At 57.9% G+C, this 57,671-nt stretch carries 55 protein-coding genes, 1 pseudogene and 1 riboswitch (1 of these 57 running past the window's edge); of the genes and pseudogenes, 52 read left to right on the top strand and 4 right to left on the bottom strand.

Annotation, left to right across the window (positions count from 1 at the left end):
- The 20 genes and pseudogenes from KDN35_RS06685 to KDN35_RS06590 form a co-directional block, all read left to right on the top strand.
- On the top strand, positions 1–1,319 hold the 3' portion of the coding sequence (locus KDN35_RS06685) for an ABC transporter substrate-binding protein (protein WP_171565344.1). It extends 331 nt beyond the left edge of the window; the window shows 1,319 of its 1,650 coding nt (coding positions 332–1,650); its start codon lies off the left edge, out of view; its stop codon occupies positions 1,317–1,319.
- 78 nt (positions 1,320–1,397) lie between these two features.
- Complete coding sequence (locus tag KDN35_RS06680; protein ID WP_171565343.1) at positions 1,398–2,408, top strand: ABC transporter permease; 1,011 nt, start codon at positions 1,398–1,400, stop codon at positions 2,406–2,408.
- A gap of 12 nt (positions 2,409–2,420) precedes the next feature.
- The gene (gene nikC, locus KDN35_RS06675) at positions 2,421–3,314 is read left to right on the top strand and encodes a nickel transporter permease (protein ID WP_171565342.1); all 894 of its coding nucleotides are present in this window, start codon (positions 2,421–2,423) and stop codon (positions 3,312–3,314) included.
- A gap of 156 nt (positions 3,315–3,470) precedes the next feature.
- Positions 3,471–4,565: a M24 family metallopeptidase gene (locus KDN35_RS06670; protein ID WP_230077883.1), complete on the top strand. Its 1,095-nt coding sequence runs from the start codon at positions 3,471–3,473 to the stop codon at positions 4,563–4,565.
- 14 nt (positions 4,566–4,579) lie between these two features.
- Positions 4,580–4,782, top strand: a riboswitch (cobalamin riboswitch).
- Between the two features lie 165 nt (positions 4,783–4,947).
- Positions 4,948–5,103 (top strand): annotated as a pseudogene (locus KDN35_RS06665) (iron chelate uptake ABC transporter family permease subunit); the annotation flags it as partial.
- Between the two features lie 97 nt (positions 5,104–5,200).
- The gene (locus KDN35_RS06660) at positions 5,201–5,749 is read left to right on the top strand and encodes a sigma-70 family RNA polymerase sigma factor (protein ID WP_212132409.1); all 549 of its coding nucleotides are present in this window, start codon (positions 5,201–5,203) and stop codon (positions 5,747–5,749) included.
- Positions 5,719–6,732 (top strand): hypothetical protein, encoded by a 1,014-nt coding sequence (locus tag KDN35_RS06655; protein ID WP_212132408.1) that lies wholly within the window; start codon positions 5,719–5,721, stop codon positions 6,730–6,732. Before KDN35_RS06660 ends, KDN35_RS06655 begins: the two co-directional genes overlap by 31 nt.
- Before the next feature lie 223 nt (positions 6,733–6,955).
- Positions 6,956–8,773, top strand: coding sequence for a translation elongation factor 4 (lepA, locus tag KDN35_RS06650; RefSeq protein ID WP_171565341.1), 1,818 nt, complete (start codon positions 6,956–6,958; stop codon positions 8,771–8,773).
- Positions 8,774–8,831: 58 nt separating this feature from the next.
- The gene (gene hemW / locus KDN35_RS06645) at positions 8,832–9,974 is read left to right on the top strand and encodes a radical SAM family heme chaperone HemW (protein WP_212132407.1); all 1,143 of its coding nucleotides are present in this window, start codon (positions 8,832–8,834) and stop codon (positions 9,972–9,974) included.
- Between the two features lie 122 nt (positions 9,975–10,096).
- Positions 10,097–11,125: a heat-inducible transcriptional repressor HrcA gene (hrcA, locus tag KDN35_RS06640; protein WP_171565339.1), complete on the top strand. Its 1,029-nt coding sequence runs from the start codon at positions 10,097–10,099 to the stop codon at positions 11,123–11,125.
- Positions 11,126–11,196: 71 nt separating this feature from the next.
- Positions 11,197–11,781, top strand: a complete 585-nt coding sequence (gene grpE, locus KDN35_RS06635; protein ID WP_230076757.1) for a nucleotide exchange factor GrpE — start codon at positions 11,197–11,199, stop codon at positions 11,779–11,781.
- A 50-nt stretch (positions 11,782–11,831) separates the two neighbouring features.
- On the top strand, positions 11,832–13,670 hold the full coding sequence (gene dnaK, locus KDN35_RS06630; protein WP_212132406.1) for a molecular chaperone DnaK: 1,839 nt from the start codon (positions 11,832–11,834) through the stop codon (positions 13,668–13,670).
- A gap of 109 nt (positions 13,671–13,779) precedes the next feature.
- Positions 13,780–14,910, top strand: coding sequence for a molecular chaperone DnaJ (gene dnaJ / locus KDN35_RS06625; RefSeq protein ID WP_171565337.1), 1,131 nt, complete (start codon positions 13,780–13,782; stop codon positions 14,908–14,910).
- 65 nt (positions 14,911–14,975) lie between these two features.
- The gene (gene prmA, locus KDN35_RS06620) at positions 14,976–15,917 is read left to right on the top strand and encodes a 50S ribosomal protein L11 methyltransferase (protein WP_171565336.1); all 942 of its coding nucleotides are present in this window, start codon (positions 14,976–14,978) and stop codon (positions 15,915–15,917) included.
- 18 nt (positions 15,918–15,935) lie between these two features.
- A complete protein-coding gene (locus KDN35_RS06615) occupies positions 15,936–16,679 on the top strand; it encodes a 16S rRNA (uracil(1498)-N(3))-methyltransferase (RefSeq protein WP_171565335.1) in 744 nt (247 codons plus the stop codon).
- Positions 16,680–16,725: 46 nt separating this feature from the next.
- Complete coding sequence (mtaB, locus tag KDN35_RS06610; protein ID WP_171565334.1) at positions 16,726–18,084, top strand: tRNA (N(6)-L-threonylcarbamoyladenosine(37)-C(2))-methylthiotransferase MtaB; 1,359 nt, start codon at positions 16,726–16,728, stop codon at positions 18,082–18,084.
- Positions 18,081–18,509: an NUDIX hydrolase gene (locus KDN35_RS06605; protein WP_171565333.1), complete on the top strand. Its 429-nt coding sequence runs from the start codon at positions 18,081–18,083 to the stop codon at positions 18,507–18,509. Before mtaB ends, KDN35_RS06605 begins: the two co-directional genes overlap by 4 nt.
- 5 nt (positions 18,510–18,514) lie before the next feature.
- Positions 18,515–19,180, top strand: a complete 666-nt coding sequence (gene deoC, locus KDN35_RS06600; RefSeq protein WP_171565332.1) for a deoxyribose-phosphate aldolase — start codon at positions 18,515–18,517, stop codon at positions 19,178–19,180.
- A 174-nt stretch (positions 19,181–19,354) separates the two neighbouring features.
- Positions 19,355–19,747, top strand: a complete 393-nt coding sequence (locus tag KDN35_RS06595) for a CidA/LrgA family protein (protein WP_171565331.1) — start codon at positions 19,355–19,357, stop codon at positions 19,745–19,747.
- Positions 19,740–20,405 carry an LrgB family protein gene (locus KDN35_RS06590; protein WP_171565330.1) on the top strand — a complete coding sequence of 222 codons (666 nt, stop codon included), beginning with the start codon at positions 19,740–19,742 and terminating at the stop codon, positions 20,403–20,405. Before KDN35_RS06595 ends, KDN35_RS06590 begins: the two co-directional genes overlap by 8 nt.
- Positions 20,406–20,411: 6 nt before the next feature.
- On the opposite strand, the gene KDN35_RS06585 is transcribed toward KDN35_RS06590, so the two are convergent.
- On the bottom strand, positions 20,412–21,353 hold the full coding sequence (locus KDN35_RS06585; protein ID WP_304414449.1) for a Na/Pi cotransporter family protein: 942 nt from the start codon (positions 21,351–21,353) through the stop codon (positions 20,412–20,414).
- A 150-nt stretch (positions 21,354–21,503) separates the two neighbouring features.
- Between KDN35_RS06585 and KDN35_RS06580 the strand changes: the two genes are divergently transcribed.
- Both KDN35_RS06580 and KDN35_RS06575 read left to right on the top strand, forming a co-directional pair.
- Positions 21,504–22,799, top strand: a complete 1,296-nt coding sequence (locus tag KDN35_RS06580; RefSeq protein ID WP_171565328.1) for a class I SAM-dependent rRNA methyltransferase — start codon at positions 21,504–21,506, stop codon at positions 22,797–22,799.
- A 274-nt stretch (positions 22,800–23,073) separates the two neighbouring features.
- The gene (locus tag KDN35_RS06575; RefSeq protein WP_212132439.1) at positions 23,074–24,531 is read left to right on the top strand and encodes an alpha/beta hydrolase; all 1,458 of its coding nucleotides are present in this window, start codon (positions 23,074–23,076) and stop codon (positions 24,529–24,531) included.
- 86 nt (positions 24,532–24,617) lie between these two features.
- Here the strand turns inward: KDN35_RS06575 and KDN35_RS06570 are convergent, their stop codons facing one another.
- A complete protein-coding gene (locus KDN35_RS06570; RefSeq protein WP_171565327.1) occupies positions 24,618–25,109 on the bottom strand; it encodes a hypothetical protein in 492 nt (163 codons plus the stop codon).
- 232 nt (positions 25,110–25,341) lie between these two features.
- On the opposite strand from KDN35_RS06570, the gene KDN35_RS06565 reads away from it, so the two are divergent.
- Positions 25,342–26,460 (top strand): D-alanine--D-alanine ligase, encoded by a 1,119-nt coding sequence (locus KDN35_RS06565; RefSeq protein WP_212132405.1) that lies wholly within the window; start codon positions 25,342–25,344, stop codon positions 26,458–26,460.
- 101 nt (positions 26,461–26,561) lie between these two features.
- Here the strand turns inward: KDN35_RS06565 and KDN35_RS06560 are convergent, their stop codons facing one another.
- Positions 26,562–27,941, bottom strand: a complete 1,380-nt coding sequence (locus KDN35_RS06560) for a UDP-N-acetylmuramoyl-tripeptide--D-alanyl-D-alanine ligase (RefSeq protein WP_212132404.1) — start codon at positions 27,939–27,941, stop codon at positions 26,562–26,564.
- Positions 27,942–28,591: 650 nt separating this feature from the next.
- Here KDN35_RS06560 and rpsU point away from each other — a divergent pair.
- The 29 genes from rpsU to KDN35_RS06415 all read left to right on the top strand — a co-directional run bounded on the left by rpsU (position 28,592) and on the right by KDN35_RS06415 (position 56,736).
- Complete coding sequence (rpsU, locus tag KDN35_RS06555) at positions 28,592–28,765, top strand: 30S ribosomal protein S21 (protein ID WP_029097302.1); 174 nt, start codon at positions 28,592–28,594, stop codon at positions 28,763–28,765.
- Between the two features lie 17 nt (positions 28,766–28,782).
- Complete coding sequence (locus KDN35_RS06550; RefSeq protein ID WP_171565324.1) at positions 28,783–29,229, top strand: GatB/YqeY domain-containing protein; 447 nt, start codon at positions 28,783–28,785, stop codon at positions 29,227–29,229.
- A gap of 171 nt (positions 29,230–29,400) precedes the next feature.
- Complete coding sequence (locus KDN35_RS06545; RefSeq protein WP_171565323.1) at positions 29,401–30,744, top strand: NfeD family protein; 1,344 nt, start codon at positions 29,401–29,403, stop codon at positions 30,742–30,744.
- A gap of 7 nt (positions 30,745–30,751) precedes the next feature.
- Positions 30,752–31,759: a flotillin-like protein FloA gene (floA, locus tag KDN35_RS06540; protein ID WP_212132403.1), complete on the top strand. Its 1,008-nt coding sequence runs from the start codon at positions 30,752–30,754 to the stop codon at positions 31,757–31,759.
- 13 nt (positions 31,760–31,772) lie between these two features.
- Positions 31,773–32,285, top strand: a complete 513-nt coding sequence (locus KDN35_RS06535) for a hypothetical protein (protein ID WP_212132402.1) — start codon at positions 31,773–31,775, stop codon at positions 32,283–32,285.
- Positions 32,286–32,451: 166 nt separating this feature from the next.
- The gene (locus KDN35_RS06530) at positions 32,452–32,649 is read left to right on the top strand and encodes a sigma-70 family RNA polymerase sigma factor (RefSeq protein ID WP_171565320.1); all 198 of its coding nucleotides are present in this window, start codon (positions 32,452–32,454) and stop codon (positions 32,647–32,649) included.
- Positions 32,650–32,814: 165 nt separating this feature from the next.
- The gene (yqfC, locus tag KDN35_RS06525; protein WP_171565319.1) at positions 32,815–33,099 is read left to right on the top strand and encodes a sporulation protein YqfC; all 285 of its coding nucleotides are present in this window, start codon (positions 32,815–32,817) and stop codon (positions 33,097–33,099) included.
- A gap of 42 nt (positions 33,100–33,141) precedes the next feature.
- Positions 33,142–34,356, top strand: a complete 1,215-nt coding sequence (gene yqfD, locus KDN35_RS06520; RefSeq protein ID WP_171565318.1) for a sporulation protein YqfD — start codon at positions 33,142–33,144, stop codon at positions 34,354–34,356.
- Positions 34,357–34,394: 38 nt separating this feature from the next.
- The gene (locus KDN35_RS06515; RefSeq protein WP_171565317.1) at positions 34,395–35,369 is read left to right on the top strand and encodes a PhoH family protein; all 975 of its coding nucleotides are present in this window, start codon (positions 34,395–34,397) and stop codon (positions 35,367–35,369) included.
- Positions 35,370–35,385: 16 nt separating this feature from the next.
- Positions 35,386–35,865 carry an rRNA maturation RNase YbeY gene (ybeY, locus tag KDN35_RS06510; protein ID WP_171565316.1) on the top strand — a complete coding sequence of 160 codons (480 nt, stop codon included), beginning with the start codon at positions 35,386–35,388 and terminating at the stop codon, positions 35,863–35,865.
- A gap of 10 nt (positions 35,866–35,875) precedes the next feature.
- Positions 35,876–36,259 (top strand): diacylglycerol kinase, encoded by a 384-nt coding sequence (locus tag KDN35_RS06505; RefSeq protein ID WP_212132401.1) that lies wholly within the window; start codon positions 35,876–35,878, stop codon positions 36,257–36,259.
- 124 nt (positions 36,260–36,383) lie between these two features.
- Positions 36,384–36,782, top strand: a complete 399-nt coding sequence (locus KDN35_RS06500; RefSeq protein WP_171565314.1) for a cytidine deaminase — start codon at positions 36,384–36,386, stop codon at positions 36,780–36,782.
- On the top strand, positions 36,775–37,689 hold the full coding sequence (gene era, locus KDN35_RS06495; RefSeq protein ID WP_171565313.1) for a GTPase Era: 915 nt from the start codon (positions 36,775–36,777) through the stop codon (positions 37,687–37,689). The genes KDN35_RS06500 and era overlap by 8 nt, the downstream gene beginning before the upstream one ends.
- Before the next feature lie 91 nt (positions 37,690–37,780).
- Complete coding sequence (locus KDN35_RS06490; RefSeq protein WP_171565312.1) at positions 37,781–37,933, top strand: YqzL family protein; 153 nt, start codon at positions 37,781–37,783, stop codon at positions 37,931–37,933.
- Positions 37,924–38,676, top strand: coding sequence for a DNA repair protein RecO (recO, locus tag KDN35_RS06485; protein ID WP_171565311.1), 753 nt, complete (start codon positions 37,924–37,926; stop codon positions 38,674–38,676). Before KDN35_RS06490 ends, recO begins: the two co-directional genes overlap by 10 nt.
- A 483-nt stretch (positions 38,677–39,159) precedes the next feature.
- Complete coding sequence (glyQ, locus tag KDN35_RS06480) at positions 39,160–40,107, top strand: glycine--tRNA ligase subunit alpha (RefSeq protein WP_171565310.1); 948 nt, start codon at positions 39,160–39,162, stop codon at positions 40,105–40,107.
- Positions 40,100–42,172: a glycine--tRNA ligase subunit beta gene (gene glyS, locus KDN35_RS06475; RefSeq protein ID WP_212132400.1), complete on the top strand. Its 2,073-nt coding sequence runs from the start codon at positions 40,100–40,102 to the stop codon at positions 42,170–42,172. The genes glyQ and glyS overlap by 8 nt, the downstream gene beginning before the upstream one ends.
- Before the next feature lie 120 nt (positions 42,173–42,292).
- The gene (gene ccpN / locus KDN35_RS06470; protein ID WP_029097288.1) at positions 42,293–42,940 is read left to right on the top strand and encodes a transcriptional regulator CcpN; all 648 of its coding nucleotides are present in this window, start codon (positions 42,293–42,295) and stop codon (positions 42,938–42,940) included.
- A 17-nt stretch (positions 42,941–42,957) separates the two neighbouring features.
- Positions 42,958–43,788: a pyruvate, water dikinase regulatory protein gene (locus tag KDN35_RS06465; protein ID WP_249178960.1), complete on the top strand. Its 831-nt coding sequence runs from the start codon at positions 42,958–42,960 to the stop codon at positions 43,786–43,788.
- A 193-nt stretch (positions 43,789–43,981) separates the two neighbouring features.
- The gene (gene dnaG, locus KDN35_RS06460; RefSeq protein ID WP_171565308.1) at positions 43,982–45,862 is read left to right on the top strand and encodes a DNA primase; all 1,881 of its coding nucleotides are present in this window, start codon (positions 43,982–43,984) and stop codon (positions 45,860–45,862) included.
- A 34-nt stretch (positions 45,863–45,896) separates the two neighbouring features.
- Positions 45,897–47,021 (top strand): RNA polymerase sigma factor RpoD, encoded by a 1,125-nt coding sequence (gene rpoD, locus KDN35_RS06455; protein WP_171565307.1) that lies wholly within the window; start codon positions 45,897–45,899, stop codon positions 47,019–47,021.
- A gap of 131 nt (positions 47,022–47,152) precedes the next feature.
- On the top strand, positions 47,153–48,058 hold the full coding sequence (locus tag KDN35_RS06450; protein ID WP_171565306.1) for a hypothetical protein: 906 nt from the start codon (positions 47,153–47,155) through the stop codon (positions 48,056–48,058).
- 67 nt (positions 48,059–48,125) lie between these two features.
- Complete coding sequence (locus KDN35_RS06445) at positions 48,126–48,290, top strand: hypothetical protein (protein ID WP_171565305.1); 165 nt, start codon at positions 48,126–48,128, stop codon at positions 48,288–48,290.
- 154 nt (positions 48,291–48,444) lie between these two features.
- Positions 48,445–49,584: an acyl-CoA dehydrogenase gene (locus tag KDN35_RS06440; protein WP_212132399.1), complete on the top strand. Its 1,140-nt coding sequence runs from the start codon at positions 48,445–48,447 to the stop codon at positions 49,582–49,584.
- A gap of 118 nt (positions 49,585–49,702) precedes the next feature.
- Entirely contained in the window at positions 49,703–50,440 is a 738-nt protein-coding gene (locus KDN35_RS06435; protein WP_171565303.1) for a tRNA (adenine(22)-N(1))-methyltransferase, read from the top strand.
- Positions 50,416–51,531, top strand: coding sequence for a Nif3-like dinuclear metal center hexameric protein (locus tag KDN35_RS06430; protein WP_212132398.1), 1,116 nt, complete (start codon positions 50,416–50,418; stop codon positions 51,529–51,531). Before KDN35_RS06435 ends, KDN35_RS06430 begins: the two co-directional genes overlap by 25 nt.
- 110 nt (positions 51,532–51,641) lie before the next feature.
- Positions 51,642–53,636, top strand: a complete 1,995-nt coding sequence (locus tag KDN35_RS06425) for an S-layer homology domain-containing protein (RefSeq protein WP_171565301.1) — start codon at positions 51,642–51,644, stop codon at positions 53,634–53,636.
- Complete coding sequence (locus KDN35_RS06420; RefSeq protein ID WP_171565300.1) at positions 53,633–55,144, top strand: S41 family peptidase; 1,512 nt, start codon at positions 53,633–53,635, stop codon at positions 55,142–55,144. Before KDN35_RS06425 ends, KDN35_RS06420 begins: the two co-directional genes overlap by 4 nt.
- Before the next feature lie 110 nt (positions 55,145–55,254).
- Positions 55,255–56,736 carry an alkaline phosphatase family protein gene (locus tag KDN35_RS06415; protein ID WP_171565299.1) on the top strand — a complete coding sequence of 494 codons (1,482 nt, stop codon included), beginning with the start codon at positions 55,255–55,257 and terminating at the stop codon, positions 56,734–56,736.
- Here KDN35_RS06415 and KDN35_RS06410 read toward each other — a convergent pair.
- Entirely contained in the window at positions 56,693–57,370 is a 678-nt protein-coding gene (locus tag KDN35_RS06410) for an endonuclease/exonuclease/phosphatase family protein (RefSeq protein WP_216369343.1), read from the bottom strand. The two genes, KDN35_RS06415 and KDN35_RS06410, sit on opposite strands and share 44 nt — an antisense overlap.
- Positions 57,371–57,671: the final 301 nt, after the last annotated feature.

Below are 57,671 nucleotides of genomic sequence, written 5' to 3'. Positions count from 1 at the left end.
GCTTGACCTACACCTTCAAGCTCCGCCAGGGCGTGAAATTCCACGACGGCACCGATTTCAACGCCGAAGCGGTCAAGTTCAACTTTGACCGCTGGATGGACAAGAGCAACAAGTACCACAACCCCGAGGGCTACCCGTACTACAACGACATGTTCGGCGGCTACAAAGGCGACAAGGATCACGTAATCAAGGAAGTCAAGGTGGTCGATCCGTACACCGTGCAGTTCGTGCTGAACCGGACAATGGCGCCGTTCCTGGCCAACCTGGGCATGTCGCCGTTTGCGATTGCGTCTCCGAAAGCGATCGAAAGCGGAACGCTCGGGGAGAAGCCGGTCGGTACGGGACCGTTCAAGTTCGTGGAATGGGTTCGCAACGACACCATCACGCTGGAGAAAAACCCCGACTACTGGAACAAGGGGCTGCCCAAGCTGGACAAGGTCGTCTTTAAAGTCATTCCGGAAAACACGGCGCGCCTGACCGCGCTTGCCTCCGGCGAAATCGACCTGATGGACGGTCTCAATCCGGACGATGCAGAGAGCGTGAAGGAGAACGAGGACCTGCAGTTGATCCTGCGCCCGTCGATGAACGTCGGCTATTTGGCGTTCAACACGGAGAAGAAGCCGTTTGACAATCCGAAAGTGCGTCAAGCCATCGGCTACGCCATCAACAAGCCGGAACTGGTCCAAGCGTTCTACAGCGGCCTGGGTGAACCGGCAACCAACCCGATGCCGCCCAGCCTCTGGGGTTACAACGACCAGATCAAGGACCGCGAGTACAACCTGGAAAAGGCCAAGCAGCTGCTGGCGGAGGCAGGCTATCCCAATGGCTTCAAGGTCAAGTTCTGGGCGATGCCGGTGCCGCGTCCGTACATCCCCGACGGCAAGAAGATTGCCGAGGCCATTCAGCAGGATCTGAAAAAGATCGGCATCGAGACGGAAATTGTCACGATGGAGTGGGCCACCTATCTGGAAAAAACGCGGAAAGGCGAGCACGACATGTGCCTGCTCGGGTGGACTGGCGACAACGGCGACCCGGACAACTTCCTGTATACACTGCTTGACAAAAACACGATCAACGGCAACAACATTTCCCGCTACAGCAATGAGGAAGTCCACCAACTGCTGCTGAAAGCGCAGTCCTTGCCCGATCAAGCGGAGCGGGAAGCCCTGTACAAGAAAGCCCAGGAGATCATTTTCAACGACGCGCCGCTGATCCCGCTGGTGCACTCCACTCCGCCGCTCGCCGCGAAGAAGAGCGTCACGGGCTATCAGCCTCATCCCAAAGGCAGCGAAAGCGTAGAAAAGGTAGACATCCAATAAGGAAGACGGCAACAAAGGGTAAGAGGAACCCTTCTTCTTACCCTTCTCTCATGTGCAAAACGCGAGGAAAGCGAGGAGATGGCCTTGCTGTCATACACGATTCGTAGATTGTTGATGCTGATTCCCGTGCTCCTTGGCATGTCGCTGATTGTATTTGCCATCATTCGCGCCATCCCCGGCGATCCGGCGCTGACCATTTTGGGAGAAAAGGCAAGTGCCAAAGCTCTGGAGGATCTGCGGCAGCAGCTCGGGCTGAACAATCCCTGGTACGTGCAGTACTTCCACTACCTGTGGGACGTTCTCAGGGGAGACCTGGGCGTATCCTTGCACACCAAGGCTCCCATCGCGAAGGAATTGGGGCCGTACCTGGCTGCCACCATTGAATTGACGCTGGTCAGCATGATATTTGCCGTTTTCATCGGCGTAAATGCCGGAATCATTTCGGCCTGGAAGCAAAACTCGTGGTTTGACTACATCTGCATGCTGGTTGCGTTGATCGGCGTATCCATGCCCGTATTCTGGCTGGGGTTGATGGAGCAGTGGCTGTTTGCCCAGGAGTTGAAGTGGCTGCCTTCCATTGGACGCGACAATCCGCGTGATCCCGTAACGGCGATTACGCATTTCTATATCATTGATGCGATGCTGGCCGGTCGTTGGGACCATCTCCGCGACGTGATCGAGCACCTGATTTTGCCGAGCATCGCGCTGGGGACCATCCCGATGGCGATCATCGCCCGCATCACCCGTTCCAGCATGCTGGAAGTGATGCGCTCCGACTATATTCGGACGGCACGTGCCAAGGGGCTGGGACAGTTTTTCGTGGTGTACAAGCACGCCTTGAAAAATGCGCTGATTCCCGTCCTGACCATCGTCGGGCTGCAGACAGGGCTGTTGATCGGCGGAGCCGTCCTGACCGAGACGATTTTTGGCTGGCCCGGCGTTGGCCGATACATTTTTACGGCGATTGGAAACCGCGATTATCCCGTCATTCAATCAAGCATTCTCGTCATCGCTACGATTTTTGTCCTGATCAACCTGTTGGTCGACCTCCTCTACGCCTATGTCGATCCGCGCATTAAATACCGCTAAGGAGGACGTCTTATGGCAGAAACCCATGTGGAAACGGTACGCGTGCAGCAAACCGACGAGCCGGTCTCGTCCCCTTGGCGCGACGCCTGGCGGACGCTCCGCAAAAACAAGCTGGCCATCGTCGGCTTCATCATCATTTTCGTGTTTGTCCTGCTGGCCCTGTTGGCTCCATACATTACCCCCTACGAATACGACAAGGGAGAGTTGATCAACAAGAACAAGCCGCCGTCGGCCGAGCACTGGTTTGGAACTGACTACAACGGGCGCGACGTGTTCACCCGGGTGATTTACGGGGCGCAAATCTCCCTGCGCGTCGGGCTGTTCTCCGTCATCGGATCGGTAATCGTCGGCACGTTTCTCGGCCTGCTTGCCGGCTATTACGGCCGCTGGGTGGACATGATCATCTCCCGGCTGTTTGACATCATGCTGGCCTTCCCCAGTATTCTGCTCGCCATCGCGATTGTGGCGATGCTCGGACCATCGCTGGAGAACGCCCTGCTGGCGATCGCCATCGTCAACATTCCTACCTACGGACGGCTGGTCCGTTCGCGCGTGTTAAGCCTGAAAGAGGAAGAGTTTGTCATGGCAGCGAAGGCGATCGGATCGAAAAACTCTCGGATTATCCTGCATCACATCCTGCCGAACAGCCTGGCGCCGATCATCGTCACCGGCACGCTGGGCATTGCGACGGCAATTCTTGAAGCGGCTGCCCTGGGGTTCCTCGGACTGGGGGCGCAGCCGCCGCAGCCGGAGTGGGGGCTGATGCTGTCCGACTCACGCCAGTACATTCAAAAAGCGCCGTGGACCGTCATCTTCCCCGGCTTGTCCATCATGCTGACGGTGCTCGGCTTCAACCTGATCGGCGACGGTCTGCGCGACGCGCTTGACCCGCGGATGAAACATTGAAAACGCCATTCCGTCCGGCTGTCGAGGCTGCTCGGCAGCCTTCCCGTATATAGACAAAGTCCGTGGAGCATGGGTGATAGGGCCCGCTCGCTTCTTTTTTTTCCGAGGACATGGTATCCTCGCTAGTAGATACCAAGAGAAAGCAGGGTGAGCAAGTTGTACCAGGAGCGCATGCAGCAGTTGCACACGTATATGGAAAAGGAAGAGTTGGACGCGGTGTTGATCACCTCGCCCAAACACGTTTACTATCTGACTGGCTTTTTTACGGAACCCCACGAACGCTTCATGGGCCTCATCATCCCGGCGCAGGGCGAACCGTCGTTGATCGTCCCGGCGCTGGATCGTGAAGCGGCGGCAGCGGCGGCTTCCGGGGTCAAGCAAATCCTGACGCATACCGATACGGATAATCCGTATGACGTGTTGAAGCAGGCGCTGCCCGCCGGAGTGACGCGGTTGGGCATCGAGAAGAGCCACATGACTGTGGAGCGCTTTGAAGCGATGAGCGCGGTCGTGTCGGCCAAGCGGTACGCCGACGTGGAGGAACCGCTCCGCGAAATGCGGTTGATCAAGTCGGCGGAGGAAGTGGCCCGCATCAGGCACGCCGTGCGGCTGGTGGAACAGGCACTGAGCGAGAGTCTGAAAAAAGTGAAACCGGGTGTCACCGAGATGGAGATCGTCGCCGAACTGGAATACCAGATGAAGCGGTTGGGGGCTGACGGGCCTTCGTTTGACACGATGGTGCTGGCCGGCGAAAAATCGGCGCTGCCGCACGGAACCCCGGGCAGCCGGCAGGTGCGCGAGGGAGACCTGCTGTTGTTTGACCTGGGCGTGGCGGCTGACGGCTACGTGTCCGACATCACCCGCACCTTTGCGATCGGCGAGATCAGTGCACAGCTTCGGGAAATCTACGAGACGGTGCTTGCGGCCAACGAAGCGGCCATCGCTGAGGTGCGTCCGGGTGTCACGCTGGCTCACCTCGACCAAACGGCTCGCCGCGTAATCGAGGAAAAAGGGTATGGTCCGTATTTCATGCACCGTCTGGGGCACGGATTGGGCATGGACGTCCACGAATATCCGTCGGTTCACGGACAAAACCAGGACGTGCTTCGTCCCGGCATGGTCTTCACGATCGAACCGGGGATCTACCTCCCGGGCGTGGGGGGCGTGCGAATCGAGGACGACGTGCTGGTGACCGACAGCGGCTGCGATGTATTGACGCAGTTCCCGAAACAGCTGACCGTCATCAGGTAAGGCTCAGACGAAAAACGAATATGGTGTTTCACGGTGCCGTCCGGGTGCAGGTCCGCCCGGGGGGCTTAAAAGGGAAGTTCGGTGAAAGTCCGACGCGGTCCCGCCACTGTAACGGGAGCGCCCTGCGACAGCCACTGTCTCGCCGGTCTGGCGAGATGGGAAGGTGCAGGGAGCGATGAACCCAAGCCAGGAGACCTGCCGTGAAGCGATCACGCTTTTACCCACGAGGATGGGGATGTGTGGAAAGCAGGGGACAGAAAGAAACGGCGCTCCGCGTCTGTTCTTTTGTCGTGTCCGCATGCAGACAGGCATCTTCCGTCCAATACGGGAGATGCTTTTTTGTTTGTGCGTAAACATGTGAGCCAGGTTTACAACAGGCAGGCGAGTATGTATTGGTGCTTTCGTCGGGGATGGCCTCTCCGTAGTCGGGGCGGCCATCCAGGCACTTGTCCGCAATTCCCTCGCTGATCCCGACATCCTGGGCGTCTCTTCGGGGGCGTCGGTCGGGGCGACATCGGTCATGCTGTTTGGCGCACTCCCGCTCCCCTGGACCCGTTTTTCGCCATAAACGTTGTAACATTTCGTCGGCCGGCCGCATCTAAACAGGTGAATGCACACGAAGGGAGGCGCGCCGCGTGGAAAAACTGCAGCCGACGGTGGAAGCGGTGCTGGAACAGATCATGCGGGAATACGGGACGCGCGTGCTTCGCCTGGTCACCTTGATGGTGAAAGACCGCAGTCTGGCGGAAGACATCACGCAGGACGTCTTTTTGAAAGCGTACCGTCACCTGCCCCGTTTTCGCGGCGAGAGCAGCATCCGCACCTGGCTCTACCGGATCGCCGTGAACGAGTGCAAAGGGTGCCTGCGCTCCTGGGCGTTTCGCAACCTGCTGCCTCGTTCCTGGATCAGCAGGGAGAGCGACGTGTCCGCGGAGCGGCAGGTCATGGAGCGGGCGCAACGGGACGAGCTGGTTCGCCTGGTGCTGGAGCTGCCGCCGCTGTACCGCCAGGTGATCGCGCTGCACTACTACGCCGATCTGTCCATCGCGGAAACGGCCGAAGTGCTTGGCGTGACGGAGGGAACGGTCCGGACACGGCTGCACCGCGCCCGGCAGCAGTTGAGACAGCGGATGGAGTCAAGGGAGGAATGGGAATGGAACGGGACAAATGGCTGCGAGAGCTGAAGGAGCGGGCCGACGAAACGGTGTGCAAGGACGTGACGTTTACCCCCGGAATGGAAGAAGCCGTGCGAAAGCGCATCAGACAGCGGTCGCAGCGGCAGAGGCGCGGACCGCTTCTGGCGTCGGCGTCCGCTGCGGTGACGCTGCTGGCCCTGTGGATGTGGTGGCCCGATGCGCTGCAGCCCAAGCAACCGGCCGCCCCTGGCCCCGCGCCGAAGACAACCGCACCGCCGCTGTTCGGCCTCGTCTCCTCTCCTCCCGTGCTGTGGAAAACGTCGCCGCAGATGGAGACGGTCCATGACGGCAAACCGTTCCGCTATGTCGGCGAGAAGCCGGTGCGCATCATCACGGATGAGCTGTACGAAGGACAGATGCAAAACGTGTTCTGGCTGCTGAATGGTCCGTTTGCCCCGGAAGTGAATCTGGTCGGGTGGAGCACCGAGGGGGAGCGCGTGGATCTGGGCAGCTACCGGGTGGCGGGACCGCAGTATGACGCGGACGGCCATTTTCCTTCCGGCATCGTTTTGCCGCATGCGGGTATCTGGAAGCTGCAGGTCGTCTCCGGCGGCAAGCATTTCGGACAGGTGTTCGTCGAGGTGAAGGAGGGCGTGTCGCCGGCCAACCGGGAACTGGTCACGCCGCTGATTACCCGCTACCTGCAGAGCATCCGGGGTGATCTTGACTGGCTCGGCGGTGAGCGGGACGTCAAACTGGATGTAATCGGCGTGGAAGCCCCCAATGCGGAGAACCGGCGCGTGTACGCATGGGTGCAGATTACCGGCAGGGGCGGGGACCAACAGCAGCTCGCGCTCAGCGCCCCGATGGTCTTTGACATCGCGTACAGGGTCTCTCGCGGCGGCAGCGCCGGGTACCAGGTCACAAGCCACCGCATGCCGGAGGACGGCAGCCGTTACCAGAGCAGCCTCGAGTCGATGTTTCCGCCGCAGATCGTGCAGAAACTGAAAAGGTACGGCTCTGCACACTGACAGGGCCGTACCCGGGTGCTGCTCCCCTAATTCCCCCGTCGCCCTCTCCTCCAGAAGGGGTGCGCCCCGTCATGCCCCTTCCATCTCCCATCTTCCCTCTCCTTCCGCCTCGTTCCTGCTTATTGCTCCGCTATCCGGCCTTTGTTATAATTGACCTTAGTGTATTTTTTCGGAACGCTATCTGAAAGCGACTTTCGGATGGCGTGGGAGGGAACAGACACAGATGGATCGCCGTGAAAGACAGAAACGAATTCGCAATTTTTCCATTATCGCCCATATTGACCACGGAAAGTCAACCCTGGCGGACCGCATTTTGGAGCTGACCGGAGCACTGTCGGCCCGCGAGATGGAAGACCAGTTTCTGGACACGATGGAGCTGGAAAAGGAGCGCGGCATTACGATCAAGCTGAACGCCGTGCGGTTGAACTATAAAGCCGATGACGGAGAGGAGTACATCCTGCACCTGATCGACACCCCCGGACACGTCGACTTTACGTACGAAGTATCCCGCAGCCTTGCCGCCTGTGAAGGGGCGCTCCTGGTGGTGGACGCCGCCCAGGGGATTGAGGCGCAGACATTGGCCAACGTCTATTTGGCGCTGGACAACAATCTCGAGATTATCCCGGTCATCAACAAGATCGACCTGCCCAGCGCGGAGCCGGAGCGCATCAAGCAGGAAGTGGAGGACGTCATCGGGCTGGACGCCAGCGACGCCTGCCTCACCTCGGCCAAAGCAGGGATCGGCATCAAGGACGTGCTGGAGGCAGTGGTGAAAAAGGTGCCGGCACCCGAGGGAGACCCGGATGCGCCGCTGCAGGCGCTGATCTTCGACTCCTACTTTGATCCGTACCGGGGCGTGATCGCATCCGTGCGGATCGTCAACGGTACGCTGAAAAAAGGTATGAAAATCAAGATGATGGCCACCGGCAAAACATTCGAAGTGACGGAAGTGGGCACCTCCACCCCCCGTCAGACGCCGGTAGACGAGCTGACCGTCGGTGACGTGGGCTACGTGGCTGCCTCGATCAAGACGGTGGGCGACACCCGTGTCGGGGATACGATCACGGATGCCAATCGTCCGGCCGCCGAACCGCTGCCAGGTTACCGCAAAATCAATCCGATGGTGTTTTGCGGTCTCTACCCGATCGACACCAGCGAGTACAACGATCTGCGCGAGGCGCTGGAAAAGCTGCAGTTGAACGACGCGTCGCTGCAGTTCGAACCGGAGACCTCACAGGCGCTCGGATTTGGCTTCCGCTGTGGCTTCCTCGGACTTTTGCACATGGAGATCATCCAGGAGCGGATCGAGCGGGAGTTTAACATCAACCTGATTACCACCGCGCCGAGCGTTATCTACCGCATCACCAAGACGAGCGGCGAAGTGGTTGAGATCGACAACCCCTCGAAAATGCCGGAGGCGCAAAAAATCGAACAGATCGAGGAGCCGTACGTCACGGCGACAATCATGGTGCCCAACGATTACGTTGGCGACGTCATGCAGCTCTGCCAGGGCAAGCGCGGGGAATTCCTCGACATGCAGTACATGGGGGAAAACCGCGTTCAGCTCAAGTACGACATGCCCCTCTCCGAGATCGTCTACGACTTCTTTGACCTGTTGAAGTCGGGCACCAAGGGATACGCGTCCTTTGACTATGAACTGGCCGGCTACAAGCCCTCCAAGCTGGTGAAAATGGACATCCTCCTCAACGGCGAAGTGGTTGACGCATTGTCGTTCATCGTCCACCGCGACAGCGCCTACCAGCGCGGACGCGTCATTTGCGAAAAGCTGAAAGAACTGATTCCGCGCCAGCAGTTTGAAGTGCCGATCCAGGCCGCCATCGGCAACAAGGTGATCGCGCGCGAGACGATCAGCGCGCTCAGGAAAAACGTGTTGGCCAAGTGTTACGGCGGCGACATCACCAGGAAGCGCAAGCTGTTGGAAAAACAAAAAGAAGGGAAAAAGCGCATGAAAGCCGTCGGCTCCGTCGAGGTGCCGCAAGAAGCGTTTATGGCTGTGCTGCGCATGGACGACAAAAAGTAGGCCTGACCGCGCGTCAGGTCTTTTCCATTCCACTATCGCAAAAAGGAGGGGAGCGGATATGCCGCAGTCGGTGTACATCCACATTCCCTTTTGCACCAACAAGTGCTACTACTGTGACTTCAATTCGTTTGTCACCAGCAACCCGCAGGTGATCGAAGACTATCTGGACACACTGGACAAGGAGATGGAGCGGACGTTTGCCCTGTGGCCGCCGGAGAAGATCAAAACCATTTTCGTCGGCGGGGGGACGCCGACGTTTCTCGACCGCCGCCAGATGCAGGTCTTTCTGGAGGCGGTGCGGAAGCATACAGAACGGTTCTGGGCCGACGATCTGGAATTCACGATGGAAGCCAACCCCGGCACCACCGACGTGGAAAAGCTCCGGCTGATGCGCGAGCTGGGCGTCAACCGGCTCAGTTTTGGCGTGCAGTCGTTCGACAATGCGCTCTTGAAGCGGCTGGGCCGGATTCACGACGTGGACGACGTCTACCGCAGCATCGACAACGCCGTGACCGTCGGCTTTTCCAACCTGACCATCGACCTGATGTTCGGGCTGCCGGACCAGACGGAAGAGATTTTCCGCCGCACGCTGGAACTGGCGTTTGAGCTGCCGACCACGCATTTTTCCGCGTACAGTCTGAAGGTGGAAGAAAACACGCTGTTCCACACGCTGTACCAAAAAGACCAGCTTCCGCTCCCTTCGGAAGAGGCTGAGCTGGCAATGTATCTGATGTTGATCGAGGAGATGGAAGCGCACGGTTATCGCCAGTACGAGATCAGCAACTTTGCCAAGCCTGGCTATGAAAGCCGTCACAACTGCACCTACTGGCTCAATGATGAATACTATGGGTTGGGCGCGGGAGCCCACGGCTATGTAAACGGCGAACGGCACGTCAACGCAGGACCGCTGGCCGTCTACATGCGCATGGGCCAGGAAGGGCTGCCCCGAGTGGAGCAGTTTGCCGTCTCCCGCGAAGATGCCATGGAGGAACAGATGATCCTGGGGCTGCGGCTGCGCGACGGGGTGAACCTCGCCCGGTTCGCGGAGCGCTTCGGCGTCACGGCGGAGCAGGTGTTCGGACCGGTGATTGACGAAGAGGTGGCAAAAGGGATGTTGGAACGTGTGGACGGCCACCTGCGGTTGACCAAACAGGCCTTGCCGTTGGGAAACGAAGTGTTCGCCCGCTTCCTGCGCGATTAGCGGCAGGATCGGGTGGACAGCGTGCTGGGAAAACATTGACAAAACCTTCGCGTATTGATACCTTAGTAAATAGATTTAGCACTCGATGCTGTTGAGTGCTAACAACAGGGGGCGAAGACAGCATGTTATCGGAACGCCAACGACTGATTCTCAATGCGATTGTCGATAATTACATTCATTCCGCCGAACCCGTAGGCTCACGCACCATCTCCAAACGGGAGGACATCGGTTTCAGCTCCGCGACCATCCGCAACGAGATGGCTGATCTGGAAGAACTCGGGTACCTGGAACAGCCGCATACATCAGCTGGCCGCGTTCCCTCCACGAAAGGGTACCGCTTTTACGTCGACAACTTGATCAAACCGCACATGTTGAGTGAGTTGGAGTTGAGCAAACTGAAACAGCTGTTTGCCGAACGGATTCATCACTTTGAGAAGGTGATCGACTACACTGCTCAAATTCTCTCGCACGTGACCAACTACACGGCCATCGTGTTGGGTCCGGAGATTTTCGAGCATCGGCTGAAACACATTCAGATCGTTCCCCTGAATGAAACACAGGCAGTGGCCATCGTGGTCACAAACACCGGCCGCGTGGAAAACAAGCTGATTGACATGCCGCAGGGCGTTCGACCGCAGGAGATCGAGAAGCTGGTCAACCTGCTGAACAGCAAGCTGAGCGACGTGCCGCTGTGGCAGCTTCGCCAGCGCATGTATCTGGAAGTGGCGGGCGAGATGCGGCGTCATGTGGAGCAGTACGAAGAGATGCTGCGGATTCTGGAAGAGTCTCTCCAGCGGAAGGAAGGCGAACGCGTCTATCTCCGTGGTGCGACCAAGATCATGGATCAGCCGGAGTTCCGCGACGTGGACAAAGTGAAGGACATCTTGGAACTGCTGGAACAAAACGATCAACTGGTCCACTTGTTCGGACCTCCGAGTGAGGGCATCACCGTTCGCATCGGACAGGAAAACCAGCTTGACGCGATGAAGGAATGCAGCATCATCACCACCGCCTATTACATCGGCGGCAAGCCGGTCGGGACGGTGGGAATCCTGGGGCCGACGCGGATGGAGTACAGCCGGGTGATCACCGTGCTCAACTATCTGGCGGAAGGTCTGTCGCGTATGCTGACATCGCAGTTTGAGAAATAGTAGAAATCGTAATGGAGTGAAAGGCTGACCCGGTGCAGCGGCAGCGGACAGCCTGGGGAGGTATCGGAACGTTGAACGAGGACAAACTGACGCGAGACCACGAACAGGAAGCGGAAGCGGCAGCAGCCGAGCAGCAGGAAACCGCTGACCAGGAGCAGCAGGAAGCCGCCGCACAAGAGCAGGAGCCGGCGGCAGAGATCGACTGGCAGCAGGAAGCGGAACGCTGGAAGGCACAGGCGGAAGAAAATCATAACCGCATGCTGCGCGCCTTGGCCGACATGGAAAACCTCAGGCGGCGGACGCGCAAGGAGCAGGAGGATCTGGCCAAATACGCCTCGCTCAAGGTTATCTCGGAGCTTCTGCCCGTGATTGACAACTTTGAACGCGCGCTGAGTGCTGACAAGGATTCGATGACGGTCGAATCCCTGCTCGAAGGGGTCAACATGGTGTACCGCCAGATGTTGCAGATCTTTGAACGGGAAGGCTTGACGGCGATCCAGGCGACAGGCCAGCCCTTTGATCCCAACGTCCATCAGGCGGTAATGCAGGCCCAAGACCCGGCATACGAATCGGGCGTGGTCGTGGAGGAATTCCAAAAAGGCTACCTCTTCAAGGATCGCGTCATCCGTCCTGCGATGGTCAAGGTAAACGCCTGATTGTACTTATATAATTCCAGTTGGACAGAAGTGTAAGGAGGATATCCAGTATGAGTCGCGTTATCGGTATTGACCTTGGAACCACAAACTCTTGCGTAGCCGTGATGGAAGGCGGCGAACCGGTCGTCATCGCCAATGCGGAGGGCAGCCGCACTACGCCGTCCGTCGTCGCGTTTAAAAACGGCGAGCGGATCGTGGGAGAAGCGGCCAAACGTCAAGCCATCACCAACCCGGACAACACGGTGATCTCCATTAAACGCCACATGGGAACCAACCACAAGGTAACCCTGGAGGGCAAGGAGTACACGCCGCAGGAAATTTCGGCGATGATTCTGCAAAAACTGAAAGCCGACGCGGAAGCATACCTGGGCGAACCGGTCACCAAAGCGGTAATTACCGTTCCGGCTTACTTTAACGACAGCCAGCGTCAAGCGACCAAGGACGCCGGCAGGATCGCCGGTTTGGAAGTGCTCCGCATCGTCAACGAACCGACAGCGGCTGCACTGGCGTACGGCATCGAAAAAACGGAAGACCAAACCGTGCTTGTCTACGACCTGGGCGGCGGTACGTTCGACGTTTCCATTCTGGAGCTGTCTGACGGCTTCTTTGAAGTAAAAGCCACCTCCGGCGACAACCTCCTGGGCGGTGACGACTTTGACCAGGTGATCATCGACTACCTGGTAAGCGAGTTTAAAAAGGAACACGGCATCGATCTGTCCCAGGATCGCATGGCGATGCAGCGTTTGAAAGACGCCGCGGAAAAAGCGAAAAAAGACCTTTCCGGCGTGCTGACCACGACCATCTCGCTGCCGTTCATCACCGCGGACGCGACCGGTCCGAAGCACCTGGAGGTAAACCTGACCCGCGCCAAGTTTGAAGAACTGTCCGCGCACCTGGTAGAGCGCACCATGGGACCGACTCGCCAGGCGCTGCAAGATGCGGGACTGAGCCCGAGCGACATCGACCGCGTCATCCTCGTCGGCGGTTCCACGCGGATTCCAGCCGTACAGGAGGCCATTAAGAAATTTATCGGCAAAGAGCCGCACAAAGGGGTTAACCCGGACGAAGTGGTGGCGCTGGGCGCAGCCGTTCAGGCAGGCGTGCTGACCGGTGATGTGAAGGATGTTGTGCTGCTTGACGTAACACCGCTGTCTCTGGGTATCGAAACGCTGGGCGGCGTGTTTACCAAGCTGATTGAGCGCAACACGACGATCCCGACCAGCAAATCGCAGATTTTCTCTACGGCTGCCGACAACCAAACCTCCGTGGAAATCCACGTGCTGCAGGGCGAACGTCCGATGGCAGCCGACAACAAGACGCTGGGCCGCTTCACCCTGTCCGACATTCCGCCGGCTCCGCGCGGCGTTCCGCAAATCGAGGTAACGTTTGACATCGACGCCAACGGGATTGTGAACGTGCGCGCCAAAGACCTCGGCACCGGCAAGGAGCAGCGCATCACCATCACGTCCAACTCCGGCCTGACGGACGAAGAGATCGAGCGCATGGTGAAAGAGGCTGAGCTGAACGCAGAGGCGGACAGAAAGCGCAAGGAGGAAGTAGAGCTCCGCAACGAAGCGGATCAGCTGGTCTTCACGACCGAAAAGACCCTGAAAGAAGTGGAAGGCAAGGTGGATCAGGCGGAGATCGACAAGGCCAACGAAGCCAAGGACAAACTGAAAAAGGCGTTGGAAGGCGGCAAGATCGACGAGATCAAGACCGCCAAGGACGAACTGTCCCAGGTCATTCAACAAATCTCCGTGAAACTGTACGAACAGGCCGCTCAAGCCGCTCAGGCAGCACAAAACGCGGCTGGCCAAGGCGCATCCGGCGAACCGAAAAAAGACAACGTCGTCGATGCTGACTACGAGGTCGTCGACGACAAGAAGTAACCGAGTGTGAACGAAAAAAAGTCAAAGTCACGGAATGCTGACTTTGACTTTTTTTCAAGTCAGTCACATGCTATGATAACAGTTGACTGTCATGGGAGTGATCGAGCAGATGAAACGGGATTACTATGAGGTGCTGGGTGTCTCCAAGGGAGCGGATGCCGACGAGATCAAGAAGGCGTACCGCAAGTTGGCGCGCCAGTACCACCCCGACGTCAACAAGGCGCCGGATGCGGAAGAGAAGTTCAAGGAAGTAAAAGAAGCGTACGATGTCCTCTCTGACCCGCAAAAGCGTGCCCAGTACGACCGGTTCGGCCATCAAGACCCCAGCCAGGGCTTTGGCGGCGGGTTCGGCGGATTTGACACGTCCGGCATGGGCGGCTTTGGGGACATTTTTGACATGTTTTTTGGCGGCGGCAGACGGTCCAACCCGAATGCGCCGAGAAAAGGGGCGGATCTGCAGTTTGGGTTGTCGATTGACTTCACGGATGCCGTCTTCGGCAAGGAAACGGACGTGGAGATTCCCAAAGAGGCGGAGTGCGACACCTGCCGTGGCACGGGAGCGAAGCCGGGTTCCGGCATAGAGACATGCAAGACGTGCGGCGGCACCGGTCAGCAGGAAGTGGTGGCAAATACCCCGTTTGGCCGCATCGTGAACCGTCGCGTGTGCCCGACCTGCGAAGGCAAGGGCAAGGTGGTCAAGGAGAAGTGTACATCCTGCCGCGGTACGGGCCGGGTGAAGGTGCGCCGCAAAATTCACCTCAACATTCCGGCAGGCGTCGACGACGGAGCACAGCTTCGCGTCGCGGGCGAAGGCGAACCGGGCATAAACGGCGGCCCTCCCGGCGACTTGTACGTCGTGCTGCGGGTGAAGCCGCACGAGTTTTTTGAAAGGGAAGGCAACGACATCTACTGCGAAGTGCCGCTCACCTTTGCCCAGGCAGCGCTCGGGGACGAAATTGAAGTGCCGACGGTCGACGGCCGGGTTAAATTGAAGATTCCCGCCGGTACGCAGACGGAGACTTTTTTCCGGCTGCGGGGCAAAGGGGTGCCGTACCTGCGCGGAAGCGGCCGCGGCGACCAGCATGTGAAGGTGCGCGTCGTCACCCCGACCAAGCTGAACGAGCGGCAAAAGGAACTTCTTCGCGAATTCGCCTCCCTGTCTGGTGAGTCGATAAGCGGGTACGGCGTGGAAGATGAGGGTTTTTTTGAAAAAATGAAGCGGGCGTTCCGCGGCGAGTAGCCGGGAATCGCGTCTGTCAGCGAGACGTTGGCAGAACATGAGCAAAATTGGGGAGTTGGTAGTTCATGAAATGGTCGGAAATCAGTATCCACACGACAGCGGAGGCAGTGGAAGCAGTGTCCAACCTGCTATACGAGATGGGGGCCAACGGTGTCGTCATTGAAGACCCCGAGGTGCTGCATCGCGATTGGGATACGCCGTTTGGTGAAATCTACCAGCTCTCCCCGGATGATTTTCCGGACGAGGGCGTATTCGTCAAGGCGTATCTGCCGATGGATTCGAGTCAGCTGGTCGACGTGTTGGATGAGCTGAAGGAGCAGCTCAGCCACCTGACCGACTACGGTCTCGACATCGGCAAAGGCACGATTGCCGTCAATGACGTGCACGAAGACGAGTGGGCCCACGCCTGGAAAAAGTATTACAAACCGGTCAACGTCTCCGAGCGGATGACGATCAAACCGGTCTGGGAGGCATACGAGCCGAAGCGGCCAGACGAGATCATCATCGAGATGGACCCGGGCATGGCCTTCGGCACCGGCACCCATCCGACGACGATTCTCTGCCTGCGCGCGTTGGAAAAATACCTGCAGCCCGGCGACCGCGTCTACGACGTAGGGACGGGAACGGCCATCCTCAGCATCGCCGCCGTCAAACTGGGCGCCGACCACGTGCTGGCGATGGATCTGGACGAGGTGGCGGTCCGCTCCGCGGAGGCCAACATCGAACTGAACGGCGTCCACGAGCGGATCACCGTCCGGCAGAACAACCTGCTGGACGGAGTGGACGAGCAGGTCGACCTGGTGGTGGCCAATATTCTCGCAGAAGTGATCGTCCGCTTTACCGACGACGTATATCGCGTGCTGAAACCGGGTGGGGTGTTCATCGCGTCCGGGATCATCGCCGCGCGGGAAGCGGATGTGAAAGCGGCAATGGAGGCGTCCGGCCTTGAACTCGTGGAAACCATTTTCATCGATGACTGGGTAGCAATTGTGGCAAAAAAACGGTAGAATAGTGAGGTTGGCGAGATGCAAAGATATTTTGTCGAGCCACACCTCTTTTCCGAACAAGAGGTAACGATTGTCGGCGACGACGTTCATCATATCGTAAACGTGATGCGGGCCAAACCCGGCGAGAAAATCGTCGTGTGCGACGGGGCGGGCCGTTCGGCTGTCGCTCAGCTCGTCTCCCTGTCCGCAAAAGAAGTGACAGCATCGATCGTCCAGTTCCTGGACGAGCAGACGGAACTGCCGATCCGCATTACCATCGGACAGGGACTGCCGAAGGGCGAGAAGATGGAGTGGATATTGCAAAAGGGGACGGAAATGGGGGCGCATGCCTTTTTTCCGTTTACCTCCGAACGCACCATCGTCAAGCTGGACGCCAAAAAAGAGGCGAAGAAGCTGGAGCGCTGGCGCAAGATTGTCAAGGAGGCGGCGGAACAATCCCACCGGGCGGTGCTGCCGGAGATTCTGCCGCCTGCGTCGTTTCGACAAGCAATCGCGTCGGCCGCCGGTTACACGCAGCGTGTGATCGCCTATGAAAAGGAAGGCGGCTCTACGCTTCATCAGGTCTTTGCCGGCATGAGTCCGGGAGAGTCGCTCTTTGTGCTGATCGGGCCGGAAGGAGGCTTTTCTTTGGACGAGGTGAAGCAGGCAGAGTTGATGGGCTTTCAGTCCGTATCACTCGGTCCGCGCATCCTGCGCACGGAGACGGCCAGCCAGTACGTGCTGGCAGCCGCATCGTACCAGTTTGAACGCCTGGCCCCGTAGAGCGCGTAAGATGGGTCAAGGCTACTTACAGAAAGGAGGAAGCGCCATGTCTACGGTTGCTTTCCATACATTGGGCTGCAAAGTGAACAGTTATGAGACGGAAGCGATCTGGCAGCTGTTTAAGGCCAACGGCTACGAGCGGGTGGACTTTGAACAGGACGGCGCCGACGTCTACGTGATCAATACGTGCACGGTGACCAATACCGGAGACAAGAAGAGCCGTCAGGTCATCCGCCGTGCCATTCGCCGCAATCCTGACGCGATTGTCGCGGTGACAGGTTGCTACGCGCAAACTTCCCCCGGGGAAATTGCGCAAATCCCGGGTGTAGATATCATCGTCGGCACACAGGGCCGCGAGAAACTGATCGAATACGTGGAGCAAATCCGCCGGGAGCGCCAACCGATCAACGCGGTCAGCAACATCATGAAGGCGCGCGAGTTTGAAGAACTGGACGTCCCGTCGTTTACGGATCGCACGCGCGCGTCCCTGAAGATTCAGGAAGGCTGCAACAATTTCTGCACCTTCTGCATCATCCCCTGGGCACGCGGCCTGATGCGCTCCCGCAAACCGGAGAGCGTTCTCGAACAGGCCCGGAAGCTGGTCGATGCCGGGTATCTGGAGATCGTGCTGACCGGTATCCACACCGGCGGTTACGGCGAGGATCTGGAGAACTACAACCTGGCCAAACTGCTCGTGGATCTGCATCAGGTGGAGGGACTGAAGCGGATTCGCATCAGCTCCATCGAAGCCAGCCAGATTACTGACGAAGTGATTGATGTGATCAACAATTCGGATCGCGTCTGCCGTCATCTGCACGTGCCCCTGCAAGCGGGCGACGATGAGGTGCTGAAGCGGATGCGCCGCAAGTACACCACGGCGGAATTCTACGAAAAGATGGTGAAAGTGCGCGAAGCACTTCCAGGCGTCGCCCTGACAACCGACGTGATCGTCGGCTTCCCGGGCGAAACGGAACAGCAGTTCCAAAACACCTACGATTTCATCAAAACCGTGGGGTTTGCCGAACTGCACGTCTTCCCGTACTCCATGCGCACCGGTACGCCGGCTGCCCGCATGCCGGATCAGATTCCGGAAGAGGTGAAGCATGAGCGGGTCGCCCGACTGCTGGAGCTGAACCAGCAGCTGACGCTGGCATACGCCAAGCAGTTTGTCGGCGAAGTGCTGGAAGTGATTCCCGAACGCCCGTACAAGGAAGACCCGGACAGCGGCTTGCTGATGGGGTATTCCGACAACTATTTGAATGTGGTTTTCCCAGGCGATGCGTCGATGATCGGCAACATCTGCAAGGTCCGGCTGGATGAACCCGGCTCCGAATACTGCAACGGCACGCTTGTCCGCGTACTGGACAACGAGCGTCCTGTGCAACTGAAGGAACGGGCGATATGAAAGAGGTATCAGCGGGCGGCGTCGTCTACCGCTTTCACGACGAAGAACTGCTGCTGTTGCTGATTGAAGACCGCTACGGCAAGGTGACGCTGGCCAAGGGAAAACAGGAACTGGGCGAGACTATTGAGGAAGCGGCACTCCGGGAAGTGCTGGAGGAGACGGGAATCCGCGGGGTGCTCGGAGAAAAGCTGGACACGATTTATTACGACTACCAGCACGCAGTAACGGGAGAAGTGGTCAACAAGGAAGTCCACTATTTTCTGGTGGAGGCGTACACGACGGAAATTACCGTGCAGGTGGAGGAGATTAACGACGTTCACTGGTACACGCCGCTGGAAGCGTGGGCGCTCCAGCAGGAGCGAGGGTACCGCAACAACGACGACGTCCTGCGCAAGGCTTTGCAACATTTCGGGATCGAGGTGTGAGAAGGATGAACCTGAACAAGTACATTGACCATACCCTGCTGAAGCCGGAAACGACGGCAGCGATGATCGACAAGCTGTGCGCCGAAGCAAAAGAACACGACTTTGCTTCCGTCTGCGTCAACCCCACTTGGGTAAAGCGCTGCGCCGAGCTGCTGAAAGGCACTGATGTAAAGGTGTGCACGGTCATCGGGTTCCCGCTGGGAGCCAGCACTCCGGCGGTGAAAGCGGCGGAAACCCGTGACGCGATTGCAAACGGCGCTGCGGAAGTGGACATGGTCCTCAATATCGGTGCGCTGAAATCCGGCGATCTGGAGCTGGTAAAAGCGGATGTGAAAGCCGTCAAGGAAGCGGCTGGCAGCGTTTTGGTCAAAGTGATTCTGGAAACGGGCCTGTTAACGGACGAAGAAAAAGTGACCGCCTGCAAGCTGTGCGTTGAAGCAGGCGCCGATTACGTCAAAACCTCCACCGGATTCGGACACGGCGGTGCCACCGTGGAAGATATCGCCCTGATGCGCAAAACAGTGGGGCCGAATATTGGCGTGAAAGCCTCCGGCGGTGTGCGCGACCGCGCGACGGCGCTTGCGATGATCGAAGCGGGAGCGAGCCGCATTGGCACCAGTTCCGGCGTCGCGATCGTGACGGGCGCAAACGCGGGTGGCAGCGGTTACTGACACGTAAGGAAAGCCTGACCGTATGAGTGGTCGGGCTTTTTTCTGCAGGTGGGTCACACCTCTGCTCTGCAGGATGTGACAAAGTGTCTGAAGTGCGGATATTGGCGAAGTGAACCGCCTGACAAATCCCGGTGTAACCATATGGACAAAAACCGGGTGGAAGGAGCGCATCACATGAAAACCATCAAGGGCGTGTTGATTCTGCTTGCCTTTTTTGGAATGGGTACGCTGGCCAACAAATGGCTTCACGTCCCGCTGCCGGGCAACTTGCTGGGCATGCTGCTGCTGACGCTGGCGCTATGCACGGGACTGGTCAAGCTGGAGTGGGTCGAGACGGCCAGCAATCTGTTGATTCGGCACATGATGCTGTTTTTTGTACCGATTCTGGTGGGAGTGACTGCGTATCTCAAGTGGATTGCAGGCGACCCGTGGCCGATCGTTTCGTCGCTCGTGCTGGGTCCGCTCGCGGTGATGCTGGTGTCGGGGCGGGTCGTTCAGTGGTATCTGAACCGGCACAAGCAAAAAATGGAGCATCACCAACTGGAAGGGAGGATGCTCGATGTTTGACCAATTGCTTGCCGTTGCTGTCACACTGGCGGGATACAAGGCAGCGAGTGTGCTGGCGGAGCGCTTTCCCCGTCTGCAACCGCTGGTCGTGGCGACAATCTGCGTCTGGTTTGCCTGGTGGCTGATCGGCGAGGATTGGGAAGCGTACCGCGCCGGCGGGGAATGGATCTCGTTTTGGCTGGGACCGGCCACGGTTGCACTGGCTGTTCCGCTCGCCAAGCAGCTGAAGGAGTTCGTCCATATTTGGCGCGGCGTCCTGCTGGGTGTGGCGGCGGGCTGTGCCGTTGCGATCCTGACGGTCCGGCTGGTGGGATGGCTGCTGGGCACGGATCAGACGATGGTGCACAGCATGATGGCCAAATCGGTGACCACGCCAATCGCCGTGGAACTGACCCGCAGCATCGGCGGCATTCCGGCGCTGGGGGCCTTGTTTACCGTATTGACGGGGATCATCGGCGTCACCATTGCCCGTCCGGTCCTCTCCTGGGCGGGGATCAGGGATGATTGGGCAATTGGGATTGCCGTCGGCACCAGCTCTCATGCAATCGGCACAGCCAACCTGAACCGCGTCTCACCGGTGCAGACGGCGGCGTCCAGTGTGGCGATGATCTTGGCCGGTGTGGTGACAGCGCTGTACCTGATTCCGTTTTCCACGTAGACGGAGTTACCAGCGTCGTCGTTTCCTGTCCGGCACCAGCCACTGGACGGCAGCGGCGATCTGCCTGGTAAACGGCAGGGCGGCCAGGGAGCACACCACGTTGAACAGGGTCTGGGCATGAGCAATTCGCATCGACGGGCTGTCTGTCAACAAGCTGCTGACCATGGCAAGCTGTGAAAGAAACGGCAGAAAGGCGAGAGCGCCTACCAGGTTGAACAGCGTGTGGCACCAGGCGACCTGGCGGGAAGCCGCATTGGTGCCGATGCTGGCGATGATGGCGGTAAAGCAGGTGCCGATGTTGGCACCCAGCACGATTGCCAGCGCCGTCTCCATCGAGAGCACCTGGTGACTCATCAACCCCATGGTGATGGCGGTCGTCGCCGAACTGCTGTGGATGAGCGCTGTAAACACCATTCCGGTGATCAGGCCGATCCAGACGGAATGGCGGCTTTCCAGAAACAGCGAGCGAAACGCGTCCGACTGTTCCAGCGGTTTGGCCATCACCTGCATGGTGTCGATCCCAAGAAAGATCAGGCCGAAGCCGGCCACCACCAGTCCGATGCAGCGGGTCAGACGGCGCGGCATCAGCCACAAGGCGACGCCGACCAGGAGCATGGGCACGGCGAACGTCTCCAGCCGAAGCGCGATCAATTCGGTTGTGATCGTCGTCCCTACATTGGTGCCGAGAATGATTCCCACGGTCTGGGAAAAACTGATCATGCCTGCATGTGTAAGCCCGATGGTAAGGACGGTGACGGCGCTGGAACTCTGCAGCACCATGGTGCTCAACAAACCCACCCAAAAGCTGTGGACCGGCGTGCGCGTGAAGCGTCCCAGCCAGTCCGCCATTTTCTTCCCGGCGAGGTTTTGAAAACCGGTGCGCATGACATACATACCCAACAGAAAAAAACTGAGACCGAATGTAAAGGGAGCGAGGATGGCAGTCACGGAGCGATCCTCCTTACCAGCAATGAGAACACCCTTCGCGCAGCCAGCGTGTGCCATCTGAACGGGCACCGTGCAGGCTGTCGGGAGGGATTGAATTACTATACGCTATGCCTGTACCAAGACGAGCATGACAAGGAGGAACCGACAACATTGGCAAGAGTGATTCTGCACAAGCACCGAAAAAAGCGGCTGGAAGCGGGCCATCCGTGGATTTTTCAATCGGAAGTGAAGGAGATTCAAGGAGAGTATAAGCCGGGCGACATTGTCGAGGTAATCAACCACCAAGGCCACTTCCTCGCCAAAGGCTACATCAATCCCGCATCGCAAATCATCGTTCGCGTTCTGACGTACAATCAGGACGAAGCGATCGACTATGACTTTTTTCTCCGCCGCATCCGCGAAGCGGCCGCGTTTCGCTCCCGGTTCGTCGACAATCCGCGAGCATGCCGCGTCGTCTACGGCGAGGCGGACTTCCTGCCCGGTCTGATTGTGGACCGGTACGAAGACGTGCTGGTGGCGCAAATTCTCTCGCTTGGGATGGACGTGCGGCGCGACTGGATTCGGGACGCATTGGTGGAAGTGTTTCAACCGCAGGGCATCTACCTGCGCAACGACGTCCCCGTGCGTGAACTGGAGGGGCTGAACCAGAGCAAGGAAGTGCTGTACGGGGAATGTCCGCGGGAAGTGACAATTACGGAAAACGGCCTGACATACATTGTGGATATCATCGAAGGGCAAAAAACGGGCTTCTTTTACGACCAGCGGGAAAACCGAGCCGCCATCGCCCCGCTGATGAAAGGCTGGGGAGAAAAGCACGGCATCACCCTGAAGGAGATGGACGTGGACGGCGAACAGAAGATCGTCCCCGTAGACCGGCGCGGCAAAGTGGTAAAAAACCCCTACTGGGACGGGGCAGAGGTGCTGGAGTGCTTTACCCATACCGGGTCGTTTACGCTGAACGCATGCAAGCACGGCGCGAAAAAGGTGACGGCGCTCGATATCTCCGAGCACGCCATCGAGACGGCTAGGCGAAACATCATGCAAAACGGCTTTTTGCACCGCGTCGAATTCGTCGTTGCCAACGCGTTTGACTACCTGCGCGAGTGCGTCGATGCCGGCCGCATGTGGGACGTGGTCATTCTCGATCCGCCGGCGTTTGCCAAATCGCGCGCGGCGGTGAAGAGCGCCTGCCGCGGCTACAAGGACATCAATCTGAACGGGATGAAGCTGGTGCGCTCCGGAGGGTATCTGGTGACGGCCTCCTGCTCGTACCACATGTCTCCCCAGCTTTTCCTGGAGACGATCCAGGACGCGGCGATGGATGCCCGTAAAATCCTGCGGCTGATTGAGTGGCGGGGAGCAGGCAAGGACCACCCACAGATCAGCGGAGCGGACGAATCCCACTACCTCAAGTTTGCCATCTTTGAAGTAAGGGATCGGCGGTAACCATCCGCTGCCAGGAGCGGCGGACAAAAAACGAGCGGCATGTCGCAGCAGCGCGGCATGCCGCCTTTTTGCGCCGTTCTTCCGTCGGGCAGCAGGGGAAACATGCTTCTCTGGCTGCTGCGGAACGGGTCATCCGCATACAGAAATGGCAGTTGCTGGAACGAATCGGCACTGGTAAAATGAAAGCGCTTCTCAGAAAGAAAGGGGAAGGAAGAAGAGGAGGGATTGAGAGATGAGCATGTCATGGTCGCGTCTTGTGCTTGCGGCGGCGCTGATGGTTCCGCTGGTCCCGGCCGGCCTGTCATCCGCCGGAGCGATCTCGGAACCTGTCGTACCGGGCGCGCATGGCGTGACGGTCACCCGCTTTGACGGCCAGGCGGGAAACTGGCTGACCACGCGCAACCCGCAGCAGTACGCGGCGGCTGTCCAATTCGGCAATCTGGGGCTGGTCCCGGCCGCGTGGGGCGGTTGGGAAACGATGTACGATCCGGCCGAAGTGACGGGCACACAAGTAAACGGCGCGTTTGACGATGCGCAATTCGTCATTCGCGTGCCGGATGAGTGGAACGGCAAGCTGGTCGTGTCCGGCATCCCGGCCACTCGCAACGAGACGGCCACCGATCTGTTGTTTAGCGATTACGTGCTGGAAAAAGGCTACGCCTTTGCGGCCATTGACAAAGGGACGCAGGGAGAAAGCGATCCCGCCGATCCGCTGGCCAAAGTAAAAAACGCCCTCGCGTCCGAGGAAGACTCGGTAGCCGAGTGGCATGTCCGCTTCCGGCAGTTGACCAAGGCGGCGCAAGCCTACCTGGCGGCGCATCATCGAGACCGGCTGATCGATCCCTCCGACAGTACACCCGCTGCCCGACTGGTCTCGAAACAGCATCCAATCCCCACGTACGCCATCGGTATTTCCAACGGCGGGTACGTGGTCCGGTACGCTTTGGAACACGATGATCCGAAACTGACCAAAGAGCCGCGGCTGTACGACGGCGGCGTCGATTGGGAAGGGGTGCTGTGGCGCGCTGACAGGCCCAACCTGATCACCACACTGACCGACGTCGTCAACCACGCGGAAGCGGCCATCTACGGCCAGGGCAACGAGCGGGAGCGCGCCCGCGCAGCCCTGTACCGAGCCGGTGTGCCCAAAGGCTCGGAGAAGCTGTGGGCCTATTACGACCAGATCTACTGGTTCCTTACCCTCAACATCTACCGGGACGAGTTTGACCCGCACGCGCCGAAGCGCTTGCAGTGGCCGGACTACCTGCGGTTCAACGCCGACGGCACCCGCGACCGTTCGCTGGACGGCATCTATCGCACCTACGATTTCACCAAGCGGCCGAAAAAAGTGAAAGAAGCGGTGGAGGCGATCGAGAATACGGGCAGGATTGACGTGCCGCTGATCTCCGTGTTCGGCACCTGGGACGCCCTGATCTTCCCCGAGGTACATGGGAACGCCTACCGGCGGTTGGTCAAAGCGGCGGGACGGGAAAACCTGCACCGGCTCTACCTGGTGGAAAAGGGCAATCATGTCGACGGCCTGGTCTGGAGCGCATCGGACCCGGACAAGGAACTTCAGCCGCTGTTACCGTACGTCCATCAATGCTTTGACCTGCTTGTCGGCTGGGTGGAAGAGGGCAGGCAGCCGCCTGAAAGCGGGACGATTTCTGCACCGCGCGATCCCCTGCGGGTGAAGGACATCCGGACGGGGGAAGAGATCGACCCGTACTGACACGCTGAGCGGACATATGCGTCCGCTTCTTTTTTTGTATCGACAAAAAAACGGCCCGCTGTCCGGCGGGTCGAAAAACGCTGCGGTCAGGCAAACTGTTTGTCGGACAGGATGTCGCGAACCAGTTCCAGGGCTCGTTTGATGCCCAGTTCCTTGCCGAGCAGCACCTGCCCCTCGGCTGAGCTGGCCGCCCTGACTTTACTCAATTCCTCCAGTTCGTGCGTCAGCAGGTGTTCCAGGATGTAGAGGCGCACCTGGCCGATCTCCCGTTCGCTCTGCCGATCCCGTTCCTGGTACTTGACCAGCGCCAGACTTTCTTCCACGTACTTGTCGATATCGTCTTCCAAAAAACGGGAAGCTGTGCAGATGATCTCGCGGTACTCGTCCGTTTGGGAGGGGATGACGCGCAGTGCGTGTCCGAGGTGGGCGAGCAGAAACTTGTGGAGCACGACGCTGTTGCGCGTGTAGGCGTTGTGCAACAGGGAGTACTCGCCCAAAAACGTCCCGGTCTCCTTGTCGTAGCGGTGCAGGAGCGTATAGGACGAACAGTACGTACAGAAGAGCAGATAGTCTCTCATGGACATTCCCCCTGCGTTGAGAAAAGTCTTCTGTGACGTTTTTTCACAGGATATGTTGGACGGCGGCTGCTTGTGCTTCTCCTGTCCCCTTGTATTTGCGGAAGGGATTGTGTATGCTGAATGGGGTATTTGCGCCCGGCGCACACCATAGGCGGGCGTTTGCATACCATGGGAGAGCAGGAGACGCGTGAACGCGCTTTTGCGCAGGCAAGGCGAAAGGAGCTTGGAGTTCATGGGGAACAAAATTCGGCTGGGGATTATTTACGGAGGGAAGTCCTCGGAACATGAGGTTTCGCTGCGCACCGCCCTGTCGATTATGAAGGCGGTCGATTTTGATAAATACGACATTTTGCCCATCTACGTGACGCTGGATGGAAACTGGGTGAAAGGGGAGAACCTCAGGGGCATTTTGCCGGAGGGTACCAACGAACTCCGCCTGACAAACGGGGCGGTGTCTGTCAGCAGCGAGGTGAAGATGGAACAGGTGGCTGTCAGCCGCACCTCGCCGATCTTTGGCGTCGCCCAGGAAGTGGACGTGATTTTTCCCGTCGTGCACGGCCCAAACGGTGAAGACGGCACGATTCAAGGCCTGCTGGAACTGGCCAACCTGCCATATGTCGGAGCTGGTGTCATGGCATCGGCAGTGGGCATGGACAAATGGATGATGAAAAACGTGTTCGCCCAGGCGGGACTGCCGCAGGTGAAATACGTGGGCGTGCTCCGGTCGCAGTGGGAACGTGACCAGGAGGGAATCATCGCGCGCATCGAGCAGGAACTGGGCTACCCATGCTTCGTAAAACCGGCCAACATGGGGTCCAGTGTCGGGATCAGTAAGGCAAAAGACCGGCAGCAGTTGATCGACGCGATGATGCTGGCCGCCAAATTTGACCGCCGGTTGATCGTGGAGCAGTTCGTCAAGGCGCGCGAGCTGGAAATCGGCCTGCTCGGCAACGAGGAACCAATCACCTCGGTCGTGGGCGAGATCGTGCCGGCCAAGGAGTTTTACGATTACGAAGCCAAGTACAAAGGCGCCGGCACAGAACTGCAGATTCCAGCCCGGATTCCGTCCCACGTGGCAGAGCGGATCGCTGAAATGGCCAAAATCGCATACTGCGCCCTGGATGCGTCGGGCCTGTCGCGGGCAGACTTTTTCTGGGACGAGGAAAACGACCAACTGTATATCAATGAAGTGAACACGATGCCCGGCTTTACGCCGTTCAGCATGTACCCGCTGCTGTTCCAGGAAGCGGGCATCAGCTACAGCGAGCTGATTGACCGGCTGGTCCAGCTTGCTCTGGAACGCCACGCCGACAAACAGCGAAACGTGGTGGATGCAGAAGAGTTGGAATAATGGGGAATGTAGAGGGAGTGCCCTGGGGCGCTCCCGTGTTCATTTTTGGACAAGGAGCCTCTGTAGCGAGGCTCCTTGCTGTTTTTCGTTTTCAATTGTGGTCACGCGTGATCTTCCAGCGCCTGAAGCAGCGTCCACAGTCCCATGCCTTGCGACGCTTTGAACAGAAAGGCGTGATGGGCGTCGCGCACCGCAAGGAGCGTTTCGACTGCTTCAGCCTTGGTCGGGAAGTAGCGCTTATTCCCCTCGTACGCGTCATACAGGTGCTGCGCTTGCTCACCGACGGCCACGAGCAGTTCGATTCGGTCGCGGTAGCGGTTGGCGAAAGCCCCCACCTGGGCGTGCATGGCCGGGCTGTTCTCGCCAAGCTCAAACATGTCGCCCAGCACCAGCACCTTTTTACGCTCGGGGAACAGATCCGCAAACGTGGAGATCGCCGCTTCCATCGACGAAGGGCTGGCGTTGTACGCGTCGTTGATGTAGAGCGGGCCATGGGCGGACTCGATCCGCTCGAAACGCATGGCCGACAGGCGCACCGTCGCCAGCGCGCGGATGATCTCCGCTGTCGTCATGCCGAAGTGGCGGCCGATCGCAACAGCCGGCAGCGCGTTCAGGACGTTGTGCGTGCCGAACAGCGGCAGGAAGGCCGCGAAGCGCTCCCCGTCCCGGAAGCAGACGTCAAATCGCGTCCCGTCGTCAGCGGATTGGATATTCTCCGCCCAGATGTCAGCGGGGGCGTTGACGGAGTAGTACATGATGCGGCCCGGATAAAGTGGCGCCACCTTGCGCAGGTATTCGCTGTCTCCGTTCAAAAGGACCAGTCCGTCCGGATCAGTGTGGGGAAGCAGTTCTGCCTTGGCGAGCGCGATTTTCTCCCGCGAGCCAAAAAACTCGATGTGGGCTTCGCCGATATAGGTAATCACGCTGATCTGCGGCTTGACCAGCGAGGCCAGCAGGTCGATTTCGCCAGCGTGGTTCATGCCCAGCTCCAGCACGGCTGCCTGATGCTGCTCTTCCACCTGCAGCAGGGAGTAGGGAACGCCCAGGTGGTTGTTGAGATTTTTGTAGGTCTTGTGGATGGAAAACCGGCTTTCCAGCAGGTGGGCGACGATGTCCTTCGTTGTCGTTTTGCCGTTGCTGCCGGTAATGGCCACAAAGGGTATGGAAAAGGACGTGCGGTAAGCAGCTGCCAGCTTTTGAAACGCGCGCAGCGTGTCGTTCACCAGAATCAGGCCGAATCCCGCCGGCAGGCTGTCTGGCACCTTTTGTTCGTTGGAGATGATCGCTGCCCGTGCGCCTTTTTCCGCCGCCTGCAGGAGAAAGTCGTGTCCGTCCCGCGTTCCGGCAATCGCCACGAACAAGGCACCCGGCAAAAGCTGACGCGTGTCAAAGTGAACGGATGTCACCGTCAGCCCGGGATCGCCCGCCAGCAGCAGCCCTTCCGCCATAACGGCCGCTCGTCCCAGTGCAATTTCTCTCATAGGTCCAATCCCCTTTTCATCGAATCGTTTTCGATCGTGGAAACCACGAAGTCATGCTAACACTCCTGTTCGGCCGCGGCAAGGAAAAAATGACGGTCCCCATCGCAGACAGCCGAACAGGTCAATGATCATGAAACAGTCATGCGTACAGGTTGCTGGTAGTTCAGGTGGCGATAAAAAAGCATAATGGCCACAGACGGCGAAAAACGCCCGAAAACGAAGATTCGGGCGTCTGTTACATCATGTATGGCAGCGGGACCTATTCAGATATTGGATCGGCTTTTATAACTTTTTTTAACCAGTACAATTACCCAGTTGCCTCTTATTGTAATATATTCCCTTCCGATTCACAATCATGCCGCGCGTTTGAACAGTTCAGTCACAAACGTCGCAACAATTTCTCTTTACGGCAAAGCGGTTTTGCGTAAGCGTGCTTTTCCTCTCCTGACAGAATTGCGCCTCGGTCAGCTGATCTTTACCCCAGCAGGAAAGGAGGCCATGAGTGAACGCACTGCTGCCTCTTCCGAGCTGGCTTCCAAGAATAAGTTGGAAAGAAAGGTTGACCTGTCTTGGTTTTCTGTCCTATAATGTAGTGTGACAGTCTGTTGGTAACAGGCGTCCCACGGTTTTAGCGGAGGGAGGGAAGACAGATGGCAGAAGTTCGAGTCAAGAAAAACGAGTCTTTGGAACAGGCACTTCGTCGCTTCAAGCGTGAGAGCGCCAAAGCAGGGGTTATGGCGGAACTGAGAAAACGCCGCCACTTCGAAAAACCCAGCGTGCGCCGCAAGAAAAAATCCGAAGCAGCTCGCAAGCGCAAGTACTAATTGACGGAGGGCTCATCATGAGTGTAATGGAGCGACTCGATCAAGATATGAAGCAAGCGATGAAGGACAAAGCTGCGCTGAAACTCTCTGTTATTCGCATGGTGAAAGCTGCGTTAAAGAACGAAGAGATTAGTAAAGGTAGACTGTTGTCTGAAGACGAAGAGCTGACCATCTTGACTCGCGAGTTAAAACAGCGCCGTGAATCCCTCCAAGAATTCGAAAAGGCGGGTCGTGACGACCTCGCCGCCAAAACACGAGAGGAAATCGACGTGCTCTCCGCGTATCTGCCCGCTCAATTGAGCGAGGACGAACTGCGCGGCATTGTACGGGACGCGATTGCCGCCACCGGAGCCACCTCCAAAAAGGAGATGGGCAAGGTGATGGGGGCGATCATGCCGAAAGTAAAAGGAAGAGCCGACGGTGCTCTCGTGCAAAAGATTGTATCTGAGGAATTGCCATCGTAATGAGGATCAACCTCATCTAGATACGCACAAAAGACTCAGTCCCATGCGGCTGGGTCTTTCTTTATGGCACGAATAAGGCAATCAATAAAAAATTATGAAACGGGCGTGAATCTGACCCGTATACCTAAGTAGCCATTCGAGGAGGCTGTATAAGGAAAGGAGGTGGAGGTAATGAATGTGTCACGCATCGTTTCCCGTCCCGTTCGCTTGTTGCTGGCGCTGCTTTGCGTGGCGATAGGGCTCGCCGGTCTGCTGGCCGGAAGTCCGGCTGCTGCCAAACCGTATCAGAAAGCGGTCTGGATTCCCGTGGAGCACCAGATCGAGCAGGGGCTGGAAAGCTTTCTGAAGCGGGCGTTTGCCGAAGCAACGAGTAAGGGCGCGGATCTGATCGTGCTGCACATCAACACCCCCGGCGGAGAAATCAATGCGGCCGACTCCATCGGCCAACTGGTCAGACAATCGCCAATCCACGTGGTGGCCTACATCGACAATCAGGCGTTTTCGGCCGGCACCTATATCGCTCTGAACGCAAACGAAATTGTCATGACCCCAGGCAGCAGCATCGGGGCGGCGACGCCGATTGACCTGGCGGGCAACGCCGCCGACGTGAAGATCATCTCCGGGTGGGCTAACAAAATGGAGGCGGCAGCCAAGCTGAACAACCGCAATCCGGACGTGGCCCGGGCCATGGTGGAAATCGACCGGGAGTTTCCGGGGTTGAAACCGAAAGGCACCGTTCTTTCCCTGGATGCCGAGCGGGCCAAGCAGTTGGGCTACGCCGAACAGGTGGTGGCCAACAAGGCACAGCTTCTCGCGTATCTGGGCGTCAATGCGGATGAGCTGGAAACGATTGAACCGACAATCGGCGAGCGGGTGGCCCGTTTTGTCACCAGTCCGGTTGTCATGAGCCTTCTGTTGATCATTGGTCTGGTGGGCATCGTCGTCGAGCTGTTTGCCCCCGGATTTGGCGTGGGCGGCACGGTTGCGTTGTGCGCCTTTGGTCTGTACTTCTTCGGCCATTACGTGGCGGGATTCGCCAATTGGCTGCATATCTGCCTGTTTGTTCTGGGCATCCTGCTGATGATATTGGAAATCTTCGTTCCCGGCGGGATCGTCGGTGGGCTTGGCTTCATCAGCATTGTCGCCGGCTTGGTCATGGCTGCCTACGACACAAAACAGGGGCTTGCATCGCTGGGGATCGCTGTCCTGGTCACGGTGATCGTCGCCTTCGCGCTGATTAAAAAATACGGCATCAAAGGACTGATCAGCCGGTTTGTGCTGGGTGACGTGCAGCGCAATGAAGCGGGCTACGTGGCGCCGAAGGACCAGCGGCACCTGCTGGGCAAGGAGGGGATTGCCCTGACGCCGCTTCGACCGGCGGGCGTGGTCAAGATTGAGGGGCGGCGCATTGATGCCGTCAGCGGAGGCGGATTTATTGCCGCCGGCACCCCCATCACCGTAATACAGGTGGAAGGCAGCCGCGTTGTCGTGCAGGAACAAGAACAAAAGGAGTAGATGATTCATGTTGGATAGCGGATTGATTCCTATCATTTTTATGGTGGCAGTGGCGATCGTTGTCCTGTCGATCTTTTTCTCATTCGTCCCGGTAATGCTCTGGATTTCCGCGCTCGCCTCCGGTGTGCGCGTCGGCATCATCACGCTGGTGGCCATGCGGCTGCGCCGCGTGATTCCTTCGCGCATCGTCAACCCGCTGATCAAGGCGAGAAAAGCGGGGCTGGAGCTTGACACGAACCAGTTGGAAAGCCACTACCTGGCAGGCGGAAACGTAGACCGTGTCGTCGATGCCCTGGTAGCTGCACAGCGGGCTGACATTCCGCTCGGCTTCGAGCGGGCCGCCGCGATTGACCTGGCGGGCCGTGACGTGCTGGAAGCGGTGCAGATGAGCGTAAACCCGAAAGTGATTGAAACCCCCGTCGTCGCCGCCATGGCCAAGGACGGGATCGAGGTAAAGGCAAAGGCGAAGGTGACTGTTCGCGCCAACATCGACCGACTGGTGGGGGGCGCAGGCGAAGAAACGATTATCGCCCGTGTTGGCGAAGGGATCGTGACGACGATCGGTTCGTCCAACTCCCACAAAGACGTGCTGGAAAATCCGGACAGCATTTCGCAAACCGTGTTGAACAAAGGGTTGGACGCCGGTACAGCGTTTGAAATCCTCTCCATCGACATCGCTGATGTAGATGTGGGCAAAAACATCGGGGCACAGCTCCAAACCGATCAGGCGGAAGCAGACAAACGCATCGCTCAGGCAAAAGCAGAGGAGCGCCGCGCGATGGCGGTCGCCCAGGAACAGGAAATGAAGGCGCGCGTCGTAGAGATGAAGGCCAAGGTTGTGGAAGCCGAGGCGCAGGTGCCGCTCGCGCTCTCCGAAGCCCTGAGAAGCGGCAAATTGGGCGTAATGGATTACTACAACCTGCAAAACATCTCCGCTGATACGCAAATGCGCCAGGCATTCGGCGCCACCGGCAGCAAGCAAGAGTCCGACCTGCCTGACCAAGACCAAGAGTAAGAGGCGATAGCCAATGGACGATCTTATTGATCTGTTGATTGATCTGCTGATTGATCAGTTGGAATGGGTTTTACCGCTCCTTGGCAAGTTCTGGGTTCTGATCGCGGGGTTCTTCGGCTACTTGCTGTTTGGCAAAAAAGGCAAACAAGGGCGCAGCATGTCCCAGGGAAAACCGCAGCGTCCTCCGCTAACCCCGGTGGACAGCGGCGATTTCCCGCTCCCTGCAAATGTAGAGTTGCAGCCGGAGCGGCGCATGGTGGTGCGGCAGGAATCCAGGTCTGACATGGAAGAACGCGCTGCCGAACCGGAATGGCTGGAAGAGGAGTTGCATATGCCGCTGGCGAATGTGGAAGCGGCACCGGCCGCCCAAGTTGTTGGGTCTGATGCTGCGCTCCAACCGTCCCCGGCAGAGCAAGCAACAGAAAAGCCGACCGCGCTCGATCCTCGGGAAGGGATGAAGTGGGCGATCATTTTCGGTCCGCCCCGGGCCAAAAGCAGGCCCCTTCCCTACCGCCGCAGCGTTTGACGCATGGGTGTAACAGACAGGCGAACATTCCCGTTCGCCTGTTGTTTTTTGACTGAACATTTTGTCGAAAGAAATCGAACATCTGGTCTTGTGCCTCAAGTCTTGGTTGACTATTCTTGATCTAGGCACGAACTATTAACAATAAGGGTGAGGGGTAGAGCGGCGAATGGATCGACAGGAACTGGAGAGGATGAGCAAGTTTCGCCAAAAGGTGATCCGGCTTGTCATCTATGAAAGGAAATCGATCTATGAAACGGCGATCGCCTGCGGATGTACAGCGGAAAAGGTAAAGCGCGTGATCAAGAAGTGGAAGGCCCTCAAACGGTACGGAACGCCTTTTCCCACCGACGAACAGAAGACGTGACGGGACGAGCCCCGACGCTTGCGGAAGCGAGTGTCGGGGCGATTTTCTCTGCATGATTTTCTCCCCTCACCGCATACGGTTATAGAAGAAGGACGCACCGGGCACCCGGACTGGCTTGGAGGGATGCATTCCGGCGCAGCAGCACCAGTAAAGGGGGGCTTGCTCATGAAACGATGGGGCCGCCGTCTGCGCCATCTGGCCGTTGGAGTGCTGGATTTGCCGCAAGATGTGGTGCTGGAAGTCCCGCGCATCACGATGATCGGCCATCTGCAAATGTATATCGAAAACCACCGCGGAGTTCTCCACTTTAGTGAAAAGGAGCTCCGCTTGCTGTTGACCAATGGACAGCTGCTCGTTACTGGAGAACAATTGGTGATCCGGGCGATCCTGCCGGAGGAAATCCTGTTGGAGGGGCGCATCGGCGGCGTCAAGTTTCTGGAGAAACCTTAGGAAACGTTCCGCGACAATACCTGGGAAAGTGGGGACGGGCACATGCGCAATGGATTGCAGGAATGGTTGGACGGCTATATCACGATCACCGTCCGGGGAAAGCGGTTTGAACGAATGTTGAACATGGCGGTACGGGAAGGTATCCGAATCTGGAACATCCGCAGAGTGGGGCAGGAGGTGGGCCGCTGCGACATCCTGATCCGCGATTACTTTCGCTTGCGGCCGTTTTTGCGGGAGACAGGCTGTCGCCCTCACGTGGAACGACGAGGCGGGCTGCCTTTCTGGCTGGTCCGGCTGCGCCGGCGGGCCGGTCTTGTCATCGGCGCCTCTTTATTTTTGGTCGGAATGTACATGCTCTCCTCGTTCGTCTGGCAGGTGGAGGTGCAGGGAGTCAGGCAAATGCGCCCCGAGGCGGTGACTAATGCGGCGGCACAGGTCGGGATTAAAGAAGGGGTCTGGAAGGCCAAACTAAAAGAATCACACGTGCTGCAGCGGGAACTGATGAGCCTGCTGCCGGAAGCGTCCAGGGTCATCGTTGACATACAAGGCACCAAGGCGATTATCCAGGTGGTAGAGAAAGAAGAGCCGGAGAAGCCGGCCCCGCCCAGTCCGCGCCACCTGGTTGCCAAGAAGCGGGCGGTCGTGCACACGATTCTGCCGGAAGCGGGCAAAAGCATGGTGTCTGTCAACCAGTTTGTGGAAAAAGGGCAGACGCTGATATCCGGCATTATCGGCAATGAGACCAGGCAAAAGGCAGTCGCCGCCCGCGGCACGGTAAAAGGGGAGGTGTGGTACGTCAGCAACGTCACGATGCCGCTCGCCCAGGTGCACTATCAGTTGACCGGTGAACGGCAGCAGACGCAGTATCTGCTCGTCGGCCCCTTCGCCGTGCAGATATGGCCGTTCAAACAGCAGCCGTTTGCGCAGGCCGAGTCGGTCGAGCAGCGCTTCCAACCCTCGTATGCGGGCTTTACAAGTCCGATCGGCTGGAAGACGGTCACGCAGGCGGAGGTGCAGCCAGTACGGCGGGAATTGAGCATGGAAGAAGCGCTGCAGGCTGCCAAGCAGGCGGCCCGCGAGGACGTGCTGCGGCAGGCGGGCAAAGATGCGGTAATTCAGGACGAAAAAGTTTTGCACGTGAAGAGAGAGAATGGTAAAGTTTATTTGAGTATTCATTTTTCCGTTATTGAGGACATTGCCGTCGAGCAGCCGATTCTGGGCCTGCCGCCGGCTCCCCAGGCAAACGGCAATTCGTAATGGATTGCTGACAACCGCTGCAAGGAGATGGAAGCCTGTTGCACGTACAAGAAGAGGTAAAAATTCCGTTTGTTGACGCATCGGAAGCGTTGTTGCTGTTCGGTCCCCACGATGCATATCTCAAATTGATCGAGGAAACGACCACAGCAAAAATCATGACACGCAGCGGCGAGCTGGTCATCAGCGGCGAAAAGGCCGAAGTGGATAAGCTCTCCCGCTTGTTTGCCGTCCTGCTCCAGCTGATTCGGCGGGACATCGCCCTGTCCGAGCGCGACGTCTCGTACGCGCTGCAATTGGTGGAACGGGGAGAAGCGGAACAATTGCTGGACGTCTACGACGAGGAAGTGGCTCGCACCCAAAAGGGCAAGCTGATTCGCGCCAAGACGCTGGGACAGCGCCACTACCTGTCCGCCATCAAGCGGCACGACATCGTGTTTGGCATCGGGCCGGCCGGTACCGGCAAAACGTACCTGGCTGTGGTAATGGCGGTCAACGCGTTGAAAAACGGACGAGTCAAGCGCATCGTGCTGACGCGCCCGGCCGTGGAGGCAGGAGAGAGCCTCGGCTTTTTGCCCGGCGACTTGCAGGAAAAAGTGGACCCCTATCTGCGTCCGCTCTACGACGCCTTGTACGACATGCTGGGCACGGAACAGGTGGCCAAGATGATGGAGCGCGGGCTGATTGAAGTGGCTCCGCTGGCATACATGCGCGGGCGAACGCTGGAAGACTGCTTTGTCATCCTGGACGAAGCGCAGAACACCACGCCTGAACAAATGAAAATGTTTCTCACCCGTCTGGGCTTCGGTTCCAAAATGGTGATTACCGGCGACGTGACCCAGATCGACCTGCCCAAAGGGAAAAAATCGGGTTTGCGGGAAGCAGAGCGCATTCTGGCCCCGATCCCCGAAGTGGCATTTATCCGCTTCCAGGAAGCGGACGTGGTGCGCCACAGCCTGGTGCAGAAGATCATCGAAGCGTACGCCAAAGACGAACACGAACACAGCTACCGGTAAAGGAGATTGGGTACCCGTGCTATCCGTAGAAATTCTTCACGACGAAATCCAACCGATTGACGAATCCCTGCAGGACCTGATCGTCCGCTGCCTGGAAGCGGCTGCTGAGCGGGAAGGCGTGGACGGCGAAGTGGTGGTGACGCTGGTGAACAACGAGCGCATCCATGAGCTGAACCGCCAATACCGTGGCGTTGACCGTCCCACCGACGTGCTGTCGTTTGCGATGAACGAGTCGGGAGAGGGAGAAATGGACATTTATTTGGACGAGGAAGCGTTGGACGCGCTCCCCAACATGCTGGGGGACATTGTCATTTCCGTTCCCAAGGCGGAGGAGCAGGCGGCAGAGTATGGACACTCGCTCGAACGGGAACTGGGTTTTCTCGCTGTTCACGGTTTTCTCCATCTGCTCGGGTACGACCACGGCACGGAGGAAGAGGAGAAAGAGATGTTTTCCCGTCAGGAGGCAGTGCTGCAGCAGATTGGTTTGACGAGGTAGGCGATAGCGTTTGAAAGAGTGGCGCCGTTTGGTCAGCAGCTTTTCCTATGCCCTGCAAGGCATAGTCCAAACCGTGAAGACACAGCGAAACATGCAAATCCACGTCGCATTTGCCGTGCTGGCGCTGGCGGCGGCGTGGTGGCTGCGCATTCCTCGCGGCGATGTTTTGCTGGTCTTTTTTTCTATCGCGCTGGTGTGGGCGCTCGAGTTGGTCAATACCGCCCTGGAGGCAGCAGTCGATTTGTCCTCCCCCGAGTGGCACGCGAAGGCCAAAACGGCCAAGGACGCTTGTGCCGGTGCCGTCCTGGTGGCGGCTGTCCTGTCCGTCGTAATCGGCGTCGCTGTTTTCGGCCCACCGCTCTGGGAGAAACTCACGGTGTGGCTGGCCGTGTAACAGGAGGACTGGCCTGGTGCGGCTCTGCGGCACCGCCTGCAGGCCGGCGGGTGCCTCGCGTTTGCTTTACCCACTACATATGTATTGAAATGTATTGATTGGCGAGGGAACGGTGATGATGAACATGGATAAACAAGCCCTGCTGGAGCAGGCGAAAGAAGCGAGAAAGCTGGCGTATGTGCCGTATTCCAACTTTCCTGTGGGAGCGGCACTCTTGACCGACAGCGGCAAGGTGTATCTCGGCTGCAATATCGAGAACGCCTCCTTCCCGCTGTGCAACTGCGCGGAGCGGACCGCGCTGTTTAAGGCGTATTCCGAAGGGGATACCCGTTACAAGGCGATCGCCGTGGTGGCTGACACGCCGAATCCGGTCTCTCCCTGCGGCGCGTGCCGGCAGGTGATGGCGGAGCTGTGCCCGCCCGACATGCCGGTCATCCTTGCCAACATGAACGGTGACGTGACAGAAACAACAGTATCCGCCCTGCTTCCCGGGGCGTTTGCCAAGGAGGATTTACGTGGATAATCGCACGAAAAAAGGTTTCAAATCCGGGTTTGTCTCCATTGTGGGCAGGCCCAACGTGGGGAAATCCACGCTGTTAAACCACATCGTCGGCCAGAAGATTGCGATCATGTCCAACAAACCGCAGACGACGCGCAACAAGATTACCGCCGTCTACACGACAGAGCAGGGACAAGTCATCTTCCTGGACACGCCGGGGATTCACAAGCCCAAGTCCAAGCTGGGCGACTACATGGTCGCCGTCGCGGAAAACACGCTCAACGAAGTGGACCTGGTGCTGTTTGTCATCGACGCAACGGAAAAACGGGGGCCGGGTGACGATTACATCATTGAGCGGCTCAAGCAGGTAAAAACTCCCGTCTTTCTGGTGATCAACAAAATTGACAAGGTTCACCCGGAGGAACTGCTGCCGATCATCGACGAATACCGGAAGCTGTACGAGTTCAAACAGATCATCCCGATTTCCGCTCTGGAGGGGAACAACACCGGGCCGCTGATCCAGGCCATCTTTGACGAGATGGAAGAAGGGCCGATGTACTACCCGCCCGACCAGGTGACCGACCACCCCGAGCGCTTCATCGTGGCCGAATTGATCAGGGAAAAGGTGCTGCATCTGACCCGCGAAGAGGTGCCCCATTCGATCGCCGTGACGGTTGAAGAAATGAAGCGGGGCGAAAACGGAAAGACCCTGTACATCTACGCGGCCATTTACGTCGAGCGGGATTCGCAGAAAGGCATCCTGATCGGCGAGAGAGGGCAGATGCTCAAGGAAATCGGCCGCCGCGCCCGTCTGGACATCGAGCGGCTGATGGGGGACAAGGTGTTTCTGGAACTGTGGGTCAAGGTGAAAAAAGACTGGCGCAATCAGGAGCGAATGCTGCGCAATTTTGGTTTTTACGATGAAGAATAGCGGTGTCAATTTTTCCATGGCATAGAAAAACGGGCGCAGGTGAATCTAAGAAGGAAGTGGATTCAGCCGAAACAAGAAAGGATGATGCTTCATGCTTCGTGACTTTTCTTGGAAATATTTCGCTTCGACCGGTGACATCCATGCTTACCTTCTCTACAGAGAACACCTTCAAACGACTGCCGACGAGGAGGACACGTTTGAATTCGCCCAAAAGGAGCCGGGTGAAACACACGCATGCTTGTAAAGTGGGAAGGCATTGTCATCCGCAGCGTGGACTATGGCGAGTCCAGCAAAGTGGTGACGTTGTTTACGCGGGAGCACGGCAAAGTGGGCATCATGGCACGCGGCGCGAAAAAGCCGAAAAGCCGCCTGGGGGCCGTCTCCCAACTGTTTACCCATGGATACTATCTGTGCAAGGCAGGGCCTGGAAGCGGCATGCCTGACCTGTCCCAGGGAGAGATCGTGGAGTCGTTCCGGGACTTGCGGCAAAACCTGGCTGCCACGGCTTATGCCGCGTACATAGCGGAGCTGTTGGACCGGTTGACGGATGAACGGGAAGCCAATCCTTTTTTGTTTCACATGGTATTGCTGCTGTTTCGCTATCTGGATGAAGGCAGGGATGCGGAAATTCTCTGCCGGATCTTCGAGACAAAAATGCTGCGGGTGGCGGGCATTGCCCCGCACCTGTCGGGATGCGCCAGCTGCGGGGCGGAGCGGGAGCCATATGCGATCAGCGTGTCGCAGGGAGGACTCATCTGTCCCGTCTGCCTTCCGCAGGACCCGTATGCAATCGCCGTCACCCCGTCGGTCTGGAAGCTGCTTCGCCTGTTTCAGGTGTTTGATCTGGAGCGGCTGGGCGAGATTGAAGTGAAACCTGCGACGCGCAGCCAGCTCAAACACGTGCTGCGCAGCTTTTTGGACCAACATCTCGATTTGCGGCTGAAAAGTCGGGCGTTTCTGGATCAGATCGAAAACATCGGCTTGTAGCCGGCCGGAATGTCATGTGGATCTGCATTGACATCCGTTTTGCTTTTCGCTATGATAAGTACCAAATGTGATATCGACCGTTGCTGTGAAGGAAAGGAGTAGTCGACCGCTGGCTGATCGAGAAGGCGTCGCGTCTTCTCACGTAGCGAACCGGGGAGGGTGGAAGCCTGGTAGTCATGTCGATGAACGGCGTTCCGGAGCAAGGTGAACAGCAAAAGCGGACGATGAGGCCGGTATGCCGATTCGTCAAGTAGGGTGGAACCGCGGGATAACCTCTCGTCCCTACACTGTGGAAGACACGGTGTAGGCGGCGGGAGGTTTTTTGCTGAATCAGGGGGGAGCGGCTTTTTTTAAGCTGCGGCCTGATTCGGCAGACCAGCGTCCTTTCCAACAGGGGCCATGGCACACGGGCGCTTTCACGCCTGATCGTGCTGTGCAGGCTTCGCTTGGAGTTTTTGTTACCTTCAGGAGGTGGAACGAACCATGAAAAAGACCTTTCAAGACATCATCTTGACGCTGCAAAACTTTTGGGCAAAACAAAATTGCTTGATTGTGCAGCCGTACGACGTGGAAAAAGGGGCCGGCACGCTCAACCCGATGACGTTTCTCCGCGCGATCGGGCCGGAGCCGTGGAATGTGGCTTACGTGGAGCCGTCCCGCCGGCCTGCCGACGGCCGTTACGGGGAAAACCCCAACCGCTTGTACCAGCACCATCAGTTCCAAGTGATCATGAAACCGTCGCCGGACAACATTCAGGACATCTACCTGGACAGTCTGCGCGAACTGGGCATTGAACCGCTGGAACACGACATCCGCTTTGTCGAGGACAACTGGGAGCACCCGGGGCTTGGCGCCTGGGGCCTGGGCTGGGAAGTGTGGCTGGACGGCATGGAAATCACCCAGTTCACCTATTTCCAACAGGTGGGCGGACTGGAATGCAAGCCGGTGGCGGTGGAGATCACCTACGGCTTGGAGCGCCTCGCGTCCTACATCCAGGAAAAGGAAAATGTCTTCGAGCTGGAGTGGGTCAACGGCTACACCTATGGCGACGTCTTCCTGCAGCCGGAGTACGAGCATTCCAAATACACGTTTGAGCTGTCCGACGTGGACATGCTGTTCAATCTGTACAACACCTACGAGGCGGAAGCAAAGCGCCTGATGAAAGAGCGGCTGGTGTTTCCGGCCTATGACTACGTGCTAAAGTGCTCCCACACGTTCAACCTGCTGGATGCGCGGGGGGCGATCAGCGTGACGGAGAGGACCGGTTACATCGCCCGCGTCCGCAACCTGTCCCGCGAAGTGGCTCACACCTATCTGGCAGAGCGCGAACGGCTCGGCTTCCCCTTGCTGAAAAAAGGACAATCGAGCGAGGAGGCGGCTGCGCACAACAGCGCGTCCAGCCGTGAGGAAGGAGTGAACGCAGATGAGTAAGCGCGACTTGTTGCTGGAGATCGGTACGGAAGAAATGCCGGCCCGCTTCGTCGCCGGAGCGGCCGCGCAGTTGAAGGAAAAGGTGGAAAAATGGCTGGCGGCGGAACGCCTTCCCTACGACGCGGTCTTTTCCTACGAGACACCGCGCCGCTTTGCCGTTCTGGTGAGCGGAGTGGCGGAGAAACAGCCGGACCGCAACGACGAAGCGAAAGGACCGGCCCGCAAAATCGCCATGGACGAGTCCGGCAACTGGACCAAGGCGGCGCAGGGTTTTGCCCGCAGCAACGGCGTAGACGTCGATCAGCTCTACTTCAAGGACGTGAACGGCGTCGAGTACGTGTTTGCCCGCAAGTCGGAAGCCGGGAAAGCAACCAAGGAACTGCTGCCCGCACTGGCTGATGTGATCGCCGGCATGACGTTCCCGAAAAACATGCGCTGGGGCGCGTATGAGCTGAAGTACGTGCGCCCGATCCGCTGGCTGGTGGCCCTCTTCGGTGAAAACGTGATCGAGATGGAGATCGCCGGTGTTAAATCGGGACGCGTGACGCGCGGCCACCGCTTCCTCGGCAGTCAGGACGTGGCGCTGACCCATCCGGGCGAGTACGTAGCCAAGCTGTCGGAACAGCACGTCATCGTCGACCCGGACGAACGGCGCCGTTCCATCCTTGAGCAGATTCACCGATTGGAGCGGGAAAACGGCTGGCGCGTGCCGATGGATGAAGGCCTGCTGGACGAAGTGGTTCATCTGGTCGAGTATCCGACTGCGCTGTACGGCACGTTTGACGAAGCATTTCTCTCCATTCCGCGCGAGGTGCTGGTCACCTCGATGCGCGAGCACCAGCGCTACTTCCCGGTAGAGGATGGGGCTGGCAACCTGCTCAACCACTTTATCACAGTCCGCAACGGCGACAGCCGCGCGCTGGACAACGTGGCCAAAGGAAACGAAAAAGTGCTGCGCGCTCGCCTGTCCGACGCCCGCTTCTTCTATGAGGAGGATCAAAAGCTGTCGATCGACAGCTGCCTGAAGCGGCTGGAGACGATCGTCTTCCACGAAGAACTGGGGACGATCGGCGACAAGGTGCGCCGGATTCGCGATCTGGCAGGCCGTATCGCCGGTCAGCTGGAGCTGGGCAATGCGGAGGCCGCCCGCGTGGACCGCATCGCGGAGATTGCCAAGTTTGACCTGGTGACCAACATGGTGGGCGAATTTCCCGAACTGCAGGGCATCATGGGCGAGGATTACGCCCGCAAGGCAGGTGAAAGCGACGAGGTGGCGCGGGGTGTCTTCGAACACTACCTGCCCCGTTTTGCCGGCGACCAACTGCCGCAGTCTGCCGAAGGTGCAGCTGTCAGCATCGCGGACAAGCTGGACACGATCGTCGGCTGCTTCTCCATCGGCATCGTCCCCACCGGCTCGCAGGACCCGTACGGACTGCGCCGGATGGCGGCGGGAATCGTGGCAATCCTGCTCGATCGCGGCTGGAATATGCCGCTGGACCGCTTGTGGGATGCCGCATTGGACATCTATGCCGCTCAGGGCGTAACCAAGCGCGATCGGGATGAGGTGAAGAAAGACCTGGCTGATTTCTTCGCGCTGCGACTGAAAAATGCGCTGCAGGAAGACCAGATTCGTTACGATGTAATCGACGCCGTGCTGTCGGCGGACATCGCGCTGGTGCCGGACGTGCTGGCCAAAGCGAAAGCGCTGATGGCAGCGGTACAATCGGACGACTTCAAGCTGACCGTGGAACAGTTCAACCGGGCCGGCAATCTGGCACAAAAAGCGGAGGGGGACGCGATCGACGAAGCCGTCTTCACCGAGGACGCAGAACGCACCCTGTACAAGGCGTATCTGTCCGTGCGTGAGCAGGTGACGGACCTCGACGATCAGGCTCAGGTGCTGGCGACACTGTCCCAGCTGCGCGAGCCCATCCAATCGTTCTTCGACGCCGTCATGGTCATGGCTGACGATCAAGCCGTCCGCCGCAACCGACTGGCGCTCCTGCTCAACATCTCCCGCCTGATTGGCGCATATGCCGATTTTTCCAAACTGGTTTTTGCCTGATGACTGGCTGCACACGCCTCCGCCTGCCCGGCGGGGGCGAGCTTTTTTCCCGCGGAAAGAAGGAAAATCTGTGCGAATAGAGTAATACTAGGGGTAGGTACCAGACATGAACCGGGGGGATTGGTCATCGAGCTTACCAAACGCCAAGAGCAGATCTTACAGATCGTTAAGGATGAAGGACCGATTACCGGCGAACAGATCGCAGAGCGGCTCAACCTGACCAGGGCCACGCTGCGTCCCGACCTGTCAATCCTTACGATGTCCGGTTATTTAGAAGCCAGACCTCGTGTCGGTTATTTTTATGCAGGCAGACCTGCCGGCTCGGTCATAAGTGAACGGCTTCACAAGCTTCTCGTCAATGACTACAAGGCGATGCCCATCGTTGTTTCCGAATCGGCTTCCGCCTACGACGCGATCGTCACACTGTTTCTGGAAGACGTAGGCACGCTGTTCGTCGTCAACCAGAAAGGCTATCTGGCTGGTGTTCTCTCCCGCAAGGACCTGCTGCGCGCTTCGCTCGGCAACAAATCGCTGGAAGACGTGCCGGTCGGGATCATCATGACCCGCATGCCGAACATTGTTACCTGTCAGCCGGAGGACACCCTGTATTCGGCCGCCAAAAAGTTGATCGACTTTCAGATCGACTCGCTGCCCGTTGTCCGTCCCGCCGAGGGAGAGGACAGCCGAAATTACGAGCTGGTGGGCAGGGTGACGAAGACGACGATCGCCAAGGCGTTTGTGGAATTGGGCAGCGAATCGAAAGTCTAGGAGGAGAAGCGATACACATGGTTCAACAAGCACAGCTCATCTATGTCGTCTCTGATTCCATAGGCGAAACCGCCGAGCTGGTCGTCCGTGCAGCGGCCAGCCAGTTCGACCGTTTCGCGATCGACGTGTACAAGTACCCCTATATAGAAGACAAGGAATCCATCGACGAAATCATCGCTTCGGCCAAGGAATCGAAAGCGATGATCGTTTTTACGTTGGTGGTGCCCGAACTGAAGGCGTACATTTTGGAACAGGCCGCCTTGCACGCCATTCCTATCGTCGATGTAATGGGGCCGCTGATGAACTCCCTGCAGGTGATGCTCAACGAGCCGCCGATTGGCAAACCGGGTCTGGTTCGCCGCCTGGACGAGGAGTATTTTCGCAAGGTGGACGCCATTGAGTTTGCCGTCAAGTACGACGACGGCCGTGACCCGCGCGGACTTTTGCGCGCTGACGTGGTGCTGATCGGCGTTTCCCGCACGTCGAAGACGCCGCTCTCGATGTACCTGGCCAACAAACGGCTGAAGGTGGCCAACGTACCGCTCGTGCCGGAAGTGGAACCGCCGGAGGAACTGTTCCAACTCCCGCCGGAGCGCTGTGTCGGGCTGACGATCAACCCCGAGCAGCTGAACAGCATCCGCACCGAGCGCCTGAAGGCCTTGGGCCTGACCGCACAGGCCAACTACGCCAATCTGGAACGGATCAACGAAGAACTGGCGTATTCGCAGCGGATCATGAAGCGGATTGGCTGCCCGGTGATTGACGTCTCCAACAAGGCTGTGGAGGAGACGGCCAACATCATCCTGGAAATCATTCGCAAAAACAAGCTGCGTGGCGAAAAGAAGTAGAAGAAAAAAAGGGTTTTGGCGTTTCTTGTAGAAGAATAGATAGCCGTCCTTCCTTTTTGAATGCGGCTGCGCGGCGTTTATTGTCTGCGGAAATGTGGAAAAGTAGAAAAGAGTGCATTTCCCAGCAGGAAAATGACGAATTTTGACGAACTAAATATCCTCATTGTGCGATTCTCTAAAAAGGTGGAAAGACATGGCTGGTCCCTATTCAGCTGATTTTGTGAACCGAGTCCGTGCCGCTGTGGATATCGTGGACGTGGTGGGAGAATACGTTCAGCTCCGGAAAAGTGGGCGGTCGTTCGTCGGTCTGTGTCCGTTCCACTCGGAAAAGACACCCTCCTTCAACGTCAACGCGGAGCGACAGTTTTTTCATTGCTTTGGCTGTGGGGCAGGCGGAGATGTCTTTTCCTTTTTAATGAAGATGGAGCAGTTGACCTTCCCCGAAGCGCTGCACAAGCTGGCGGAACGCGCAGGGATTGAACTGCCCATGACGCACGCCAAGGAGGATGACGATCCGCCGGAGAATCGGGCCAAGCAGGCGATGCTTTCGGCCCACCAATTGGTCGGCAAACTGTACCATTACGTCCTGACGGAAACGCCCTACGGAAAGGAAGCGATGACCTATCTGTCGAAGCGCGGCCTTTCGCCGCAGACCATTGCGGATTTTCAGATCGGATTCGCGCCCGATTCGTGGGATTTCGTCACGCAGTTTCTGCAAAAGCGCGGCTTTTCCCTGGACCAGATGGTGGAAGCGGGGCTCTTGGTCAAGAGTGAAACAGGCAACATCTTTGACCGCTTTCGCGGACGGATCATGTTCCCCATCCACGATTCGCAGGGAAACATCATCGGTTTTGGCGGCCGGCTGCTGGAAACCGCTTCTGCATCCAGGCAGCAGGCCAAACAGCCCAAGTACCTAAACAGCCCGGAAAGTCCGCTGTTCAACAAGAGCGCCAACTTGTTCAATCTGCACCGGGCCCGTCCTTTCATGCGAAAGCGAAAGCAGGCGCTGCTGTTTGAGGGCTACGTCGATGTCGTCTCGGCATGGCAGGCCGGTTTTCACCAGGGCATTGCCACACTGGGGACCGCACTGACCGAGCAGCAGGCGCGGATCATCCGCCGCAACGTGGAACAGGTCGTCCTCTGCTACGATGGAGACGCTGCCGGCCAGGAGGCGACGGCCAAGGCGATTCACATCCTGCAGGAGGCCGGACTGATCGTGCGGGTGGCACCGCTGCCGCAGGGAACAGACCCCGACGATTACATCCGCCAGCACGGCCCGGAGGCGTTTTCGCAGCAGGTGCTGCTGCAGGCGATGCCGGTGACCGCGTTTCGCTTGAAACATTTGCGCGCCAGCCACGTAATACAGGATGAGACAGACCAGGCGCGGTTCATCGAAAAGGCGCTTGCCATCGTCATCGAACTGAACAGCCCGGTAGAGCGGGACTTGTATTTGCGGCAGTTGGCGGAAGAATACTCAATCTCGCTTGACACGCTCAAGTGGGAGGCCCGTCGGCTGTACAAACAGCAAAAAAATAACAGCCACAGGGATAAAGTATCGCCAGCATGGAATAATAGTATAAATAATGGAAAAGTTACGCGCGCAAAAACACTGCCGCCCGCTTACCATACGGCCGAGCGCATGCTGCTGTACTACATGATGCGAAACCGGCACATTGCAGAACGCGTCCAGACAGAGTGCAATGCCTCTTTTCAGGTGGATGAACACGACGCGCTGGCTGCCTATCTGTACGCTTACTTCGCAGAAGGACATCCGGAAGACCCTGGACAGTTTATCCATTACCTGCAAGATGAATCGTTAAAGCAATTAGCCTCGGGATTGGCGATGATGGAGTGTAAAGAAGAGGTATCTGATCAAGAGATCGGGGACTACATCAAGCAAGTGAATCACTACCCGAAGCGCGCCGAGCTGGAGCGACTGCGGGAAGAACAACGCAGCCTGCACCTCCAAGCCTCCTCCGCAGACAGCGAGGAAGCGCGCAGAGAACTGGAAATTCAAGCAGCCGTCATAGGGATGAAGATTCTTGAATTGGAAAATGCTTTAAAGGAAGGGTAGCATCCGATCATTCCCGGGGAAGGAGGGATAGTAGATGAACAAACAAAACATCACGTCAGACTTGGAAGCAGCGTCCATTGAACAAGTGAAGGAACAGTTGGTCGAGTTGGGTAAAAAACGCGGTGCGCTGTCATACAAGGAAATCATGGAACGCCTCTCCGGATTTGAGCAGGACTCGGACCAAATGGATGAGTTCTTTGAATATCTGAGCGATCAGGGAATCGAGCTGAACAACGACAGCGATGACGACGACGATGTGGACGATTTGATCATGAAAGACGAGGACACCGAAGAGTTCGACTTCGACGATCTCTCCGTACCACCCGGAATTAAGATCAACGACCCTGTACGCATGTATCTGAAGGAAATCGGTCGTGTTCCTCTGCTTTCCGCCGAAGAGGAGATCAAACTGGCACAGCGAATCGAGCAGGGGGATGAGGAGGCCAAGCGGCGTCTGGCGGAAGCCAACCTGCGCCTGGTGGTATCCATCGCCAAGCGTTACGTCGGTCGCGGCATGTTGTTCCTCGACCTGATCCAGGAAGGTAACATGGGCTTGATCAAAGCCGTTGAGAAATTCGACTACCGCAAGGGATACAAGTTCAGCACCTACGCGACCTGGTGGATTCGCCAAGCCATCACCCGCGCCATTGCCGACCAGGCGCGCACGATCCGCATTCCGGTTCACATGGTGGAGACCATCAACAAGCTGATTCGCGTATCCCGCCAACTGCTGCAGGAACTGGGACGAGAGCCGCTGCCGGAAGAGATCGCGGAAAAAATGGATCTGACGCCGGAAAAAGTGCGGGAGATCATGAAGATCGCACAAGAACCGGTGTCGCTGGAAACGCCGATCGGCGAGGAAGACGACTCCCATCTGGGCGACTTTATCGAAGACCAGGATGCGCTGGAACCGTCTGACGCAGCCGCTTACGAACTCTTGAAAGAGCAATTGGAAGACGTGCTGGATACGCTGACCGATCGCGAAGAAAACGTGCTTCGTCTGCGTTTTGGCTTGGATGACGGTCGCACCCGCACGCTGGAAGAAGTAGGAAAGGTGTTTGGCGTGACCCGTGAGCGGATTCGCCAGATCGAAGCGAAAGCCCTGCGCAAACTTCGCCATCCGAGCCGCAGCAAACGCTTAAAAGATTTCCTCGAATAACCGATATAGGTAGTAAGTGGCCTACGTGAAGCCGGCGTAGGCTTTTCTTTTTCCAACGGGCAAACGATACGCGCCCACGGCTGCTGCAGTTTGCCCTCCACCATAGTACCTGTCGTGAGGAGGGGCTCGCGTTGGACGATCGGCGCAAACGCATCATCATCGCCGAGATCGAAAACTGGCGGCGCAACAACCTGCTGCCTGAACATTACTGCATCTTCTTGTTGAATCTGTACACCGAAGGAGATTGTCCGCCAACTCCTGCTGCCGTTGGCAAAGAAGGAGAGAAGGGAACAGGATCTGCTTCGGCGTCTGCGGGAGGGACGAAAACAACGCGGCCGTACGTGTCCGGGAGCAACCATCCCGTATCGGGGAAGATGATCCTGGCCTGGCTGTTGGGCGCCTGCCTGCTTGCAGGAATGATCTTACTTGCTTTCCATTTTAACCGTTTCACCCCCTTAATGCAAATTGCCATCTTTACCTTTTTTGTGGTTCTCTTCTATATACTGGCATTCATTTTCCGCCGGTCTGCCACACCTTTGCCTCATCTGTTGCTGGGGCTGTCGTCCCTGTTGCTGATTTTCGGCGGGGTCTACATCCTGAATCAGTGGGAAGGGTCACTTTCGCTCCTGCTCGCGTACCTGGCCGTCGTCTGTCTGCTGTGGTGCGCCAGCGCGTTTCTGTTCGGTTATGAGTATCTGCTGTACTGCGGGCTGATCGGACTTAGCCTGGTGTATGGAGTGGCCACGCTTGAGCGGGTGGGGACAGGGTATGCCTGGTGGCGGGCGGAACTGTACTGGGTGCCGATTGCCTGCCTGATGACCGGGTTCGGATTTTTGCTGCACGGCCGTCATCCGAAGTGGGCAGGCGTTCTCGCCGTCTGCGGCATGATCATCTGGTTTGGCGCGGAGATTCAGTCCCTCTACATCCCACAGGCTCGGCAGGACGTCATCCAGCTCCTGCTGTTTGTCAAAGTATTCGCAAGTTCCGTGCTGTTTTTTCTGACGCGGTCCTACTGGTTTCAGTGGCTCAGACTGTAGAGCCTGCTTGGCCGGTGGACAAAAAAGGTGTACGATTGGGCTACATGCAACGTGCGAGGTGAAGTGTGTGGATACCAAATGGCGGGTATTGCTATTCATCGTGTTGGCCGCCGTGTTCTTCGGCGTCGAGACGTTTGCCAAAGTGGTCAACGTTCCGACCTATAATATTGGATACATTCTGGGCATTCTCTCGTTCATGGCGGGAATTGTTATCGGGGCGCGCAGGCGGTGAGCGCGCTTTTTTTGTTTTCTCGATCAATACTTTTCAGAAAAAACATACACATCCGACAGTTTGCTGATGTATAATGGAGATACCATCTGAACAAACGCTCAGTCAGAATGGGTTGATGATCGAGTAAAAATCGCTTGCAAGGAGGCGGACAACCATGCACTTTGACCTGACGGAAGAACAGCGGATGCTAAAAAGCATGATCCGTTCGTTCGCCGATGAAGTAGTGGCACCGGGAGCGGATGAGCGGGATCGCACCAAGACGTTTCCCGTTGAGATTTTCAAGCAGCTGGCCGAGCTGAATCTGCTCGGGCTGCCGTTTCCAGAGGAGTACGGCGGTGCGGGGGCGGATACGGTCAGCTTTGCCATTGTCGTCGAAGAACTGAGCCGTGCGTGCGGTTCGACCGGGATCACCTATTCGGCCCACATCTCGCTGGGCGGGGCGCCGCTCGCCCTGTTTGGCACGGAAGCGCAAAAGCAGAAGTACCTGACGAAAATCTGCTCCGGCGAGAGCTTGGGCGCCTTTGGCCTGACGGAGCCGAACGCCGGTTCGGACGCGGGCGGCACGAAAACGACTGCCGTGCGGGACGGCGACGGGTGGCTGATCAACGGGTCGAAGTGCTTCATTACCAATGCCTCGTACGCCCAATTTGTCGCGCTGACGGCCGTCACAGACAAAGAAAAAGGCTCGCGGGGTATCACCGCGTTTATTGTACCGACGGATTCGCCCGGCTTCACGGTGCTGGCCAACTACGAAAAACTCGGTCTGCATAGCTCCAACACGACGGAGCTGATTTTGGAAAACGTTCGCGTGCCGGACGAAAACATCCTCGGCAAGCAGGGCGAGGGCTTCAAGCAGTTCCTGATCACGCTGGACGGCGGGCGCATCGGGATCGGCGCGATGGCTGTCGGTATCGCCCAGGCGGCGTACGACAAGGCGTTGGAGTACGCCCGGCAGCGGACGGCATTCGGTCAGTCCATTTCCAAGTTCCAAGCCATCCAGCACAAGCTGGCGGACATGGCGATGCAGATCGAATTGGCCCGCAATATGGTGTACAAGGCTGCCTGGCTGAAAGACAGCGGCCGAAAGTTCACCAAGGAAGCGGCAATGGCAAAGCTGTACGCGTCGGAAGTGGCGATGGCCGTCACCCATCAGGCAATCCAGATCCACGGCGGCTACGGGTATATGCGGGAATACCAGGTGGAGCGTTTCTTCCGCGACGCCCGTCTGCTGGAAATCGGCGAAGGCACTTCGGAAATCCTGCGAAATGTGATCGCCCGAGAAATCGGCTGTTAATGAAGTGGCGAACGTGTTCCCTGCCTTGTCAAAAGGCGGGGTTTTTTCGTGCTTTTTTGCATTGGGCAATCTTGGAGAAATAGGGTAGAATAAAGGACATGGAAGGTGAAGAACAGGTATGACATCATCATTAATCATTTCCAAGCGGCTTGAGACGATTGCCCGCTATTGTCCGCAGGGAGCCCGCGTTGCCGACATCGGTTCGGACCACGCGTTACTGGCTTCTTATTTGCTTGTGCGGGGCATCGCTTCGTTCGTGATCGCCGGAGAGCTGAACGAAGGTCCGTATCAAGCGGCTCTCCGGCAAATCCAGACGCTGGCGTTGCGGGACCGTGCGTCGGTGCGCAAGGGTGACGGGCTGTCGGTCCTTCGCCCGGGCGAAGTGGACGCAGTCTGCATCGCCGGCATGGGCGGTCAATTGATTGTCTCGATACTCACAGCCGGGACTGACAAGCTGGAGGGAGTCCAGCGCCTGATCCTGCAGCCCAATGTGGGAGAAGAACTCGTCCGCCGCTGGCTGCTGGAAAACGGTTGGCAGCTGGTGGCGGAATCCATTTTGGAAGAAGACGGCATCATCTACGAAATCCTTGTGGCGGAGCGGGGCGAGCCGGTCAAGCCGTACGAAGGGAAGGAGCGCAGCCGGGACGAACTGCTGCGCATCGGTCCGTTCCTGTGGGAGGAAAAGTCGCCGATCCTCCTGAAAAAGTGGCAGCAGGAGCGGGACAAGTGGCAGCGGGTGCTGTCCCAACTGCAGCGGTCGCGCAAGCCGGAGGCGGCGGAACGGACCCGGCAGATCGAAGCAGAACTGGAATGGTTAGACGAGGTGATCGCATGTTTGCACACGGACAAACCGTAATCCAATACGTGGAGCAGTTGGCCCCCAAAGCGCTGGCGGTGGAAGGGGACAAGATTGGCCTGCACGTCGGGACGTTGAACAAGCAGGTAAAAAAAGTGATGGTGGCCCTTGACGTGCTGGAGGAGGTCGTCGACGAAGCCATCTCCGAAAAAGTGGATCTGATCGTTGCCCACCACGCGGTGATTTACCGGCCGCTCAAGCACTTGCGCACGGATCTGGCCGCCGGGCGGGTCTTTGAAAAACTCTTGAAACACGACATCGCCGTCTATACGGCACACACCAACCTGGACGCTGCCGCCGGCGGATTGAACGACTGGCTGGCCGAAGCGATCGGTCTGAGCGATGTGGAGGTGCTGGACGTCAGCTATCAGGAGCCGTTGAAAAAGCTGGTCGTCTACGTCCCGCTTTCCCATCGGGACGCGGTGTTTCAGGCCGTATCCGAGGCAGGAGCCGGTTGGGTCGGCAACTACAGTCACTGTTCGTTTCAGGTGGAAGGAACGGGAACGTTTTTGCCGCGGGAGGGAACCAATCCCCACATCGGCCAGCAGGGTACGCTGGAGCGGGTGGAAGAAGTCCGGCTGGAGACAGTAATGCCGGCTTCCCGTCAGGCAGCCGTGATCAAGGCGATGCTGGCCGCCCATCCGTACGAAGAGGTTGCCTACGACGTAATTCCGCTGGAGGCGTCCGGCACCCGGTTGGGTATTGGCCGAATCGGCAAGCTGACGCAGCCCGTGACACTGCGTGAGCTGGCGGAGCAGATCAAGGAGCGTTTCTCGCTTACCGGCGTTCGTGTCGTCGGCGATCTGGACGCCCCTGTGCGCAAAGTGGCCGTGGTTGGCGGGGATGGCAGCTCGTTTGTGTCCAAAGCCATTTTTCGCGGAGCCGACGTGTTCGTGACGGGCGATATCGGCTATCATACTGCTCACGACGCGCAGGCGGAGGGGCTGTTTATCATAGACGCCGGCCACAACATTGAAAAAATCATGAAAGAGAAGCTGGCTTCCTATCTGGCGGAAAAATTAAAAGCAAACGGCTACCAGACGGAAGTATTTCCTTCCTCCGTACACACGGATCCGTTCCAATTTGTATAGGCAGGCCGCGCGCGCCCGCCGACAGGCGGAAAGCCGGCTGTTTGACCGCAGGCGGAGCGCCGATACGGCTTGCGGAAGGTGCGTGTGAGTAAAACGATAGGGGGATTTTTGTGCGAAAAACTATCCAAATCATGGCGTGCGGGTTGCTCGCCTCGGTGCTGTTTGCCCCAGTGACCGCCCGCGCCAGCGAAGTCCCGTACGAGGACATCGGGAAGCACTGGGCCAAAGCAGCGATTGTTCGCGGGGTGAAGGCCGGCCTGTTTGCGGCAGGCGCCGGCATTGACCGCTTCTATCCGGAACGGGAGATGAGCCGGGCCGAGTTTCTCGCTTTGATGGATCGGTTGTACGAACTGGGACAGCTTCATCTGTACCCGCTCACCTTTTTGTCCGAACACGAGGCGTACGGCTTTGGAGAAGGGTTTGACGAGCCGTATCTGCCATACGCGGATGTGGACCGGCTGACCTGGATGTACGATCCGATCCTGCGCGTCTCTGTTTTGCTGGAGCGCCTGTACGGCCCCGGGGCGATTCAACAGGTGTTTCCCGGCAAGGAACTGCATCCCAACCAGCCTATCACCCGCGAGGAAGCGGCCAAACTGCTGCAGATGTACACGATGGGCACAGACGGGGAGCAGGCCTGGCAGAATATTTCCAAAACTGGTTGGATGGACGGTCGGCCGGAGCAGAAGCTGAAGCGGGGTGAGGCTGCCGTCGTGGCCGACCGGCTGCTCGCCTCCATGCAGGGGGACTTGCTGCTGCCGTTGCTTGATTACAACGGCCAAAAGTTTCCTGCGATTCCGGAGATTCAGGAACTGTTTCCGATGTTCGCGGCTTACACCAATCAGCTGACCAAGGACGAAGAGACATTTGTCCAAGCGGTGGAAGCGATCCGCAACCACGAAGACAGCGAGGAGACGTTTGCAGACCTGGAGCGTCTGGCCGGGTCCACGTTTGACAACCAGGTCGGTGTGCACTACTACCTGAGCTGGAATTCGGGGACCACGCTTGCGGACAATCTGGACCAGGCATTTTTGGCCATCGACGCGTATTTCGCCGACAAGATCATTCTGCCCGACACGCTTCGCCTGCTCTGTGCCAACGTCTACGACATCGCGGTGCAAATGGGGGCAGAAGACCCTGCGGTGTACGGGCAGATCCTGGAGCGTCTGGGCAGCTACGAACCGAAAGTGCGGCAAGGTTCCGAAGAATGGCAATCGCTGGCCGTTTACCTGGCCGCGTTGGAAGTGAAAAGCGGCAAAACGGAAGCAGCCCTGGCCCGCTACCGCTCGTTTGCCGACAAAAAGACGGAGGCACTGCTCAACGCGGTGTACTATCTGGTGGAAACCAACCGACTGGATGAAGCGGAGAAGTTGCTGGCCAGTCCGGACATCTCCGATGCGGCAGACGCAGTCCAGCAGTTGGCGCAGCTGCTGTCCCAGGAGTTGGCTGTGCTGCGGCAGCAGCCTTCGCTGATTACGGACCTTGCGCATACATTCAAACGGATGGACAACAAGGACGGCTACATCGCTCGCGGGGAGGCCGTTCTGCGCGGCTTTTTGTTGAAGTACACACAGGAAGTGGACCAACGCGAACGGATCGGCCACACGTCCGGTATCTTCCAGTCCCCGCAGCAGCTCGTGCTGGACAAGTGGGAGAGCTATACGGACCTCCGTAAGAAACTGCATTACGAACGAGACGTTGAACGCGGAGTCTGGGAAAAAAGCAGCATTGGCGAGGCTGATTTCCTCTACGAATGGGTACCCGAACTCAGCGTCGCGGAACGGGCGAAACTCCTGCACGCCCGCTATTTCAAGCAGTCACTCGGCCGTTACGACGTCATCACCGAGTGGATTCCCGGGCCCGCTTTGGTGGAGCAGGTGAAGAACCGCTCGTTTAAGGCCGGCAAGGTGAAGCAGATCCCGGTGTTTATGAACAAGTACTACATCGACCGCGACACGGATTTGCTGGTGCAGCGGGTCTGGCGCTATGAAGAGATTTACGATACCGAGGAGTACGTGGCTTTTGCGGGCAAGGAAACGTATTCCTTCCCCTATGAGGTGCATGTGCGCATTCCGGACGAAGCGGTGAAGGGGGCGACACGATGAAGCGCTTGATCATGGGCCTGCTCGCCGCAGTTCTGACGGCCGTTTCCGTCCCCGTGCAGGCGGAGGAACAGCCGTTTGCGGTGACAGCAGAAGTATTTCAATATGTACTGGACAATCATTTGACCAAGCCCACTGCCAAGCAGTTGGTACAGGGAGCGCTCAGTCACGTCAGCGAGGAGGCAGGCAAACAAGCCCACCTGACGCTGAAACCTTCGGAGGATGACGACACGCTGCCGGAGATGGTGCAGCGGTTGGCGGAATGGCAGCGTACCGCACGACTGGATCAATCGCTGCTGAACCGCTGGGCGATTGACGGGATGCTTGCCACGCTGGACGACCCGCACACGATGTATTTCACCCGGGACGAGTTACGGGTGTTTGCGGCGGACGTCGAAAACCAGTTTGTCGGCTTTGGTTTCCGTCTGCGGATGCTGGATGGACTGCTGGTGATCCGTGACATCGTGCCGGGATCGCCGGCTGCCGCTTCCGAACTGCGGAAAGGAGATCAATTGCTGGCAGTAGACGGCAAGTCCCTCAAGGGCAAAAGTTTTGAGGAAGCATTCGCCTTGCTGCAAGGAGAAGAAGACAGCGAAGCCGTTTTGACCATCTACCGCCCTTCAGAAAAACGGGAAAAACAGGTCCGCCTGAAACGGGCTGCCGTGACGATGCCCGAGGTGGAAGGAGACCTGTTTGAAGGCAGCGCGATTGGCTACGTCAGCCTGTCCACCTTCGGATCGGCAGCGGCCGTACAGCTTCGTGACAAGCTGGAGCAGCTTTCCCGCGTTCGCCCCTTGAAAGGGCTGATCCTGGATTTGCGCGACAACAGCGGCGGTTACCTGTCCACTGCTCGTGACGTGGCCAGCTTGTTCATGGAAGAAGGTCTGTTGATGTACACGACCAACCGCAACGGCGTGGAAGTAGAGACCTGGGTTCGCAACGGCCGAAACGTCGGGTATCCTGTCCGCATACTCGTCAATGAAGGGACTGCCTCTGCATCCGAACTGGTGGCGGGGGCCCTGCGCGAACACGGCATTGCCGTGCTGGTGGGCAGCAAAACCTACGGGAAAGGCAGCGCACAACAGATCATTCCGCTGTCCAACGGGGATGCGCTGAAGCTGACGCTGCACGAGTACTTTACTCCCAAGCACACCGTGGTCAATCACGTCGGTCTGGAGCCGGACCTTGCGGTGGAGGACTACGCGGCACAGGTTGTGGAAGCCCTGCGATCGCTTCATGTACAGACGTATCGCCTGACGGAAGAAAACGGCGACACGGTGATAAACGGCATCGCGTTTCCTGCGGTCGATCCCTTGTTCAAACGGGAAAACGGCCAGTGGCTGGTGAGGACGGCCGTTCTCTCCACGCTGCTCGGCGAGGCCGCTGTCGGGGAGCAGGAGTACGTGCCGATCGCTCCGTACCTGCAGCGGCACCAAACGCTTAAACTGCAACAAATCAACGACGAGCCGGTGCTCGTCTACACGGCGCCAATACCGGCCGCGTCCCGATGAATTTGAAGCCCCTGCCTTCTTCGGCAGGGCTTTTCCTTTTTGTATAGAGCACATGAAAAGACAAACACTAACATGTGCGACAACTACTAACGGACAAGGAAGACAGACGGATGAAAAAAGTTCTCCTCTTCCTCATCGACTCCATGATGTCGGATGTGCTGGAGCGATGCGTGGCGATGGGGAAAGCGCCCGGTTTGCAGTTTTTCATGGAGCGGGGGCAGTACATTTCGGACTGCGTGACCGTGTTTCCGACCATGACCGCTTCCGTCGACTGTTCGCTTATCACGGGTGTATACCCCGATCAGCACAAGGTGCCGGGACTGGTCTGGTACGATCCCGAGACGAACGAGATGATCAACTACATAAACGGAACCGCTTCGGTTGGAAAACTCGGCTTTGAACACTGCGCAAAAAACGTGCTGTTCGACTTGAACGAACGCCACCTCAGTCGGGACGTAAAGACGATACACGAGGTGCTGGAGGAAAACGGGCTTGTCTCTGGCTCGATCAACGTGATTGCCCACCGCGGGCACAAACGCCACAAGGTGCACATGCCGCCCGTGCTGGATGCCGTTACCCGCTTCAACCTGCGCGAAAAAGCTAGCGGCCCCACGATCATGAGCCTGGGCACGCTGGTCCGCCCTGCCCTGTTTCGCCCGATTGTGTGGAATTGGGCCCAGTCTGCCGCCAAGGGGTACGGCATCAACGATACGTACGCCATTGACGTCCTGATCGAAGTGATCAACAGCGGCCAACAGCCGGATTTTACCCTGATCTATCTCCCGGAGAACGACCACAAGCTGCACGTCTCGCCGCATGAGGCGGTTGAGCACCTGGCCGAAGTGGATGAGCAGTTGGTGCGTTTTTTGGACAGCTACAGTTCCTGGGAACAGGTGCTGGAGCGTAACGTCTGCATCTTTATCAGCGATCACGGCCAGACGCTGATCGGTGAAAGCGACGAGCACAACATCGACCTGGAAGCGATGCTTGCCGGCTTTTCCATTCACCGGTTGGGGACGGACGTGACCGATGAGTATGACGTCGTCATCTGCAACAACGAGCGGATGACGTACCTCTATCCGCTGAAGGAAGAGAATCTGCTTCCCTTGAGCGCTGCCGTTTCGCAAGACCCGCGGATTGATTTGATCGCCTGGCGGGAAGGGGAGCGCGTGGTGGTGCGGCGCGGCGGGTCCGACCGATTTCTGCAGTTTTGGAAGGGCGGGCCGCTTCGCGATCCGTACGGCAACGAATGGGGGATGGAAGGAGATAGCGGTGTGCTGGAAGTGGAACAGGAGGGGCGGGACATCTGTTTCGGGACGTATCCGGATGCGTTTTCCCGCCTGTACGGTTCCTTGTTTTCGCAGCGGGGGCCAGTACTTGTGCTGACGGCGGCCGAGGGTTTTGAATTCTTGTCAGAAGCGTCGCCGACGCACCTGGGCGGCGGCAGTCACGGTTCCCTGCACAAGCAGGACTCCCTGATCCCGCTTTTGGTGGCGGGAGCGTCCCGGCCGTTTCCGGTCCCCGCCCGGTTGGTCGACGTAAAGGACTTCATTTTGCAGGAACTTGGGGTTGCAGTTCGAGATCGGCGATGATTGGGAGGTGATCGGACCATTTTACGGGCGCAACGTCGTAGTGTATGATTCGCCAATGGCTGGATGCAAACAGATAGTCAATGCGGCGGCGAAAAGTCGGCAGCGTCGCGAGGCGGTCCTGTCCGGTGGCAAGTGCGCAGTCAGTAAGCATCGGGGCAAACGAGACGTTAACAGCGTTGAAATCCCCCATCAGCAGCAGGGGAGTGTTCATTTTCGCGGCCTTGTCCGTGAGCAGCTTTATCTGCGCCAGTCGGCTTGCTTGATTGAGGCTGCAGTGGGTCACCCAGCACGATATGTGGATGCCAGCGCAGGAGAGGGTTGCTTGCAGGGCGCAGCGTTTCTCCTTTTTGGCCGGCAAATCCAACCGTCCGACATGCTCGACGGGCAAACGCGTCAACAAGGCGTTTCCGTAATGGCCGTCCGCGATGGTGATTGACGGGGCAAAGGCGAATTCGTACTCCAGCGCGTCCGCCAGATAGGCAGCTTGAAAGCCGTATTTGCCGTTCTGATGGACTTCCTGCAGGCCGATCACGTCTGCCTGCATTTCGCGCAGCGTCGCAGCCATTTCGTTCAGCCGTTTGCGCCAAAACAAGTCCCGTCCGCTGTGAATGTTATAACTGACGACCCGTATCATGTCTGTTCTCCTTTTCTTTGTAATGGACATCTCTGCTTGTAGTATGGTCATATTGCCCAATTGTTTGTCTTTGTCGAACCTCGAAAAATGCGACCCAACTTACTTAGAATTTCCTGTTGCATTTATTTTTAGCCTATGCTATATTAAAAAGCGTCGCTTGAAGCGTAAAGGAAGAAACTACTTGCGACATGATGTTCCTTGAAAACCGGATAGAATCAGCCTGTACAATCGCTGTTGATGCAGCAGCCAGTAATTTTTAACTCAACTTTATTGGAGAGTTTGATCCTGGCTCAGGACGAAC

Origin of the sequence: Brevibacillus sp. NL20B1, assembly GCF_018195675.1 — a bacterium.
Classification (GTDB): Bacteria; Bacillota; Bacilli; order Brevibacillales; family Brevibacillaceae; genus Brevibacillus; species Brevibacillus aydinogluensis.
This window is presented reverse-complemented; position numbering and strand designations above follow the sequence as displayed.

Excerpts from the sequence above, each read along its gene's own strand:
- KDN35_RS06605 (WP_171565333.1), top strand. The coding sequence starts at position 18,081 with ATGAAAGAGGTATCAGCGGGCGGCGTCGTCTACCGCTTTCACGACGAA.
- KDN35_RS06550 (WP_171565324.1), top strand. The coding sequence starts at position 28,783 with ATGAGTGTAATGGAGCGACTCGATCAAGATATGAAGCAAGCGATGAAG.
- KDN35_RS06440 (WP_212132399.1), top strand. The coding sequence starts at position 48,445 with ATGCACTTTGACCTGACGGAAGAACAGCGGATGCTAAAAAGCATGATC.
- yqfD (WP_171565318.1), top strand. The coding sequence starts at position 33,142 with ATGCGCAATGGATTGCAGGAATGGTTGGACGGCTATATCACGATCACC.
- glyQ (WP_171565310.1), top strand. The coding sequence starts at position 39,160 with ATGAAAAAGACCTTTCAAGACATCATCTTGACGCTGCAAAACTTTTGG.
- dnaK (WP_212132406.1), top strand. The coding sequence starts at position 11,832 with ATGAGTCGCGTTATCGGTATTGACCTTGGAACCACAAACTCTTGCGTA.
- KDN35_RS06530 (WP_171565320.1), top strand. The coding sequence starts at position 32,452 with ATGGATCGACAGGAACTGGAGAGGATGAGCAAGTTTCGCCAAAAGGTG.
- deoC (WP_171565332.1), top strand. The coding sequence starts at position 18,515 with ATGAACCTGAACAAGTACATTGACCATACCCTGCTGAAGCCGGAAACG.
- KDN35_RS06500 (WP_171565314.1), top strand. The coding sequence starts at position 36,384 with ATGGATAAACAAGCCCTGCTGGAGCAGGCGAAAGAAGCGAGAAAGCTG.
- glyS (WP_212132400.1), top strand. The coding sequence starts at position 40,100 with ATGAGTAAGCGCGACTTGTTGCTGGAGATCGGTACGGAAGAAATGCCG.
- floA (WP_212132403.1), top strand. The coding sequence starts at position 30,752 with ATGTTGGATAGCGGATTGATTCCTATCATTTTTATGGTGGCAGTGGCG.
- prmA (WP_171565336.1), top strand. The coding sequence starts at position 14,976 with ATGAAATGGTCGGAAATCAGTATCCACACGACAGCGGAGGCAGTGGAA.
- rpoD (WP_171565307.1), top strand. The coding sequence starts at position 45,897 with ATGAACAAACAAAACATCACGTCAGACTTGGAAGCAGCGTCCATTGAA.
- KDN35_RS06595 (WP_171565331.1), top strand. The coding sequence starts at position 19,355 with ATGAAAACCATCAAGGGCGTGTTGATTCTGCTTGCCTTTTTTGGAATG.
- KDN35_RS06615 (WP_171565335.1), top strand. The coding sequence starts at position 15,936 with ATGCAAAGATATTTTGTCGAGCCACACCTCTTTTCCGAACAAGAGGTA.
- KDN35_RS06560 (WP_212132404.1), bottom strand. The coding sequence starts at position 27,941 with ATGAGAGAAATTGCACTGGGACGAGCGGCCGTTATGGCGGAAGGGCTG.
- KDN35_RS06545 (WP_171565323.1), top strand. The coding sequence starts at position 29,401 with ATGAATGTGTCACGCATCGTTTCCCGTCCCGTTCGCTTGTTGCTGGCG.
- KDN35_RS06655 (WP_212132408.1), top strand. The coding sequence starts at position 5,719 with ATGGAACGGGACAAATGGCTGCGAGAGCTGAAGGAGCGGGCCGACGAA.
- mtaB (WP_171565334.1), top strand. The coding sequence starts at position 16,726 with ATGTCTACGGTTGCTTTCCATACATTGGGCTGCAAAGTGAACAGTTAT.
- hemW (WP_212132407.1), top strand. The coding sequence starts at position 8,832 with ATGCCGCAGTCGGTGTACATCCACATTCCCTTTTGCACCAACAAGTGC.
- KDN35_RS06590 (WP_171565330.1), top strand. The coding sequence starts at position 19,740 with ATGTTTGACCAATTGCTTGCCGTTGCTGTCACACTGGCGGGATACAAG.
- dnaJ (WP_171565337.1), top strand. The coding sequence starts at position 13,780 with ATGAAACGGGATTACTATGAGGTGCTGGGTGTCTCCAAGGGAGCGGAT.
- KDN35_RS06430 (WP_212132398.1), top strand. The coding sequence starts at position 50,416 with ATGTTTGCACACGGACAAACCGTAATCCAATACGTGGAGCAGTTGGCC.
- rpsU (WP_029097302.1), top strand. The coding sequence starts at position 28,592 with ATGGCAGAAGTTCGAGTCAAGAAAAACGAGTCTTTGGAACAGGCACTT.
- KDN35_RS06680 (WP_171565343.1), top strand. The coding sequence starts at position 1,398 with ATGGCCTTGCTGTCATACACGATTCGTAGATTGTTGATGCTGATTCCC.
- KDN35_RS06435 (WP_171565303.1), top strand. The coding sequence starts at position 49,703 with ATGACATCATCATTAATCATTTCCAAGCGGCTTGAGACGATTGCCCGC.
- KDN35_RS06575 (WP_212132439.1), top strand. The coding sequence starts at position 23,074 with ATGGTTCCGCTGGTCCCGGCCGGCCTGTCATCCGCCGGAGCGATCTCG.
- KDN35_RS06415 (WP_171565299.1), top strand. The coding sequence starts at position 55,255 with ATGAAAAAAGTTCTCCTCTTCCTCATCGACTCCATGATGTCGGATGTG.
- yqfC (WP_171565319.1), top strand. The coding sequence starts at position 32,815 with ATGAAACGATGGGGCCGCCGTCTGCGCCATCTGGCCGTTGGAGTGCTG.
- lepA (WP_171565341.1), top strand. The coding sequence starts at position 6,956 with ATGGATCGCCGTGAAAGACAGAAACGAATTCGCAATTTTTCCATTATC.
- KDN35_RS06465 (WP_249178960.1), top strand. The coding sequence starts at position 42,958 with ATGGTTCAACAAGCACAGCTCATCTATGTCGTCTCTGATTCCATAGGC.
- KDN35_RS06565 (WP_212132405.1), top strand. The coding sequence starts at position 25,342 with ATGGGGAACAAAATTCGGCTGGGGATTATTTACGGAGGGAAGTCCTCG.
- dnaG (WP_171565308.1), top strand. The coding sequence starts at position 43,982 with ATGGCTGGTCCCTATTCAGCTGATTTTGTGAACCGAGTCCGTGCCGCT.
- KDN35_RS06410 (WP_216369343.1), bottom strand. The coding sequence starts at position 57,370 with ATGATACGGGTCGTCAGTTATAACATTCACAGCGGACGGGACTTGTTT.
- KDN35_RS06570 (WP_171565327.1), bottom strand. The coding sequence starts at position 25,109 with ATGAGAGACTATCTGCTCTTCTGTACGTACTGTTCGTCCTATACGCTC.
- nikC (WP_171565342.1), top strand. The coding sequence starts at position 2,421 with ATGGCAGAAACCCATGTGGAAACGGTACGCGTGCAGCAAACCGACGAG.
- recO (WP_171565311.1), top strand. The coding sequence starts at position 37,924 with ATGCTTGTAAAGTGGGAAGGCATTGTCATCCGCAGCGTGGACTATGGC.
- KDN35_RS06420 (WP_171565300.1), top strand. The coding sequence starts at position 53,633 with ATGAAGCGCTTGATCATGGGCCTGCTCGCCGCAGTTCTGACGGCCGTT.
- hrcA (WP_171565339.1), top strand. The coding sequence starts at position 10,097 with ATGTTATCGGAACGCCAACGACTGATTCTCAATGCGATTGTCGATAAT.
- KDN35_RS06535 (WP_212132402.1), top strand. The coding sequence starts at position 31,773 with ATGGACGATCTTATTGATCTGTTGATTGATCTGCTGATTGATCAGTTG.
- KDN35_RS06490 (WP_171565312.1), top strand. The coding sequence starts at position 37,781 with ATGCTTCGTGACTTTTCTTGGAAATATTTCGCTTCGACCGGTGACATC.